The sequence below is a fragment of the Acinetobacter sp. YH12106 genome, from assembly GCF_013418995.1.
GTDB classification, from domain to species: domain Bacteria; phylum Pseudomonadota; class Gammaproteobacteria; order Pseudomonadales; family Moraxellaceae; genus Acinetobacter; species Acinetobacter pseudolwoffii.
In genome coordinates this window covers 230,686-288,356 of record NZ_VPAV01000002.1, presented here as the reverse complement: position 1 = coordinate 288,356, position 57,671 = coordinate 230,686, and the positions used below count along the sequence as shown (strand labels likewise).

53 protein-coding genes and 3 tRNA genes (2 of these 56 only partly in view) are annotated in these 57,671 nt (G+C 44.8%); 29 read left to right on the top strand and 27 right to left on the bottom strand.

The genetic code is table 11. The annotated features are described in order from the left end of the window. Positions 1-887 carry the 3' portion of a polyribonucleotide nucleotidyltransferase gene (gene pnp / locus FTU45_RS03745; RefSeq protein ID WP_171063368.1) on the top strand. It extends 1,201 nt beyond the left edge of the window, so only the last 887 of its 2,088 coding nucleotides appear in the window; its start codon lies off the left edge, out of view; the stop codon is at positions 885-887. A 211-nt stretch (positions 888-1,098) separates the two neighbouring features. Here the strand turns inward: pnp and FTU45_RS03740 are convergent, their stop codons facing one another. The 6 genes from FTU45_RS03740 to FTU45_RS03715 form a co-directional block, all read right to left on the bottom strand. After that, a complete protein-coding gene (locus tag FTU45_RS03740; RefSeq protein ID WP_005095339.1) occupies positions 1,099-1,362 on the bottom strand; it encodes a YdcH family protein in 264 nt (87 codons plus the stop codon). Positions 1,363-1,450: 88 nt separating this feature from the next. Beyond that, positions 1,451-1,783 (bottom strand): chaperone modulator CbpM, encoded by a 333-nt coding sequence (locus FTU45_RS03735; RefSeq protein WP_074383946.1) that lies wholly within the window; start codon positions 1,781-1,783, stop codon positions 1,451-1,453. A 459-nt stretch (positions 1,784-2,242) separates the two neighbouring features. Next, positions 2,243-2,704 carry a DUF2147 domain-containing protein gene (locus tag FTU45_RS03730; protein WP_005095344.1) on the bottom strand — a complete coding sequence of 154 codons (462 nt, stop codon included), beginning with the start codon at positions 2,702-2,704 and terminating at the stop codon, positions 2,243-2,245. A 323-nt stretch (positions 2,705-3,027) separates the two neighbouring features. Further along, positions 3,028-3,903 (bottom strand): Hsp33 family molecular chaperone HslO, encoded by an 876-nt coding sequence (locus FTU45_RS03725; RefSeq protein WP_005095347.1) that lies wholly within the window; start codon positions 3,901-3,903, stop codon positions 3,028-3,030. A gap of 50 nt (positions 3,904-3,953) precedes the next feature. After that, a complete protein-coding gene (locus FTU45_RS03720; RefSeq protein WP_180001395.1) occupies positions 3,954-5,807 on the bottom strand; it encodes a cation:proton antiporter in 1,854 nt (617 codons plus the stop codon). 75 nt (positions 5,808-5,882) lie between these two features. Continuing rightward, entirely contained in the window at positions 5,883-8,105 is a 2,223-nt protein-coding gene (locus tag FTU45_RS03715) for a primosomal protein N' (protein ID WP_180075948.1), read from the bottom strand. 150 nt (positions 8,106-8,255) lie between these two features. Between FTU45_RS03715 and gspF the strand changes: the two genes are divergently transcribed. From gspF to FTU45_RS03700, 3 genes are all read left to right on the top strand, one after another. Then, positions 8,256-9,461 carry a type II secretion system inner membrane protein GspF gene (gene gspF / locus FTU45_RS03710; RefSeq protein ID WP_074383949.1) on the top strand — a complete coding sequence of 402 codons (1,206 nt, stop codon included), beginning with the start codon at positions 8,256-8,258 and terminating at the stop codon, positions 9,459-9,461. A 79-nt stretch (positions 9,462-9,540) separates the two neighbouring features. After that, positions 9,541-9,975 (top strand): type II secretion system major pseudopilin GspG, encoded by a 435-nt coding sequence (gene gspG / locus FTU45_RS03705; RefSeq protein WP_005095357.1) that lies wholly within the window; start codon positions 9,541-9,543, stop codon positions 9,973-9,975. Between the two features lie 284 nt (positions 9,976-10,259). Then, positions 10,260-10,595, top strand: coding sequence for a hypothetical protein (locus FTU45_RS03700; RefSeq protein ID WP_005095358.1), 336 nt, complete (start codon positions 10,260-10,262; stop codon positions 10,593-10,595). Between the two features lie 153 nt (positions 10,596-10,748). Here the strand turns inward: FTU45_RS03700 and lnt are convergent, their stop codons facing one another. Together lnt and FTU45_RS03690 are read right to left on the bottom strand one after the other, a co-directional pair. Beyond that, entirely contained in the window at positions 10,749-12,308 is a 1,560-nt protein-coding gene (lnt, locus tag FTU45_RS03695) for an apolipoprotein N-acyltransferase (protein WP_074383950.1), read from the bottom strand. Further along, positions 12,305-13,144 (bottom strand): HlyC/CorC family transporter, encoded by an 840-nt coding sequence (locus FTU45_RS03690; protein ID WP_005095361.1) that lies wholly within the window; start codon positions 13,142-13,144, stop codon positions 12,305-12,307. The genes lnt and FTU45_RS03690 overlap by 4 nt, the downstream gene beginning before the upstream one ends. A gap of 202 nt (positions 13,145-13,346) precedes the next feature. Between FTU45_RS03690 and tusA the strand changes: the two genes are divergently transcribed. Continuing rightward, positions 13,347-13,607 carry a sulfurtransferase TusA gene (tusA, locus tag FTU45_RS03685; protein WP_005095362.1) on the top strand — a complete coding sequence of 87 codons (261 nt, stop codon included), beginning with the start codon at positions 13,347-13,349 and terminating at the stop codon, positions 13,605-13,607. Positions 13,608-13,855: 248 nt separating this feature from the next. Here the strand turns inward: tusA and FTU45_RS03680 are convergent, their stop codons facing one another. Then, positions 13,856-15,568, bottom strand: coding sequence for an electron transfer flavoprotein-ubiquinone oxidoreductase (locus tag FTU45_RS03680; RefSeq protein ID WP_005095364.1), 1,713 nt, complete (start codon positions 15,566-15,568; stop codon positions 13,856-13,858). A 186-nt stretch (positions 15,569-15,754) separates the two neighbouring features. On the opposite strand from FTU45_RS03680, the gene FTU45_RS03675 reads away from it, so the two are divergent. The 5 genes from FTU45_RS03675 to FTU45_RS03655 all read left to right on the top strand — a co-directional run bounded on the left by FTU45_RS03675 (position 15,755) and on the right by FTU45_RS03655 (position 20,180). Next, entirely contained in the window at positions 15,755-16,366 is a 612-nt protein-coding gene (locus tag FTU45_RS03675) for a DUF1285 domain-containing protein (RefSeq protein ID WP_005095365.1), read from the top strand. Positions 16,367-16,414: 48 nt separating this feature from the next. Then, on the top strand, positions 16,415-17,287 hold the full coding sequence (gene murI, locus FTU45_RS03670; protein ID WP_034608802.1) for a glutamate racemase: 873 nt from the start codon (positions 16,415-16,417) through the stop codon (positions 17,285-17,287). Between the two features lie 118 nt (positions 17,288-17,405). Beyond that, positions 17,406-18,434 carry a DUF4062 domain-containing protein gene (locus FTU45_RS03665; protein WP_005095369.1) on the top strand — a complete coding sequence of 343 codons (1,029 nt, stop codon included), beginning with the start codon at positions 17,406-17,408 and terminating at the stop codon, positions 18,432-18,434. 65 nt (positions 18,435-18,499) lie between these two features. Next, a complete protein-coding gene (hemH, locus tag FTU45_RS03660) occupies positions 18,500-19,513 on the top strand; it encodes a ferrochelatase (RefSeq protein WP_005172935.1) in 1,014 nt (337 codons plus the stop codon). 22 nt (positions 19,514-19,535) lie between these two features. After that, positions 19,536-20,180 (top strand): MBL fold metallo-hydrolase, encoded by a 645-nt coding sequence (locus FTU45_RS03655; RefSeq protein WP_180075947.1) that lies wholly within the window; start codon positions 19,536-19,538, stop codon positions 20,178-20,180. A gap of 38 nt (positions 20,181-20,218) precedes the next feature. Here FTU45_RS03655 and FTU45_RS03650 read toward each other — a convergent pair whose 3' ends face one another. Together FTU45_RS03650 and FTU45_RS03645 are read right to left on the bottom strand one after the other, a co-directional pair. Further along, complete coding sequence (locus FTU45_RS03650) at positions 20,219-20,401, bottom strand: hypothetical protein (protein ID WP_005095373.1); 183 nt, start codon at positions 20,399-20,401, stop codon at positions 20,219-20,221. A gap of 174 nt (positions 20,402-20,575) precedes the next feature. After that, positions 20,576-20,749, bottom strand: a complete 174-nt coding sequence (locus FTU45_RS03645; protein ID WP_180075946.1) for a DNA gyrase inhibitor YacG — start codon at positions 20,747-20,749, stop codon at positions 20,576-20,578. Positions 20,750-20,834: 85 nt separating this feature from the next. On the opposite strand from FTU45_RS03645, the gene FTU45_RS03640 reads away from it, so the two are divergent. After that, on the top strand, positions 20,835-21,479 hold the full coding sequence (locus FTU45_RS03640; protein WP_171255765.1) for an SAM-dependent methyltransferase: 645 nt from the start codon (positions 20,835-20,837) through the stop codon (positions 21,477-21,479). 4 nt (positions 21,480-21,483) lie between these two features. After that, a complete protein-coding gene (locus tag FTU45_RS03635; RefSeq protein ID WP_005095377.1) occupies positions 21,484-22,683 on the top strand; it encodes a TIGR03862 family flavoprotein in 1,200 nt (399 codons plus the stop codon). Positions 22,684-22,840: 157 nt separating this feature from the next. Here FTU45_RS03635 and FTU45_RS03630 read toward each other — a convergent pair whose 3' ends face one another. Continuing rightward, the gene (locus tag FTU45_RS03630; RefSeq protein ID WP_005095379.1) at positions 22,841-23,422 is read right to left on the bottom strand and encodes a hypothetical protein; all 582 of its coding nucleotides are present in this window, start codon (positions 23,420-23,422) and stop codon (positions 22,841-22,843) included. A gap of 15 nt (positions 23,423-23,437) precedes the next feature. Continuing rightward, on the bottom strand, positions 23,438-24,214 hold the full coding sequence (locus FTU45_RS03625) for a class I SAM-dependent methyltransferase (RefSeq protein ID WP_180075945.1): 777 nt from the start codon (positions 24,212-24,214) through the stop codon (positions 23,438-23,440). 113 nt (positions 24,215-24,327) lie between these two features. Between FTU45_RS03625 and FTU45_RS03620 the strand changes: the two genes are divergently transcribed. The 3 genes from FTU45_RS03620 to FTU45_RS03610 all read left to right on the top strand — a co-directional run bounded on the left by FTU45_RS03620 (position 24,328) and on the right by FTU45_RS03610 (position 26,966). After that, entirely contained in the window at positions 24,328-25,599 is a 1,272-nt protein-coding gene (locus tag FTU45_RS03620; protein ID WP_100534668.1) for a hypothetical protein, read from the top strand. Positions 25,600-25,725: 126 nt separating this feature from the next. Continuing rightward, positions 25,726-25,923, top strand: coding sequence for a hypothetical protein (locus FTU45_RS03615; RefSeq protein ID WP_005172920.1), 198 nt, complete (start codon positions 25,726-25,728; stop codon positions 25,921-25,923). Between the two features lie 89 nt (positions 25,924-26,012). Continuing rightward, positions 26,013-26,966 carry a 2-hydroxyacid dehydrogenase gene (locus FTU45_RS03610; RefSeq protein WP_100329301.1) on the top strand — a complete coding sequence of 318 codons (954 nt, stop codon included), beginning with the start codon at positions 26,013-26,015 and terminating at the stop codon, positions 26,964-26,966. 70 nt (positions 26,967-27,036) lie between these two features. Here the strand turns inward: FTU45_RS03610 and FTU45_RS03605 are convergent, their stop codons facing one another. The 5 genes from FTU45_RS03605 to glyQ form a co-directional block, all read right to left on the bottom strand. Next, entirely contained in the window at positions 27,037-27,531 is a 495-nt protein-coding gene (locus FTU45_RS03605) for a hypothetical protein (RefSeq protein WP_180075944.1), read from the bottom strand. 226 nt (positions 27,532-27,757) lie between these two features. Beyond that, positions 27,758-28,147, bottom strand: a complete 390-nt coding sequence (locus FTU45_RS03600) for a hypothetical protein (protein ID WP_100329299.1) — start codon at positions 28,145-28,147, stop codon at positions 27,758-27,760. Between the two features lie 89 nt (positions 28,148-28,236). Continuing rightward, positions 28,237-29,322, bottom strand: a complete 1,086-nt coding sequence (locus FTU45_RS03595; protein WP_180075943.1) for a YaaC family protein — start codon at positions 29,320-29,322, stop codon at positions 28,237-28,239. A 64-nt stretch (positions 29,323-29,386) separates the two neighbouring features. Continuing rightward, a complete protein-coding gene (gene glyS / locus FTU45_RS03590) occupies positions 29,387-31,456 on the bottom strand; it encodes a glycine--tRNA ligase subunit beta (protein ID WP_180075942.1) in 2,070 nt (689 codons plus the stop codon). After that, positions 31,456-32,439, bottom strand: a complete 984-nt coding sequence (gene glyQ, locus FTU45_RS03585) for a glycine--tRNA ligase subunit alpha (RefSeq protein ID WP_005095400.1) — start codon at positions 32,437-32,439, stop codon at positions 31,456-31,458. The genes glyS and glyQ overlap by 1 nt, the downstream gene beginning before the upstream one ends. Positions 32,440-32,752: 313 nt before the next feature. On the opposite strand from glyQ, the gene FTU45_RS03580 reads away from it, so the two are divergent. Together FTU45_RS03580 and FTU45_RS03575 are read left to right on the top strand one after the other, a co-directional pair. Next, a complete protein-coding gene (locus FTU45_RS03580) occupies positions 32,753-33,595 on the top strand; it encodes a transglutaminase family protein (protein WP_180075941.1) in 843 nt (280 codons plus the stop codon). A 231-nt stretch (positions 33,596-33,826) separates the two neighbouring features. Beyond that, positions 33,827-34,945, top strand: a complete 1,119-nt coding sequence (locus tag FTU45_RS03575; protein ID WP_180075940.1) for an HPP family protein — start codon at positions 33,827-33,829, stop codon at positions 34,943-34,945. A 122-nt stretch (positions 34,946-35,067) separates the two neighbouring features. Here FTU45_RS03575 and FTU45_RS03570 read toward each other — a convergent pair whose 3' ends face one another. The 3 genes from FTU45_RS03570 to FTU45_RS03560 all read right to left on the bottom strand — a co-directional run bounded on the left by FTU45_RS03570 (position 35,068) and on the right by FTU45_RS03560 (position 37,842). Further along, positions 35,068-36,480: a DASS family sodium-coupled anion symporter gene (locus FTU45_RS03570; RefSeq protein WP_005172903.1), complete on the bottom strand. Its 1,413-nt coding sequence runs from the start codon at positions 36,478-36,480 to the stop codon at positions 35,068-35,070. Positions 36,481-36,564: 84 nt separating this feature from the next. Further along, positions 36,565-37,350: a sulfite exporter TauE/SafE family protein gene (locus tag FTU45_RS03565; RefSeq protein WP_180075939.1), complete on the bottom strand. Its 786-nt coding sequence runs from the start codon at positions 37,348-37,350 to the stop codon at positions 36,565-36,567. Between the two features lie 216 nt (positions 37,351-37,566). Further along, the gene (locus FTU45_RS03560) at positions 37,567-37,842 is read right to left on the bottom strand and encodes a PspC domain-containing protein (protein WP_005095409.1); all 276 of its coding nucleotides are present in this window, start codon (positions 37,840-37,842) and stop codon (positions 37,567-37,569) included. Positions 37,843-38,085: 243 nt separating this feature from the next. Between FTU45_RS03560 and FTU45_RS03555 the strand changes: the two genes are divergently transcribed. After that, the gene (locus tag FTU45_RS03555; RefSeq protein ID WP_005172899.1) at positions 38,086-38,778 is read left to right on the top strand and encodes a hypothetical protein; all 693 of its coding nucleotides are present in this window, start codon (positions 38,086-38,088) and stop codon (positions 38,776-38,778) included. 191 nt (positions 38,779-38,969) lie between these two features. Here the strand turns inward: FTU45_RS03555 and FTU45_RS03550 are convergent. The 5 genes from FTU45_RS03550 to FTU45_RS03530 form a co-directional block, all read right to left on the bottom strand. Continuing rightward, positions 38,970-39,045 (bottom strand) — tRNA-Lys (locus FTU45_RS03550). Between the two features lie 58 nt (positions 39,046-39,103). Beyond that, a tRNA-Lys gene (locus tag FTU45_RS03545) sits at positions 39,104-39,179 on the bottom strand. A gap of 20 nt (positions 39,180-39,199) precedes the next feature. Beyond that, positions 39,200-39,275 (bottom strand) — tRNA-Lys (locus FTU45_RS03540). A 195-nt stretch (positions 39,276-39,470) separates the two neighbouring features. Then, positions 39,471-41,312: a long-chain-acyl-CoA synthetase gene (locus FTU45_RS03535; RefSeq protein ID WP_180075938.1), complete on the bottom strand. Its 1,842-nt coding sequence runs from the start codon at positions 41,310-41,312 to the stop codon at positions 39,471-39,473. A gap of 173 nt (positions 41,313-41,485) precedes the next feature. After that, on the bottom strand, positions 41,486-44,968 hold the full coding sequence (locus FTU45_RS03530) for an Rne/Rng family ribonuclease (RefSeq protein WP_074383965.1): 3,483 nt from the start codon (positions 44,966-44,968) through the stop codon (positions 41,486-41,488). Positions 44,969-45,734: 766 nt separating this feature from the next. On the opposite strand from FTU45_RS03530, the gene FTU45_RS03525 reads away from it, so the two are divergent. The 7 genes from FTU45_RS03525 (at position 45,735) to FTU45_RS03495 (ending at position 53,548) form a co-directional block, all read left to right on the top strand. Further along, the gene (locus FTU45_RS03525; protein ID WP_180075937.1) at positions 45,735-46,691 is read left to right on the top strand and encodes an RluA family pseudouridine synthase; all 957 of its coding nucleotides are present in this window, start codon (positions 45,735-45,737) and stop codon (positions 46,689-46,691) included. Positions 46,692-46,858: 167 nt separating this feature from the next. Beyond that, a complete protein-coding gene (locus FTU45_RS03520) occupies positions 46,859-47,527 on the top strand; it encodes an HAD-IA family hydrolase (RefSeq protein ID WP_074383967.1) in 669 nt (222 codons plus the stop codon). Positions 47,528-47,934: 407 nt separating this feature from the next. Continuing rightward, positions 47,935-48,732, top strand: a complete 798-nt coding sequence (locus tag FTU45_RS03515) for a 2-keto-4-pentenoate hydratase (RefSeq protein WP_074383968.1) — start codon at positions 47,935-47,937, stop codon at positions 48,730-48,732. 24 nt (positions 48,733-48,756) lie between these two features. Beyond that, on the top strand, positions 48,757-49,650 hold the full coding sequence (locus FTU45_RS03510; protein WP_074383969.1) for an acetaldehyde dehydrogenase (acetylating): 894 nt from the start codon (positions 48,757-48,759) through the stop codon (positions 49,648-49,650). 11 nt (positions 49,651-49,661) lie between these two features. Then, positions 49,662-50,681 (top strand): 4-hydroxy-2-oxovalerate aldolase, encoded by a 1,020-nt coding sequence (gene dmpG / locus FTU45_RS03505; RefSeq protein ID WP_005107995.1) that lies wholly within the window; start codon positions 49,662-49,664, stop codon positions 50,679-50,681. A gap of 429 nt (positions 50,682-51,110) precedes the next feature. Beyond that, a complete protein-coding gene (locus tag FTU45_RS03500) occupies positions 51,111-52,400 on the top strand; it encodes an OprD family outer membrane porin (RefSeq protein ID WP_180075961.1) in 1,290 nt (429 codons plus the stop codon). Between the two features lie 287 nt (positions 52,401-52,687). After that, positions 52,688-53,548 (top strand): alpha/beta fold hydrolase, encoded by an 861-nt coding sequence (locus FTU45_RS03495; RefSeq protein WP_180075936.1) that lies wholly within the window; start codon positions 52,688-52,690, stop codon positions 53,546-53,548. 379 nt (positions 53,549-53,927) lie between these two features. On the opposite strand, the gene hcaR is transcribed toward FTU45_RS03495, so the two are convergent. Beyond that, complete coding sequence (hcaR, locus tag FTU45_RS03490) at positions 53,928-54,836, bottom strand: DNA-binding transcriptional regulator HcaR (protein ID WP_180075935.1); 909 nt, start codon at positions 54,834-54,836, stop codon at positions 53,928-53,930. 280 nt (positions 54,837-55,116) lie between these two features. Between hcaR and hcaE the strand changes: the two genes are divergently transcribed. The 4 genes in view from hcaE to hcaB are tightly spaced (at most 2 nt apart) and all read left to right on the top strand, a layout consistent with a single transcriptional unit that may run on beyond the window. Then, positions 55,117-56,484: a 3-phenylpropionate/cinnamic acid dioxygenase subunit alpha gene (gene hcaE, locus FTU45_RS03485; RefSeq protein ID WP_005095430.1), complete on the top strand. Its 1,368-nt coding sequence runs from the start codon at positions 55,117-55,119 to the stop codon at positions 56,482-56,484. Next, positions 56,481-56,999, top strand: coding sequence for a 3-phenylpropionate/cinnamic acid dioxygenase subunit beta (gene hcaF, locus FTU45_RS03480; RefSeq protein ID WP_180071899.1), 519 nt, complete (start codon positions 56,481-56,483; stop codon positions 56,997-56,999). Before hcaE ends, hcaF begins: the two co-directional genes overlap by 4 nt. Further along, on the top strand, positions 56,999-57,325 hold the full coding sequence (gene hcaC / locus FTU45_RS03475) for a 3-phenylpropionate/cinnamic acid dioxygenase ferredoxin subunit (protein ID WP_005095433.1): 327 nt from the start codon (positions 56,999-57,001) through the stop codon (positions 57,323-57,325). The genes hcaF and hcaC overlap by 1 nt, the downstream gene beginning before the upstream one ends. A 2-nt stretch (positions 57,326-57,327) precedes the next feature. Then, positions 57,328-57,671: the beginning of a 3-phenylpropionate-dihydrodiol/cinnamic acid-dihydrodiol dehydrogenase gene (gene hcaB / locus FTU45_RS03470; RefSeq protein ID WP_005095434.1), read on the top strand. The gene runs 472 nt beyond the window's last position; the window shows 344 of its 816 coding nt (coding positions 1-344); it begins with the start codon at positions 57,328-57,330; the stop codon falls past the right edge of the window.

Genomic DNA, 57,671 nt, shown 5'->3' with positions numbered 1-57,671 from the left:
TCGGTCACGGTCGTCTAGCACGTCGTGGTGTTCAAGCAGTTCTTCCTGCAGCTGACCGCTTCCCGTACGTGATCCGTATCGTATCTGACATCACAGAATCGAACGGTTCATCTTCAATGGCTTCTGTATGTGGTGCTTCTCTATCACTTATGGATGCAGGTGTTCCACTTAAAGCACCAGTTGCGGGTATTGCAATGGGTCTAGTAAAAGAAGGCGAGCGTTTCGCAGTTCTTTCTGACATCCTGGGTGATGAAGATCATCTTGGCGACATGGACTTTAAAGTCGCAGGTTCTGCAAACGGTATTACTGCACTGCAAATGGACATCAAGATCGAAGGGATTACTGAAGAGATCATGGAGTCTGCATTGAACCAGGCTTATGCCGGTCGTATGCACATTCTTAATGAGATGAACCAAGTAATTTCACGCGCTCGTCCTGAAATTTCGATGCATGCACCAACATTCCAAGTGATCAACATCAACCCGGACAAAATCCGTGATGTAATCGGTAAAGGCGGCGCGACGATTCGTGCGATTACTGAAGAAACGAAAGCTGCAATCGATATCGAAGATAACGGTACAGTTCGCGTATTCGGTGAAACTAAAGCGGCAGCCGCTGCTGCAGTTGCGAAGATTCAAGCATTAACTGCTGAGATCGAACCAGGTACAATTTACGTGGGTAAAGTGATTCGTATCGTTGAATTCGGTGCGTTCGTGAATATTCTTCCGGGTACTGATGGTTTACTTCATATCTCTCAAATCTCGAACGAACGCATTGCGAACGTTGCAGATGTATTGAAAGAAGGTCAAGAAGTGAAGGTACAGGTTGCAGACGTTGACAACCGTGGCCGTATCAAATTGACCATGAAAGACATCGAACAAGTTTAATCTACTGAATATTCCCATGAGTTAGCTCATGGGAATGAAATATCAAAAGCCCTGAGCTTGATCAAAGTGCTTACTTTGGCTGTTCAGGGCTTTTTTTATGCTTCGGAAAATCTCCGCACATCTGGCCAAAATGTTTGAATCGGCCCACAGGCTGTCAACGATTGTCGCACGATGGTATTGAACGATCTGAGTCTGTATTAAGCAGTTGATCTTAGGTCAGGGGATCGGCTTCAGAACTTTTTAACAGACGATAAATTTCATCTTTCAATTTTAGCTTTTTACGCTTGATCGCTTCAATATCATTGTTGATATGATTGACCGGGTCGAGTTCAAGCTGACTAATTTTCCTGTCCAGCTCATTATGTTCCTCAAATAATTTGGCAAAGTATGGATTTTCCTCGCGAAGTTGCACAATCAAGTCGCGGTATTCGGGAAACATGTATTTCATTTTTTTATTACAATCTTTGGTTTTCATAGCGCTTTTTATACTCTAATCATCAAATTAAAAATAAATATGCCCTGATCTGCAGCGAAAGATACAGATAGAGAGAGCATCAAAGGACTTACTTAAAATGCAAATGTTTGACCTCGCGGCGTAACTCCTGCACTTCATCGATGAGGTCCAGCATCATCGCGACTGCGGTAAATGACGCATCAAAATCGCGTTGCAGGCGATAGGCGCGTTGTGCACGTGAAATATCCTCACCGAGGAAAGTGCTGGCTGGCGTGATAGGAGAACGATCGGGCAGAATTCCATGTTCAATCAATTGCATGACCCATTCCGGGCTTTGTCCGCATGCTTCTGCGAAGTGGATGAGGTCAAATGAGTGATCGTCCATAATTTCTGACGGGGTATAGTCCTGTGAAAAGCTTTCTTGGTACTGAATTGTAGTCATGGCTCTACTCCTTAAACAGCCAAGTGTGCAAAATTGAGAGAATGAAAAGGTGCTGAAGTAAAACGCTTTCTATTCTTCGGATATGCAGACTCAGAGTGATGACTCAAATGATCACGAGAAAAAAATCGATATGTTCCGGTATTCAATGCCTCAGGAACGCGCGAATAAGAGAAGGTGAAAGTGAACGCTGTTTTTATAGTTTTATGTTTTATTGACCGAGTGTGTTCAAACACTTTCCTGTGTTGAATATACGCTGCCCTATGAGGACGGCAAAGCAGACCTGATGACAGAATTGAACAAGGCTGAAGATTGATCATCATAAATGGATAAAAAATAACCGTCTTTGATCCATTATTATGACTTTAGCTGCGCCAAAACAGTTTTTATTTGTACCTTATTGTTTCAAATCATGACAAAGAAAAAGCCCCTGATACAGAGGCTTTGAAAATCTTTCTGAAATTAATGTTTTATCCAGGTTACACTGCGGCCAATTACTGAGACACCGACATAACCACGCAAGGTTAGACGTTTGCCATTGGCGCTTAGGCGTGCTTTGCCTTTGTAAATTTTGCCACTGATCGGATCAAGCACTTTGCCGTCATGGTATTCACGTGGCTTTTTCGGATCTGCTTTAAAATCCCAGATAAACGGCAGGCCTATAAACGGTTTGTCTTTGAGCTGACCTGGACATTTATGACAGATGCCCATTTTCTCTGCGCCAGGCAAGCTACGTGTTGCGACAATTATTCCTTCATAGCTACCATCCGCTTTCTTACGAACTTCTACATCCGCACGAGAATAGCCTGATTGATCATCAATGGTTTTCCATTTACCCACTAATGGATCTTCATAGGCAAAGGCCAAGCTAGAAACCGCAGCCAAACTTATCCCCATCACTAGAGTGTTCAATAATTTTTTCATAACATACCTGTTAAATTTGATACTGTATTCATTTTAGAATTATTACTCTAATTTATTTTAAAAGCATAATTAAATCAATACTATAAAATGTGATTGTATTCTCATAATTTTTTTAAAACGATGATTATTTGGTCTTTGTTAATGTGAATAGTCTTATAATTTAAATGGGATTTTGAGGTGGGGTTTATCTGAGGATCGGATTCAGTGAATAGGCAGGTTTTCTACTGGAGGTAAATATGCTCTGTTGAGCTTCGTCATGTAAATTTTAAAACATAAAAAAGCACTCCTGAGGAATGCTTTTTTAAACTCATGCTTAGCACCGTTTAGCTTAGATGTTCACCACATAGACCTAAGGCCTCTTCGGCTGTAAAGGTATATTGGCTATTACAGAACTGACAATCCATTTTGATCGGATTCTGGAATTCCAGTGTTTCACGTATTGATTCTACGCCAATCTGTTGTAAGGCCACTGCACAGCGCTCTTTAGAGCAGGTACAGCCAAATTTCAAGGCTTCAGTTTCTGGCAAGCGCACTTCTTCTTCATTATATAAACGGTAAAGAATGTCAGTGGCTTGCAGGCCGATTAGTTCTTCAGTTTTCAAGGTTTCAGTGAGCATGGTCAGACGCGGCCATAAATCTTCATCAACACGGCGCTGTTCTTCTTCACTATTCCGTGGCAATAGCTGAATCAGTAAACCACCGGCGCGCTGATGGTCGCTTGCCAGTACAATGCGCGTTGGAATCTGTGCAGACAGGTCATAATACTGCATGAGGCAGCCAGCCAGATTTTCTTTGTCCAGCGGCACAATACCTTGATAACGCTCACCAAATTCTGGTTCGATATTGATAAACAGCACTGGAGAAACCAGTGACTTTAAGATGGTGCTGCTATCTTCACCCACCAGAAAGTGCGGATCTTCTTCATAGTCCGCCAAAGCGCGAACTTCACCCAAGTGGTTGCATTCAGCCATTGCCCATTTAAATGTGCCTGATGCCTGAATTTGCAGGCTGATACGCCCTTTAATCTTCAAGGTGCTGGCAAGCAGTGCAGTCGCAGTGAGCATTTCACCCAACAGAATCTTGACCGCAGGTGCATAGTCACGTTGCGCTAAAATGGTTTGTAAAGCTTCTTCAAGATGCACCACTTCACCACGAACAGGGCTATCTTCAATAAAAAAGCGTTGGCGTAAATCAGACATAAAATTCTCCATAACCCTGCTTTAATGGTGTCATTATTGTAAAACACAAGTTATGACAGATCATCTCTTAACGCATCAATTCCTGCGCCGTTTGTATCCTGTTGCGGCTGTGTATCTGTTTTTTGAACTTTGTTGCGTTGATCCTGCGCAAACAGATGTTCGAGTTCTGCCAAGCTACTGCGGTGATGTTCATAACTTGCGTGTTGATCCGAATCTAGATGGTATTGACTGTTGAGTAATTTTTCATCATGTGCGCGGAAGTATTCAATCTGTTGCTGACTTTCTTCCGGAGCAGTATTCAACTGGCTTAACAAAGCCTCACTCATTTCCAGTGCTGAAAAGTAGTTTTCACGCCAGATTTTCTCTACACCTAAATCCTGTAACAGATGCACATGATGACGATCACGTGCGCGTACCCATAAACAAGTTTCAGGATAATTCAGCCGGATATACCGCACGATCAGCATCGAATCTTCAATATCATCAATGGCAATAATCACTTGCTGGGCCATCGCAATTCCTGCATGTGCCAAAGTTTCTGGCTCTGTCGCATCGGCCTGATAGAAAGGAATTTGATACTGCGCAAGCAGTTCAGTGGCTGGCACATTGCTGTCCATGACACTAAATGCATGCTGTTGTTGCAGTAAAATCCGGGCAATAATTTGTCCAAAGCGGCCAAATCCAATCAGCAAAATAGGGGGGCTGGCTTGAGGACTGGAATCGGTTTCAAAGGTCGCAGCCAGATGATTGTTTTGATCCAGACGCGGTAAAACCTGACTGTGTAATAACCAGTAAAATGCCGGGCTAAGTAACAATGAGAAACTCACCATCCAGAGCAAGGGAGACAGCAGATTGGCTGCGATGATCTGGTCGGATACCGCAATCACCAGCGCCAGCAAGGCAAACTCGCCACCTTGTGCCAGGCTGGCTGCCAGCAAGCTACTGTTGCGCCAGCTATTTTGATGATAACGCGCCAATACCAAACTGATTGCAAACTTGACCAAGATCAAAGTGAAAGTGCCACCGAGAATGATCCAGAGGAAATTCAACAGATCAGATAGCTGTAATGACATGCCCAGACTGATAAAGGCTAGGCCCATCAATAAGCCCTGAAAAGGCCGAATGGTGCTTTCTACCGCGGGCCGGAAATCTGAATCTGCCAGTAAAATCCCGGCAAATAAAGCGCCAAGAAACAGATTCAGTCCAAGCGTATTCATCAAGAGCAGCAGTGCCAAAGTTACCGCAATCGCCACAATGGCATGCAGTTCGTGACTGCCACTTTTTGCAATCCAGCGATATAGTGGCTGCATCAGATAGCGATTACACAGGAACAAGCCGGTAAAAGTGGTGATCATTGCGGCAAAATAAGCCACTCCGTGTTCGGTCGAGGGAATTCCGCTAAATAAAGGAATGGCGGCAATCACAGGAATGGCCAGCAGGGCATGCAGCAGCAGGATTGAATAGGTCTGTTGACCATAGCTGGTGGCAAACTGTTCCTGATTGTGGAGTTGTTGAATCACCAAGGTCATGGCTGACAGACTGCCAGCAAGTCCAATCACAATACTGGCAAGCAGGCTTTGTTGTAGAAAAATCCAGGCCAGCAGGCTAAAAATCAAGGTACTCATTAGTACCTGCAAAGCAGCCGTCATCCACAGAGATTGACTGATCTGGGCGATGCGTTGTGGTCTGAGTTGCAGCCCGATCCAGAACAGCAGTGCCAACAGGCTGACGTTCATGAAACTGTTCATCAGGTCTGGAGTCTGAATCAGATGCAAAACACCCGGACTTAAGATCATTCCTGTTAACAGATAGCCCAGTACGCTTGGTAGTCTGAGCCTTTTACTCAGTGGCACTATTAACAGTGCGATCACCAAAACTAGTGTTATTTGTAACAGTATCGACATTTTCCTGTCCTAAATTTTATGCTTGATCCAGACGTTGATGCGTATGTCCCGGACATGGACTCAGATGCAATTCTCTTAGCTGAGTTCTTGCGGGTCAATGTCCAGTGTCAGCTTCATGCTGGAAGGTTTGTCCTGCAGCATATTCTGCCACCAGCTGCGCACATAGTAATGCAAACGTGGACGATCTGCTGACAAGAGCACCATATGCGACTGATAGCGCCCAGCCTTACGTTCCATCGGCGCAGGAATTGGCCCCCAGATGTCCAGCGCCAGATCAGGATATTGCCTGAGGAATGCCGCATGTTTCTGTAAGAATTCGGTGTTTTGTGCCTGATCCTTGGATTCGCAGCGAATCAGGATGGCATAACGATAAGGCGGCATCTGGGCAATTTGCCGTTCCTTTAAGGTCTGCTGGGCAAACACACGATAATTTTCATTGACCAAGGTATTCAGCAGGGCATGATCCGGTCTGAGCGTCTGCAAATAGACATCGCCTTTGTGTTCACCACGTCCAGCCCGGCCTGCGACCTGAACGATCAGTTGTGCGGTACGTTCGGTGGCACGGAAATCCACACTGAGCAGACCGGAATCAATATCCAGAATCGCCACCAGCGTCACATAAGGAAAATGATGCCCTTTGGCCAGCATCTGGGTGCCGAGCAGAATCGCGGGTTCACTTTTTTGAATCTTGTCATAGATTTTTTGCCAGCTACCCACCCGGCTGGTGGAATCGCGATCGACCCGAATCACTTCATGATCTGGAAAAAGTTCATTCAGATGTTCTTCGACCTTGCCAGTGCCCATACCCAGTGTGACCAGTTCCTGATGCTGACACTGCGGACAGTGCTCCGGCATCCGGTGAATGGTGCCACAGTGATGGCAATGCAGATGCTGATAAGGCTGGCGATGCACAGTAAAATTGGCATCGCAGTGCGGACATTGTGCCTGCCAGCCACAACTGCCACAAAGCAGGACGGGAGCATAGCCACGGCGGTTTAAAAAGATCAGTACCTGTTCTTTTTTCTCCAGACGCTTTTTGATGTCCTGAATCAATTGCAGACTGATGCCATGCTTTTTCTGTGCCACCTTTAAATCCAGAATATGGATTTTCGGCATTAAGGCTGTGCCGGCACGTTGATTCAGCTCCAGCACCTGCATTTTGCCATATTCAACCAGCGCATAACTGTCAATGCTTGGCGTCGCTGATCCCAGCAGCACTGGACATTGCTGTAAATGGCCGCGGTACAGGGCGACATCGCGGGCATGATAGCGGAAACCTTCCTGCTGCTTAAAAGACAAATCATGTTCTTCATCCAGAATGATCAGACCCAAATTCGGTATGGGGGTATAGATGGCGGAACGTGTGCCGAGGATGATTGAAGCTTTGCCAGTTTCTGCTGCCTGCCAGGCTTGCAGACGTTTTGTATCATTTAGGCCTGAATGCAATAGAGCGATATGACACTGAAAACGCGACTGGAAACGGCTAATCGTTTGCGGGGTCAGACCAATTTCCGGCACCAGCACCAAAATCTGCTTGCCCTGTTTCAGCACCTGTTGCATGATTTGTAGATAGACTTCGGTTTTACCACTGCCGGTCAGACCATCCAGTAAAAAAGCCTGATATTGATTGCGATACTTTAATACCTGATCAATGGCATGTTTCTGTTCAGGATTAGCGGTCAGCGGCATTTGCGCCAATTGCATCGGCTGTGGACTGAAATCTTGTGGCTCCAGCACACAGGTACAAATCTCTTTTTTCTCCAGTGCTTTTAAGGTCGCAGTTTCAATTCCGGCCAAATTCAATACATTTTCAGTGGTGCCAACCGGATGCAGTTTTAAAATCCGGTAGGCTTCCTGCTGCTTTTCCGAACGGCGTATTTTAGCTTCAGCATCAGGGTTCAGAAGTTTCCAGGTGCGGGCCAGCAGGTTATAAGGCTTACCTTGGCGTAACAGCGTTGGCAGGGCACTGTGCACCACTTCACCCATCGGAAACTGATAATACTGTGCCGACCATGTCAACAAACTTAAAACTTTAGGGTCTATGATGGCACGTTCATCCAGCAATTCAGTGACGGGCTTGAGTTTAAAACGTGGGTCGACCGGAGTATCTGCGGAGAGCTTTTCGATAATCACCCCAACCAGATTCTGTCGTCCAAAAGACACCAATACGCGTGCGCCGACCTGGGCCTGCTCAAATTGTTCTGCATTCATACTGTAATCAAAACAATCGAATACATGCACAGGTACAGCAACGCGTACGCGACAAAGTGGACTAGAATCGGTATGAGAATTTTGCATGTCTGGTGCTGGATATCCTGAAGAAATTTCGTCGTGCTTAAAGTTCGATTATGGTAGAGTGAGCAGATAATTTATATCAAAGAATATGAATGATTTCGGTGGTCTGACGCAACAGCGTTAAGCAAAATTTTGGAAAATTAGAGCATTACAATGCCTGCATATCAGTTTATTGCGCTTGATGCTTCAGGAAAGCAGCAAAAAGGCGTGCTGGAGGGGGATTCTGCACGTCAGATCCGGCAACAGTTAAGGGATAAAGCACTTATTCCGGTCTCTGTTGATCCTGTCGAGAAAAAAGACAAACATGATCGGCGGAAATGGTTTGAAAAAAGCATTACCGCTTATGATCTGGCCTTAATGACCCGGCAATTATCTGTCCTGGTCGCCGCCGCGATTCCGCTGGAAGAAGCCATCCGCGCCGTCGGCAAGCAAAGCGAAAAAGTACATGTACAAAATCTGCTGATGTCGGTGCGTTCCAAGGTTCTGGAGGGGCATAGTCTGGCGCAGGGTCTGCAACAGTCCGGGCGGTTTCCAGAATTGTATATTGCCACCATTGCGGCCGGTGAACGTTCCGGGCATCTGGATCTGATTCTGGATCAATTGGCTGACTATACCGAAAACCGTTTTGCCATGCAGAAAAAAATTCAAGGCGCGATGGTCTATCCAATTATTTTGATGCTGATGTCTTTTGCCATCGTGATGGGGCTGATGACTTATGTGGTGCCAGATATCGTCAAGACTTTTGATCAAAGCAAAGATGCCTTACCGTGGATTACGGTCGCCTTGATGAAAGCCAGTGATTTTATTCGTATTGCGTGGCCATTTCTCTTGGTTGGCGGTTTCTTGGGCATCTCCCTGCTGATACGATTCTTAAGAACCACAGCCGGGCATTATGCCTTCGACCGTTTAACCCTGAAACTGCCTTTATTTGGAAAATTATCACGCGGGATTAATGCCGCACGTTTTGCCAGTACCTTATCCATTTTGACCCAGTCAGGCGTGCCTCTGGTCGATGCCCTACGGATTGGCGCTGCAGTCAGTAATAACTGGGTGATTCGTGATGCGGTCAATCTGGCAGCGGAAAAAGTCACCGAAGGCGGCAACCTGGCAACCCAGCTGGAGCGCAGTGGTTATTTTCCGCCGATGATGGTACAAATGATCAAAAGTGGCGAAGCCTCGGGCGAACTGGATCGCATGCTGGAGCGTGCATCACAGATGCAGGATCGGGAAGTCACCACGCTGATTTCGACTTTACTGGCCTTATTGGAACCTTTAATGCTGGTGCTAATGGCCAGTATTGTTTTGGTCATTGTGATTGCGGTGATGCTGCCAATCGTCAATATGAATAATATGATTTAAACAGAATCAAGTTAAAATTCCTGTGGTATTAAAATTAAATTGAATGTTGTGAATGATGCAAATGAATGAGAGAGATTGAATGAAAAGGAATCAATTAAATAAACAGACGGGCTTTACCTTAATCGAAGTGATGGTGGTGATTGTGATTCTCGGTGTGCTTGCTGCACTGATTGTACCGAACGTGATGGGACGCGGTGAAAAGGCCAAAGTGGATACCACTGTGATCAAGTTACAGAGTATTGCTGGTTCACTGGACCAATATAAGCTGGACAATGGCAAATATCCAAGCATGCAGGAAGGTGGTCTGGATGCACTGGTGAATCAGCCAGCGACTGCGAAAAACTGGTTGCCGGGCGGCTATGTCAAGGGCGGCTATCCTAAAGACAGTTGGGATAATGATCTGCAATATGTGATGCCGGGCACAAATGGTCGTACTTTTGATCTGTATTCATTCGGTGCAGATGGTCAGTCGGGTGGTGAAGGCACCGATGCTGATATTTATTATCAGCCTTGATTGAGAATCAATATAAACTCTCAATAGATGGAATATATCACTTCACTTAATAGATGTTTTCAATACTAAGTGAAGTGATAATAACTCTTAATTATAAATTATAATCTAAGTTTTTGATATTTATTGTAATTAATTAATAATTTGTATATGCGAGTTATAATAAGAATTATTCCCATATTTATCTATTACAATTATCGTAAAATATGAATAAATATAGACTTTCTATTTACCCAAAAAGGCTCATAATGATCTGAACGGCACTTGACGAGCCAACGGAGAAGAATATGAAAGCATTAATCTTAGGGGATGAAATAAACCAATTTCATTGGTCGATGCTGAAATCTGTTCTTTTGGTTTTAAGCATGTTACCGATTAGTCAGGGCATTCTGCATTTATGGCAGACTACCGAGGGTAGCAGCCAGATTATGGTAGGTTTTTTTGCCATCAGTTTGATGAGTTCATTATTTGCATTGTGCTTCTGGTCGGCATTGAAAGCCTCGGTATTGCAATTAAAACAACGGCAGATGTCAGTATTCGAAAATATGATGGTGCAAACTTACCGCTATCTTCCAATGTTATCCCTCGCCAGTATGATTTCTTATCTAGCAGTTCAGTTCTAAAATTTGAAATATAAAAAACCGAGGCATTGACCTCGGTTTTTTATTGCCTTGAGTGTCCGTCCCTTTCGTAAAGGGAGCTTAGGAGAGATTGATAAGATGTTATATCTAGGAATTCACCTAAATTTCCCTTTGTAAAAGAGGGACTTGAAGAAATTATCTTCTCGACTTAAAACTGACATCCACTTTACGGGGACGGAAGCGCCAGCCCACCAGCAAGAGCAGAATCGAGAAGATCATCACCGGCCAATCACTCAGTTTCATATAAGGTGTTTCGCCTTGCATGGCTGGAAGTTCACCCCGCAGTACCGCTTCCTGATCCATCGGGGCTTTTTTCACAATATGGCCATTGTGGTCAATAAAGGCGGTCACGCCGGTATTGGTGGCACGGATAAACCATCGGCCATTTTCCTTAGCGCGCATTTGCACCATTTGTAGATGCTGCAAAGGTCCTGCCGTGCCGGTAAACCAGGCATCGTTCGAGACCGTAACTAAAAAGTCACTTTGACTGGCATTGCGGCGTGTCAGGTTTGGATAAGCAACCTCATAACAAATTGCGGAACCTAAAGGATGGTTTTTCACATTCAAGGGCTTTTGATTGTCCGCCCCACGGGTAAAGCCGCTCATAGAGGGATCATTCTGTAGACCTGGCAATACCCAGCTTAACCAGCCTGACAGCGGAATATATTCACCAAAGGGCACCAGGCGCTGCTTTTTATACAAACCCTCCGACTCATCACCCGTGGCCATAATGCTGTTGTAATATTTCGGATAACCCGCAGCTTGTGATTCTGGTAAGTCCCAATACGGAATGCCGGTGACCCATGCAGTACCGGATTTTTCAGCCTGTACTTTCATCGCTTCGAGAAAAGCTTCAATATCGGTCTGGAACATCGGAATCGAGGACTCTGGCCAGACAATCAGGTCACGGCCCCATTCGGTCTTGCTCAGATTGGCATAAATCAATAAAGTTTTTACCTGATATTCAGTCAGCCATTTCAGATCTTGCGGAATATTGCCCTGAATCAGAGAAACCGTAAGCGGCTTTTCATTCTTTGGTTGCACAAAACTCAATTGAGCCGCGCCCCAGGCACTGAATAGTAAAATTGCAGCAGGAACCGCCCAGAACAGACGTCGGTTCAGAATTTCGACCAGTGTACAGGCCAGAATAATCACCACAAAAGATACCCCAAACACCCCAAACAGAGGTGCATAGGCATCTAGGTAGCGTTCGGTAAAGGCATAGCCGGCAAACAACCACGGGAAACCGGTAAAGACCCAGGTTTTAGACCATTCAAACAGAACCCAAAGCGGGGCAAAGGTCAAAGGGGTTTCCGGGAAAAAGCGGCGATAGACAAAGGTTTGAACGGCGCTAAACAGGCCCATCACCAGTGCCATGATCAAGATCATTACAACACTGAGAAATGCACTGGTATCGCCGTAGACATGAATTGAGGTATACAGCCAGAATGCGCCCACAAACCATAGGCCAATTCCATAGGCCCAGCCAATTCCAAAGGCCTGTTTGGCACTACGTCCACGCAGGCAGGCATAGAGCAGTGCCGGAGACAGGATGGCCAGCCACCAGTAATGATAGGGAGCCAATGCCAAACTGAAGATAGCACCTGCAAATAAGGCAATTAAAACAGGATAGATCAGCGGCAACGGTTTTTGCTGTTGATCAGAACTCAACAGCTTGTCGAAATACGCTCTCATTGGCGCACGGCTCGAATTAGGTGAATAGAGCGTGAATCTGCTTCAAGAATGGTAAATTGCCAGTTTTCCAGTTCAATGGTCTGGCCTTCAAGATCGTTCACCAGACCAATTTCCTGTAATAACAACCCGCCCATGGTTTCCACTTCATCGTCAGAAAAATTCGCATCCAGCATATTATTGAAATGCTCAATCGGGGTCAGAGCTTGTACTATCCAGGTATTGGCGGTGTTTGGATCGTTATCCGGAACAATGAACTGTGCCTCTTCATCGGCATTGTCATGTTCATCTTCAATTTCACCAACAATTTCTTCCAGAATATCTTCCAGCGTGACCAGACCCGAGGTGGTGCCGTATTCATCAATCACCACGGCAATATGGGTCTGGGTATTTTTCAGCATCCGCAGCACCTGATCGGAACGGGCGCTCTCTGGCACAAATAAGGGTTGACGCATCAGTGCGCGAATATCGACTTTGGAGGTTGGTTCGGTCAGAAAAGGCAATAAATCCTTGGCCAATAGAATGCCGACCACATTATCGGTTTGATCGGAGGAAAAGACCGGAAAACGCGAATGCGCAGATTCGACCAACACATGCAGGATATCCAGCAGTTGGTCATCTTCCTGTAAGCTGATCATCGACGTGCGAGGCGTCATGACTTCGCGAATTTTGGTTGCCGGAAGGTCAAGTACACCTTCAAGCATGGCAACAGTATCGGGTTCTAAAAATCGACGTGAATCTTGTACTAATTTTAGCAGTTCGTCGCGAGTTTCGGGTGCAGTTCCCAGCCATTTACGTAAGCCGCGCATACCCCACGACGGGCCTGATTCCTCGTGCATGATTTTTCCTGAAGACTCTTAATATCTAAAAAAACGTGGTTTTATCATACCGCAGAAAATACGCTTGTCTATTGTAAATATGATGTGCAGGCATGATCGTATCAGTCAGGGCTGCGTTTAGTCGTGTGTACTTTGGCAAAGCCGCAATGCCCGAGCGGGATTATGCTAAAATATTTTCAGTCTTCCACTCTTGAGTCTATCGATGTCCCCAACTGAAATTATCCCAAGCCTGCAATTAAATACCCGAGGTTTACGCTGTCCTGAGCCAGTCATGATGTTGCATCAGGCCATTCGTAAATCTAAAGCCGGTGATGTAGTTGAGGTGTTTGCTACCGATAACTCAACCTCTTGGGATATTCCAAAATTTTGCATGCACTTGGGACATGAATTGCTGTTGCAGGAAGAGTGTCTGGATGAAAATGGTAATAAAGAATTTCATTATCTGGTGAAAAAGGGCAGCTAAATTGGCCGAAATTTTTTTGAAATTTATGATCTGATAAGAGTTCTTATTCGATCTTAAAAATAATATTATCGTCATTCTCCAGAAAATAAACCCGCTCGAAAGCGGGTTTATTTTGTTCTCATGAGAGCTTAAATATTCGGATATGAGAACTTGCGGAATATATTCCTCATTCGCAAGATTACCCTAACATTACATGTTAGGGTATGAACTCGCGCAAGGACTAGCCGAATTACATATTCGGATACTAATTACATGTTAGGGTAATTAGGACCACCGCCACCTTCTGGTGTTACCCAGGTGATGTTCTGAGACGGATCTTTAATGTCACAGGTCTTGCAGTGCACACAGTTGGCTGCATTGATCTGGAAACGTTTTGAACCATCATTATTTTCCATGATTTCATAGACACCCGCCGGGCAGTAACGCTGCGCCGGTTCATCCCATTTAGGCAGGTTTACTTCAACCGGAATAGAGGCATCAGTCAGCTTTAAATGCGCAGGCTGGTTTTCTTCATGCACGGTATTCGATACAAATACAGAAGATAAACGGTCAAAAGTCAGCTTGCCATCCGGTTTTGGATAGTTTGGCTTGAAGCTTTCAGCGGCTTGGGTTTTCAGTGCAGCATGGTCTTGCACCAGATCATGCAGGGTAAATGGTACTTTGAACACGTTCTGGTCGATAAAGTTAAATGCACCACCCATCCATTGACCGAACTTGTGCATCGCCGGGCCAAAGTTACGTGAATTGTATAACTCTTCTTTGAGCCAGCTGTTGTTGAACTTGTCGGTATACGCGGTGAGTTCCTTAACAAAGAAATCGTCACCCTCAACCACACGTGCAATCGCCAGATCACCGCCTTTTTCCACACCAGCCGCAATCGCTTCAAATACCGCTTCACCGCAGAGCATGCCGGATTTCATTGCGGTATGTGAGCCTTTGATTTTGGCAAAGTTCAGGAAGCCGGCATCATCACCAATGAGTGAGCCACCCGGGAAAGTGAACTTCGGTAACGAGTTAAAGCCACCTTTGGTCACGGCACGGGCGCCATAAGAAATACGCTTGCCGCCTTCTAAATACTGCTTGATTAAAGGATGGGTTTTCCAGCGCTGCATTTCCATGAATGGATACATATGCGGGTTGGTGTAGGACAGATCCACGATCATGCCCAAAGTCACTTGATTGTTTTCAGCATGATACAGCCACCAGCCGCCTGAAGAACCGGTTTCATTCAATGGCCAGCCGGCGCCGTGCATCACCAGACCCGGTTTGTGCTTGGCAGGATCAATCTCCCAGAGTTCTTTAATGCCGATCCCGTAATGCTGTGGATCTGCATCTTTGGCCAGATTGAACTGTTCAATCAGACGTTTACCGAGGTGACCACGACAGCCTTCAGCAAAAATCGTATATTTGGCATGCAGTTCATAACCCGGAGTAAAGTTATGCGTCGGTTCGCCATCTTTACCAATGCCCATGTCACCGGTCTGGATGCCTTTTACCGTACCATCTGCATGATACAGAATGTCTGAGGCGGCAAAGCCCGGGAAGATTGAAACTTCCAGTTCTTCTGCTTTTTGGCCTAACCAGCGCACCACATTGCCGAGCGAGATGACGTAGTTGCCATCATTGTGCATGGTTTTTGGCACCATCCAGTGTGGTGCTTCTTGTGATTTTTCATCTGAAAGCAGGAAGAAGGTTTTATCTTCAGTCACCGGCACATTGAGCGGCGCACCTTGTTCTTTCCAGTCCGGGAACAATTCATTGATGGCACGCGGTTCTAGCACAGCACCAGACAGAATATGTGCGCCAACTTCGGAGCCTTTTTCTACGACACAAACGGACAAATCATTTAAGTTGTTTTCAATTGCAAGTTGACGGATTTTGATCGCAGCAGATAGACCCGCAGGGCCTGCGCCGACGATGACGACGTCAAACTCCATCGATTCACGTTCGATGTGTTCCATGTAGGACTCCTCATATTACTATTCGGTGGCAACCATAATCGGATGATTGGGTGCTGCCATAAGTGTTCTTGGTTCCTAGACACAAAAATACTGGTGTCTTTGATAATCTGGGCTAGTATAGTTTTAAACCGAGTTTTAGCCAATTGGCTGAAACATATTATTTTTCCGTCATTAAGGTCTTCTTTTATGGATAAGCCAGTACCCAGCAAACATCTGACGAAAAAAGTAACTTCTCCTGATGATAAAAATTTAATGGATATCGCGCAATACTTAAAAGATGCACAGGGCGGTCACAAAAGGTCAATTCCCCCTTTGGAGCAATGGCAGCCAAAGCATTGTGGCACAATGGATCTGAAGGTTTTGGCCAATGGAGAATGGTGGCACGAAGGTCAATTGATCAAACGCCAAGCCATGATTGACCTGTTTGCAACCGTCCTTTGGAAAGAGCAGGGAAAATTCTACCTAAAAACACCGGTAGAAATGATTGAAATTGAAGTGGAAGATGAACCTTTATTGGTCAATCAGGTCGATCAGGTCGAGATTAATGGACTGAGCTATTTGCAACTGGGCACCACAACCCAAGACCTGATTATTGTGGATGCTGAACATCCGATCTTTATGCGTGAATATAAAGATGAGTTGCGACCTTATGTGCATGTACGTTTTGGAATCAATGCCCTGATCCAGCGTGCCGCATTTTTGCATCTGGTCGAGATGGGAGAGCTTGATGAAAATCCGGCAGGTGAAGCCGTTTTAAGTTTGAAAAGTGGCGATTTAGACTTGCATTTGAGCACCTGAGGTTTAAGCTTGGTCGCTAGAGTTTTTGACACCGCAATTCAGACCGTTATGAGCGCCATTCAACCCATTTCCCCGCTATTAGACCCGATGCCCAACGCAACAGCAGATGCGCCGATTGGTATTTTTGACTCGGGCGTAGGCGGCTTATCGGTGGCTCTGGAAATTGCCCGCCATCTGCCGAATGAACGCTTTGTCTATTATGCCGATACTGCACATGTGCCTTATGGCCCGAGAGATGATCAGGAAATCCGTAGCCTGACTGCTCAGGCGATTGAATGGCTGTATCGTCAGGGCTGTAAAGTGGCAGTCGTGGCTTGTAATACGGCTTCTGCCTTTAGTCTGGATTATTTGCGTGACTATTATGGCGAGAACTTTCCAATTATCGGTTTGGTGCCAGCACTTAAACCTGCAGTCTTGAATACCCGGTCGAAAACAGTTGCGGTCTTGGCAACACCGGCCACTTTTCGCGGGCAGCTGATTAAAGATGTGATCTCCCGTTTTGCCGAACCGGCTCAGGTTAAAGTCCTGCCTGTGACCAGTCTGGAACTGGTACCTTTTGTTGAGGCTGGAGAGCAGATGAGTGAAGCCTGTTTACAGACATTAATAGAGATTTTACAACCGGTTGTGGATCAAGGCGCTGATTATTTAGTGCTGGGATGTACGCATTACCCCTTCCTAAAAGCGTCAATTCAGTATATTTTTGGTCAAAAGCTGACATTAATTGACTCAGGATTCGCAGTTGCGAGACAAACGGCCCGAATTTTAATTAAAAATGAGTTATTATTTGAGCATGAGTGTAAAGAAAGCATGAAAATTGAATTGGTGGTGAGTGGGCAGAATGCTGAACAGCTCCGGCCGGTTTTGCAGCACCTGATTCCTGCCGGTTTAAAATGGCAGATCAGTAATATGAGTGCAGTTTAAAACTCATTTTTATAATTTTAAAAGAACGATATTTTTTCATTTTGGGGTGGTCATATTGTGTCAAAATGCATGAATTCATGCATTTTTTATGCAAATGTACAGGAGAAGAGGATAGCCCATGCTGGATAAACGATACCAAGTGTTCATCTCAACCTCTGGGGCAGAAATGCAGCCGGAACGTATCATTTTGTCTCAAACATTAGTGGGTATGGGGTTCTTCTCTTGGGGACTGGAACAGCGTACGCCGCTGAATACTGCTTTTTCACGCCGCCAGATTGATGATTGTGACTATGTAGTGATTTTGCTAGGCAGTCAGTATGGGGAACAGTCTGTCTCGGGTGTCGGTTATATGCACCTCGAATACATCTATGCAGTGACCAAGCAAAAACCGATTATTGTGTTTATGCATGATGATCCGGCATCACGTGAAAGCTCATTACATGATACCAAGCCGGAATTACGGGAAAAGTTTAAGGAATTTCGTCAATTACTGCAGCAGGAAGTAGACCAGGTCTTTACTTATCGCAGCTTGCGCGATCTGGAAATGGCAGTACGTTTTAATATGCCGCAAATGCTGGAGCGTTATCCGGTGACCGGATGGGTGCGTCCGCAAAATACCCAGGCGCTGCATGACGAGATTGATCAGCTTAAGGCTAAAGTGAGCCAACTGGAGCGTGATGGTGGAACGGCGGAAATAGATCCGTTCCTGAGCCTGCCTAAAGTATCCATGCATGAAGTTTTTTCTTTTGAATACCGGATGCAGGCTTATCAGGATGGAAACTTTAAGGAAATTAAAGTTCAGAAGAAGCTGACTTGGGCGCAATTATTGGCCCTGCTGGGCTCTACCTTTGTCAATCCGACACCGGAAGAGTTTTTCTCCAAGCGGATGAATGAATATTTAAATGAAAACGGTCTGGAAGATGCACGGGCAGAAATGCCACGTGCACATGCCGTGGCTCGTGCCCAGATGAATATTCGTGCCTTGCATAGCTTGAAAATTCAGATGCGCCAGAATGACTGGATTGTGCCATCAGGTCGGGATGACCGCCAGCGCATGCTCTGGCAGATTACGCCGAAAGCTCAAAAATTACTGGACAGCAGTTTGCTGGATTTAGATCGTACTTTTCAATCTAAGTCAGTGTATTAATCCATATAGAGAATCAATCAAAAACTGTTAAAGTACAGGGGTTGATACCATGACGGATAAACTGAATGTCTTCTCCTGCTAAAGCTAAAGTGACGATTATATTGGCCAACTTGGGTACGCCAGATGCGCCCACGATTCCAGCAGTACGCCGTTTCCTGAAGCAGTTTTTGTCTGATCAGCGGGTGATTGAAATTCCGAAACCCATTTGGCAAATAATCCTGCGTTTATTCATTTTGCCATTTCGGCCTAAGCGGGTTTCACAGGCCTATGCACAGGTCTGGGGAGAGGATTCACCGATGCGTGAAATCCTGTTGCAGCAGGTCAATACAGTCAAAACCCATTTGACCCAGCTCTATCCGCAGTTTGAGTTGAATGTGGTGCCAGCAATGACTTATGGCAATCCGAATATTCAGCAGGTTTTGGCCCGAGTGTCTGAACAGCCGCAGGACCATGTGATTTTATTTCCACTATTTCCCCAATATTCTGCTACTTCGACTGCACCTCTCTATGATGCCCTAGCAAAATGGGTAGTGAAGCAACGCAATTTGCCTGGTTTGAGCATCATTCGTGATTATTATCAACATCCTTTATTTATTCAGGCTCTGGCGCAAAGCGTGCGTGACTATCAGGCAGTGCATGGTCAGCCGGAAAAACTGTTAATGTCTTTTCATGGTATTCCGCAGCCTTATGCCGACAAAGGCGATCCTTATGCCGATCGTTGTCGTATTACCGGACAACTGGTTGCACAGGCGTTAGGGCTGAGTGCAGAGCAATATGCGATTAGCTTTCAGTCACGCTTTGGCAAACAGGAATGGATTAAGCCCTATACCGATGTTTTGCTGGAAGACTGGGCCAAACAGGGGGTGAAATCCGTGCAGGTGATGAGCCCGGCATTCTCGGCTGACTGTCTGGAAACGCTTGAAGAGCTGGCCATAGAAAATGCCGAAACTTTTAAATCTCTGGGGGGAGGCAGTTATCGTTATATTCCTGCTTTAAATAGCCGTGAAGATCATTTGCGATTGCTGAACAGTTTGCTACAGGCTAATCTGGATGCATTGACACAAACGCTTGCTCATTAATTTTTCCGAGGTTTTTTGCCCTATGTTACAAGTCAAAATTGTTCCGGTTACTGCCTTTCAGCAAAACTGTTCGATCATTTGGGATACGGACACGAAAGAAGCCATTTTGATTGATGCAGGGGGCGAAGCTGAAAAACTCAAAACTGAGGTCGAAGCTCTGGGCTTAACCGTAAAAGCTTTGTGGCTGACCCATGGACATCTGGATCATGCAGGTGCAGTAGGCGCCTTGAAAAAAGCCTGGAATGTACCAGTAATTGGGCCACATAAGGAAGATGCTTTCTGGCTGGACATGATTCAGGAGGTTTCAGCGCGTTATGGTTTTCCTATTCCAGAAAAAGTTGAAGTGACACAATGGTTGGAAGGGGGGGAAATACTGAAGCTCGGTAATGAAGAATTTGAAGTGCGTTTCGCGCCAGGGCATACCCCGGGCCATGTGATGTTTTATAATAGCAATCATGCCCTGTTATGGACGGGCGATGTGCTGTTTAAAGGCTCGATTGGCCGTACGGATTTCCCGCGTGGCGATCATCAGCAGCTCTTGGATTCAATTCAGCGTGAATGTTTTAGCCTGCCGGATGAAACCCAGTTTATTTCAGGACATGGACCGATCAGCACCATTGGTTTTGAAAAGCAGCATAATCCCTTTATTGCAGGCAAAGCGGGTTAAATATCGACGTGAATCAAAGACCAAGTATCCTTGGTCTTTTATTTTGAAAATGGATCACTGCTAAATTGACGAGTTTGCATGTGAATTAGCCATGCCATAAAAGCAAAAAGCACACCCAGTACAATAAACAAGCTATCTTGTTGGAAAATACCGACTCCCAGAGAGAGAAGTGCCAGTAGACCCACCCCAACTAATATGACTTTTAAAATAATATAGCTCATATTATTGCTCTAAAAATAATGTGAAGATTTAAAGTAGAACAATAATGCTAAGGCACGATGAATGGTGTTAATTCGTGTTGGCTTTTCAGGGTGATTTTATAAACTTTATGTGATTTTTGGCTAATTTTCTACATAGTCTTCAGTTCAGAAATGTTTTTTTACTGTACAGAACTTCTAATCCTCAAAAGTGTCCGCCTGCGGTGCATCTTGAGTGGGCAAGCTATATTCTTCATTGGCCCATGCGCCCAGGTCAATCATCTTGCAGCGTTCTGAACAGAAAGGACGGAAATCATTCTCTTCCCAGGTCGTCAGTTTGCCACAGCGCGGACAGTTTAAAGTAGTGGGCATGAGATCAACTCCAAAGAAAAATAAAGCTTCGATTAGGCAAATATAGCCGCACTTGGTAGACTTATGCGGTTTTTATTAGTTTGATCTGATTATGCCGATTCGTCAATTTCAAGCACAGCGTATGCATGCACCCCGTGATTTTCAAAGCATCAGTCCTGAAGCGGTCTGCATCGAAGTCGGGGCGGGTAAAGGCAAACATGCTTTGTTATTTACCAAGACCCACCCCGATACTCAACTGATTGCGATTGAACGTACCCGCGAAAAATTCCTGGCCATGCAAAAACAGCACGGGATTGAAGGTCAGGCCAATTTACAGACCGTTCATGCCGATGCTTTGCCGTGGATCGTGCATGCATTGTATCCAGAGCAGGTAGAACAATTCTTTATTTTGTATCCAAATCCGGAACCGCATAATCCGGCGCAGCGCTGGGTCAATATGCCATTTTTTGAGTTTTTACTTTCCCGTTTAAAGACGGGTGGAACCATTACACTGGCCAGTAATATTCCTGCCTATATCGAAGAAGCAGAACAGCAGGCAGAACAACTGTGGAAATTACCTTTTATTAAAGAAGTCATTGCCCAGGATTCAGCACGCACCCATTTTGAAATTAAATATCTGGAACGTGGGGAATTGTGTCAGCAACTTATTATTACTAAACCTGAAGCTTATGTGACACGGTTTGATGATTTCCAGCCTTTGCAAGGGCAGAATGCTAGCGTCGCGGAATAATCAGATGAGCAAACGTATTGCCATTGTTGGCGCTGGCCCTGCCGGGTTAATGGCCGCAGAAGTCCTTAGTCAGTTTGATTATGAGCTGCACGTCTATGAGCAAAAACCGTCTGCTGCACGTAAATTTTTGATGGCAGGCAAAACCGGCCTGAATATCTCTCATGCGGAACCGGTTGAGCAATTTGTGCAGCGTTATGATCAGGTGGACTGGTTGTCGCCATGGGTCAAACAGTGGGATGCTGTCTGGATTCAAAACTGGATGCAGGAACTAGGCATTGAGCCTTATATTGGTTCATCCGGTCGGGTATTTCCCACAGAGATGAAAGCTGCTCCCTTGCTGCGTGCCTGGCTCAAGCGCTTGGCCAGTCATGGCATCCAGTTTCATTACCGGCATAAAGTCAGCCGCCTGCATCAACAACAGCTTGAGCTGCACGATCTAAAAAATAATGAACTTCGCACTGAAAAATTTGATGCGATTATTTTGGCCTGTGGCGCAATATCCTGGTCAGAACTGGGCAGTGACGGCGCATGGCAAGCCTGGTTAAAACCCGATGAAATTGAAGTTTTTCAGGCCAGTAATGCCGGGGTGGAATATCCGTGGTCCACATTTATGCAACCTATCTTTGGTCAGCCTTTAAAGCGTGTAGAAGCCTGGGTCGGGCAAGGTGAAAAAACCACGGGTGACATTGTGATCAGTCATTATGGGCTTGAAAGTGGTTTGATTTATAAGCAGGGAAGAGGTTTACGCGAACAGCTAAAACAAGGTCAGCAAGTGCAACTGAGTCTGGATTTATTTCCTGACAAAAGTGTGGGGCAATTGGCGAAAAAATTACAGCCGACTAAGAAGCAGTCTTTAAGCAATGTTTGGCGTAAAGCCGGATTGGATGGTGCCAAAGCGGCTTTAGTGCGTGAACTGGTGGCCAAGACTTGGTGGCAAGATGCTGCTGAATTAGCCAAGCAGATAAAACATTTGACCATTCCACTTACAGGCTTTCGTCCGATTGAAGAAGCGATTAGCTGTGCAGGTGGCGTCAAGCGTGAAGTGCTGTCGGAACAGCTGCAACTTAAATCCAATCCGTATGTATTTCTTTGTGGGGAAATGCTGGACTGGGATGCACCGACTGGAGGTTATCTGCTGACAGCCTGTTTTGCTACAGGCCGGGCGGCAGGTCAAGGGGTGCATCAGTTCCTAAAGGCCAGCTAAGTCATTTTATGCTGAGGGAGAAAAAGCCCTTATTCTGAAATGCAGACCAAGCCTGGACAGTATCATGCTTATTCAAGGTGCCTGTATGCACCCATTGAGCTTAGATATTCGCTGTGTATTTTAGTCAAGCTGGGTGCAAGCAATGAGCTCCATGGAATTAACTGGCTGGGCGGGCAGGTGCTGTGTTGGCATTCAGATCCGGATATTGCGAACGCCAGCGTTCTAGTTGCTCTTGCGCATGCAGATATTTCCCTAAACCTTTGACACTTTCACTGGCCTCATTCACTGTTTTGGTTTGAGTCTCAGGACTATTTACCAATTTGTCCTGATGTTGCCAATATTGATACATCATGCCCTGAATATAACGGCCCTGTTCGGTTTTCAGTTCTAAATCCTTCAGCATATTCAGGGCTGACTGTACATGATCGCGCTGGCGTTGCTGAATAAACTCCGGACTCAAGCTATCTTCATCACGCATGCTGTTTAATTCTTTTTCCAGCTCCGCACTCATTTCCTGAAAACGTTGCTCATAATCGGTCAGTACTGCAATATCATGTGGATCCTCAGTGGTTTTGGGAAAGTCTTTCAGCGGCTCGGTTTTCAGTTCCTGCATCACCTGATCTGAAGCCGTGCTGTCTGCAGCCGGTTCGGTACTTTCCGATGTTTTCTGGTCACATGCCATGAGCAGCATGACTGCTGCAAACAGGGCAGTGCGTGTCATTCCTGATATTTTATGCATGATTGACTCCTGTTTTTAATTAGTTTTTTTAAATACGTATATATGAGTAATATAAGGAAAATCAATCATTTCCTCTATACCTTTGGCTGTATAGTCCCAGATAATCTGTTCAAACTGTTGTTTGAGCTGTGCTTGCCGGGATGCTGGCATGGCTGCAATAAAGCTGGTCGAGAGTAGCCGTTTTGATACCACCTGCTCCACACTGCCCTGTTGTTGCCGAGTCATGCTGATTTCTGCATACGGCTGAAACAGGGTTTGTTGTTCAAATACCTTGCGCCACGCTCCGCTATGATAACGCGGGGTATCACCTTCTAATGGGGCGATACACTCTGCCAGTGCCTGAACCCAGGCTACCCGGGTATCCCGCTGATTCCAGACCAGAACCAGATAAGCATCGGGTTTTAGGACTCGGTTGAGTTCCTGTAAGGTCTCTGCATTCGCAAACCAGTGAAATGACTGTGCACAAAATACCGCATTCAGGCTATGATCAGGCAAGGGGAGTTGATGGCTCAGGCCTTCAACAGCCTCAATGTCCGGATGGGCCAGTTTTAATTGTGCCAGCATTTCCGCAACCGGATCGACAGCGATGATGTTTTTACTGAGCGGGCGTAAATAAGGCATAAACTTGCCGGTCCCACTGCCCAAATCCAAAAGACGCGCATCGACAGGCAAAGTCAAAGTATCGGCCAGCCACTGACTGATCTCTGCCGGATAATCGGGACGCACTTGCTGATACAGCTCGGCAGATGCACTAAAACCCCGTTTTGCTGCCGGATGTAATGATTGTGTCATATTTTGCGCTTTTTAATCTTTTTGATCGATATAAAATAGCATATTCACTTTTTTGACAGCATTCATTGATTGAATTGTTGTGGAAGGATTCGATTTACCAGCACGGGAAAGTTATGGACAAGCAGATTGTTTTTGAAGATGAGCATATACGCGCGATTTTTATGCCGGGGTCATCTTCAGAATTGATTTTTTCATTTGGCGATTTGATTACCCGTGCCAAGGGCCTCAACATCAATGCAGAAAAGTCGCTACAGAAATTTGAATTCAATGTTCTGGGTATTATGCCCAAGCACAAATCCTGGTTCCCGCAAGGTTCCATGTGGAACATGTTAGAGGCAGTGGCTGAACTGATTGCGCCGTTTCAGCAGCGGGTTGCCTATGGCGGCTCGATGGGTGGCTATGCCGCGATCAAGTATTCCCGCGCCTTAGGCGTGCAGCGCGTGGTGGCGATGGTGCCGCAATATTCGATCAATCCGGATGATGTACACGATGCCCGCTACAATATGTTCTATCAACCAGAGCTGAATGCAGGAATGCGGGTTGAAGCCGAAGATATCGATAGCACGTGCGAATATATTATTGTTTATGATCCGTATTGTGCCGAAGACCGTGCGCATTATCTGAAATTACAGGCCCTGATTCCGCAGCATCATGTGCTGCATTTGCCATTTACCGGACATGATGCCATTGCCGTTCTGGCCAGTTCCGAATTGCTGTATGACTTTTTGGTACATGATTACGAACCGAGTTATTTTTACCAGAAAATGCGTCGGGTCAAGAAAAACAGCAAGTTCTATTATCGCAAAGTCATTGAAAATGTTTTGCCACGCCATCGTATGGCCTTGGGGCGTATCCTGAAAAATAATGATCTGCAACTGGATAATCAGTTTTTTGATGCCAGCCAGAAACAGGTGATCTTAAGAGAATTATTGCAAAATAAACAGGTCGATCAGCATGACCTGCTCAAGCTCGGCATTCATGTCAATTTGCCGCAGGAAAATCGTCAGTTGCTTCTGGATCAATATGGACATGGTCTGGTATTTAATGTCATCAGTCATAAAATCGAAAGTTATGCAGAAGGCGCGATTGCCCTGAACCATAAATTCCTGATTCCGATTTATGCCAAAGGCAATGGCCTATTGAGCATCAGCTTGAATGATGAGCGTTATCTGGTGGTGATGAATGACCGGCATGTCATGAAACTGATCAAGGAGCAGGATGAACTCAGTCTGGGCATGCACCCGATTCTCATGAAACGTTATAGCGATTATTATATGTTCAGCTATAAGCACTTGAATTTAAGTACCAATGAGTATGGCGCTGCGGCCTTTATCGATGAAAGTGACAAAAATACGCAGTTTGTGACGCACAATGAGATAAACTAGCTTTATTTTTTAATAAAAAACAATTACTTGACATGTGATTGGCTAGGCATAATATAGAGATAGGCGGTACAAATAATATCCACCCGTACTGCTCCCGATAGTTGAAACGAACCAGGGGGTCTCTATATGATGCAATCTGCCCAGATGATACAAGTCTGTTTCATGGTCGGTTTAGCGCTGCCCAATCTGGCACATGCAGAAAGTGTACATCCAGCCGTGATTATGATGAGTGCATCGATTATTTTCATGATCATTCTGGCGGTGTATGTGATCTATAAAATCCGGCGTTCATTGCGCAATCATCTCGATAAACCGCTAGATTAAGATTGGCAGAGCGGAAACTGCTTGAAAAGCCTCAATGACTTGTTTTAAATGATAAAGATCAATGGTTCAACAGGATTGAGGGAACAGCCATGAAAGCCGTTTATTTAGACTATGCTTCTCTAGACCAACAGGATTTGGACTTTCAGGCACTGCATGCAGCCTTTGATCCGCTTGTGTTGTATCCAACGACTTCGGCGGCCGAGATTGCTTCCCGTGTGGCCGAGGTTGAGGTCATTATTAGCAATAAAGTACTGATTGATGCTGCGACCATTCAGCAATGTCCTGAACTGAAACTGATCCTGATTTCTGCGACCGGCAGCAATAATGTCGATCTGGCAGCAGCCAAAGCACGTGGCATTGTGGTCTGTAACTGTCAGGCCTATGGAACGTCTGCGGTTGCACAACATACTTTAATGTTAATGCTCAATCTGGCCACTTCATTTCTGTCTTATCAACATGCGCTACAACAAGGCCAGTGGCAAAAATCTTCACAATTCTGTTTGCTGGATGCGCCAATTGTCGAGCTGGCCGGAAAAACACTGGGCATTGTCGGTTATGGTGAACTGGGCCATGCGGTGGCGAAACTGGCTGAAGCTTTTGGCATGAAAGTTCTGATTGCGGCGCTGCCAAACCGTCCAGCAGATGCATCCCGTGTAGCATTTGCCGAGTTGCTTGCTCAAGTTGATTTTCTCAGTTTGCATTGTCCACTCACTGAAGACACCCGACATTTGATCAGTCATGCTGAACTCGAAGCCATGAAGCCAAGCGCATTTTTAATTAACTGTGCGCGTGGCGGAATTGTCGATGAAGCAGCCTTGGCGCAGGCGCTGCGTGAGGGTCAGATTGCCGGTGCAGCGACCGATGTTTTAACGGTTGAGCCACCGAAAGAAGGCAATGTCCTGCTTGATGCTACAATTCCAAACCTGATTGTGACGCCGCATAATGCCTGGGGCAGTGTTGATGCACGGCAGCGCATTGTGAATCAGATGGTCGAAAATATTGAAGCTTTTAAAAATGGCCAGCCGATACGGCAGGTGAATTGATTTTTAACCCTTCTCTTGAAGTGAGTATTTTTTGCTGAAAGATAAATAAAAAGCCCATGACGGGCTTTTCTTATAAATCAGTCACTGCATAGCTGGTGGCAGTGCCGGAACCGGATTGAGGTTGCATCTGTGGTGTTGTGGTTTGCTGAGGCGCAGAGGATTCACTCAAAGGCTGTTGCACAATCGGTGCTGCTTGTTGAGGGTTAGCGCGCCACACTTCTTTGGTTTGCTGGATTTTCTGATTGGTTTGTTGGGCTGCTTGCGTAGCTCCCTGATCGACTTTCTGCGCGGTTTCTGAAGCCGCTGCTTTGGTATTTCCCCAAGCACGATCTACACCTGGTTTTACTTTAGCAATGCCTTTTTCAGTCACTTCACCGACTTTTTCTGCGGTATTGATGACGCCTTCCTGAGCTTTATAGGCAAAGACATGCAAAAGATTTGGATTGGTGCCATATGGAGCAATTGGCTTACTGGTTTGTGTTTCTGATTCGGTTGCAGCTTGTGCCAGTGTTGGAATGCAGATTAAAAATGCAGTGCCGAGAATAATAGCTTTTTTCATCATCATAATGTGATCGACCTCGAAGTAGTCAAATAGCGATCTTTTGTTTGATTTTGAGTGTAGCGGATAATTTCACGAAAACAATGAAGAACTGATGGATTCGCGAGCGCTTCCAAGAAGTACAATTTAGCTTTTTTGTAATGAAAGACGGCGCGGTGAGATATGAAACCGGTTTTTATTTATTTTAGATAAAGAATTGCCCCATTTTCTAAATAAAAACAGGGCAGGATGCTTAGTCACATTGAGTTAATGCATCTTTGGCAAAGTGATGGCGGAGTGAAATAAAGTTTTTTTGTACATTTTCGGCATGTAGATCAAACTTTTGTGCAGTGCTGGTGCCGTCGCGCTGGAAAGTTGCTGAACCTGCATCCATCAGGGTAAGGCCTTTAAATGACCATTGTTCAACGACACGGTTATTGCCAAGATCGCCGGTAAATTCAATCACGCATTTGTCGAGGAACTTGGTCAGTTTTGCCTTGTTGTTGGTGGTTTCTGGAGATACTTCGAGGTTTTGTACTTCCTGTAAGACGCCAACTTCAAGCTGCGGGATTTTTGGTGCAGATGTACAAGCTGTAACTGCGATACTCGCAAGACCCGTCAAAATAAGAGCTTTAAATTTCATATGATTCTTTCTTGTTGAGTGTTGTTAGGTTGAGTATAGGGAATCTATAGAGAAAAGCATATAGTTTCCCATCATTACAACAAGGTAAGCTAAATTGTATTCATAGGTGTAATAGAAGAAAAAGGCATAACACATTCTTTTTCTAATAATATTGAGCATAGTTGATACAAAAATTGATTAGGAGAGAGATTTACAAACTCACTTACAATTGGCCTTAATGTACCCTGCAATAGTTCATTAGCTTCACTAGGTCTATATCGAGCAACAGTACCAAGATAGAACATACATAATAAAGTATAGGATAAGTGTGGTAATTCGGCCGTTTTTAAATCAACGTAATAACGATATCCAGTATTTGTAAGAATAGGTGCAATATCAAATTTACAATATTCTTTTAGGATATTCTGATAAATCGTATTCATATTTTCTCTAGTATAAGGCTTTCGAGACTTGGATCTGTATACTATTTTCCCTTCACGAGGGAGGCCTTCTTTGAAGTAATTTAATCTTTCATTTTTAAGAAATCTGTTTATATCAACTTTGGTTTTTTGTTCATTATCAATAAGAATTTCGGTAAATAATTTATTATGTTCAGGGTTAGTTAAGATTTCTATCTGAATAGGTAGTAATTTTCTTTTAGGTAGAAGTCCTAAGCCATGACATAGACTATGAATTTCGGGAATATTAGTTACGGCTTGGCGAAAATTAATATTAAAAGGATGAGTGATTTTCTTACCTAGAATTTCAGAAAAAGTAGCAAATATATTTACTCCTTCGTTAGATTTTGGCTTTACCTGAATAGTACTGTCTGTGCCAAGCGGTAAATTTAAACCATGATGCTCATGTACGGTTTCTAATTCAATTTTATTATAGGACAAAAAGCATTTTACAAGGTTCAGCATCCCATAATAAAGTAATGTTGCTCGAGTTGGTAAAAGAATACTGTTAGCGGCTTTATAAAAAGATTCAGCTAAAGATGAGAAATATAAAGAACGCTCTAAGAAAATTTTATTATCACCTCTACTTCTTGAAATTTTTTGTTGAAGGTGTGAATTAATTAGAGACCAAGGATCACTTGTTAATATCTGTTGATCTCCAGCTTTTAAATTAGCGAAGGAGAATCTTAATTTATTATATTTAAATAATGCTATTTCACCCTGTTCTAATTTACTCATTTTAAACTCAATAAAAAACCCCACTATTTCTAGCAGGGTTTTACTTTTATTTCAAATGTCTGACTTAGTGCTGTAATACCGAAATATCAGCCACTTTCGTAAACAAATCACGCAGCTGAGCAAGCATACGTAAACGGTTTGCTTTCAAGTCAGCATCATCAGCCATCACCATTACACCGTCAAAGAACGCATCGACTGGCGCACGAAGTGCAGCTAAAGCTGAAAGTGCAGCAGTGTAGTCTTTGGCAGCAAATAACGGCTCAACCACAGGTGTGATTTTCGCAAGTTCAGCGAACAATGCTTTTTCAGCATCTTCAACCAGGTTTGCTTCAACAATTTCACCTTCAGGTGCAGCTTCTTTTGCAAGAATATTGGCAACACGCTTGTTGGCAGCAGCAAGGGCAGCAGCTTCAGGCAAGGCACGGAAGTGATTGACCGCATTGACACGCTTGTCAAAATCAAGCGGTGATTTAGGCGACAAGGCTTGAACAGCTTGAATCACATCAACTGCAACGCCTTGATCTTCGTATTTGGCACGGTAACGACCTTCTAAGAATGCAACAGCATCATTTAAAGTCTTGTCGTGATCTTTCAATACATCGCCATAAGCAGCTAAAGCAAGTTTGATCAAATCTTCAATTGATACATCAAGTTCATTTTCAGTGACTAGACGTAAAATACCAATCGCAGAACGACGCAGTGCAAACGGGTCTTTAGAGCCTGTAGGCGCTTGACCAATACCAAAAATACCCGTCAAAGTATCTAAACGATCCGCAAGGGCAATGGTTGTACCTGTTTTGGTTTTCGGTAAAACGTCACCCGCGAATTTAGGTAAATACTGCTCGCCTAAAGACTCAGCAACTTCATCATTTTCGCCTTCAAGACGTGCGTAGTAAGTCCCCGCGATCCCTTGAAGTTCAGGGAACTCACCCACAAGTTCAGAGGTTAAATCACATTTTGCAAGAAGCGCTGCTTTTTCAGCATCGGCAGCATTTGCACCTGTAATTGGCGCTAAAGCAACAGCCAATTTTGCAATACGTTCCGACTTGTTCCAAAGCGTACCCAATTCTGCTTGGAAGACCATATTCGCCAATTTCTCTTTACGCGATGCAAGCGGTTGCTTTTGATCTTGCAAGAAGAAGAATTCAGCATCTGACAAACGTGGACGAACGACTTTCTCGTTACCTTCAATAATTTGTGTCGGGTCTTTCGACTCAATGTTCGACACCGTAATGAAGTACGGTTGCAGTTTATTGTCAGCATTCACTAAACAGAAGTACTTTTGGTTGTCCTGCATGGTGGTGATCAATGCTTCTTGCGGAACAGCAAGGAAGCGTTCTTCGAAGCTGGCACGAAGCGCAACAGGCCATTCAACCAATGCTGTTACTTCGTCACGAAGGTCACTTGGTACAATTGCAATGGCATTGACTTCATCAGCCAACGCTTTCACTTGTTGGTCGATAATGGCTTGACGTTCTTCAAAAGAAGCTACAACGTGCGCTGCTTTTAATTTTGCTAAGTATTCGTCAGCATGCGTTAAAGTAATCGCTTCAGGTGCGTGGAAACGATGACCATAAGTCACGTTAGCTGCTTTGTGATCCTGAATGGTTGCATCAACAATATCGTTGTCTTTCAGCAATACCACCCATTTTACCGGACGTACAAATTCAGTACGGCTCGCCGCAGAACGCATGCGTTTTGCAATTGGCAGGTTGTCCAAGGCATTTTGTAAAATTTGCGGGAGTAAAGCGTCTAGGCTTTGACCTTTCACGTCTTTCAAGTAGCACACTTTTTCAACTTTACCGGCTTGGAAAGTCGATACTTGATCAACCGTGATGCCTTGACCACGCATAAAGCCTTCAAGCGCTTTAGTCGGGTTGCCTTCCGCATCAAAGGCTGCTTGCTTTGCAGGGCCGTCGAAACGTTTTTGCGTGTCAGCTTGCGCGCCGTCAACATTTTTAATTTTTAATGCCAAACGACGTGGTGCTGCATAGGCTTCGATAGAATCAAAAACAAGACCAGCATCTTTTAAGCCTTTTACGGTTTCTGCTCGCAATGCATCACGTAATTTTTTTAAGCTTTTCGGTGGAAGTTCTTCACAGCCTAATTCGAACAAAACGGTATGTTTAGACATTATTTGCTCTCCTTAGATTCAACTTTTGCTTCCGCTTCAACTTGTGCTTTTAACTGCGCTAACACTTCATCACGAAGCTCAGGTTCAGCCATCGGGAAGCCCAATTTCGCACGCGCTGCCACATAGCTGTTTGCAATGGCACGTGCCAAAGTACGCACACGTAAAATATAACGTTGACGTTCAGTCACCGAAATCGCACCACGTGCATCTAATAAGTTAAAGCAGTGTGAGGCTTTAATCACTTGCTCATAAGCAGGCAATGGCAGTTCAGCTTCGATTAAACGTGTTGCTTCAGCTTCGTAGAAATCGAACAACTCAAACATTTTTTCAACGTTTGCATATTCAAAGTTATAAGTTGACTGCTCAACTTCATTTTGATGGAACACATCGCCATAGGTCACAGTACCGAACTGACCTTTGGTCCAAACTAAATCGTAAACCGAGTCTACACCTTGCAAGTACATGGCAAGACGCTCAAGACCGTAGGTGATTTCGCCTGTCACTGGGTAGCATTCAACACCGCCCACTTGCTGGAAATAAGTAAACTGAGTCACTTCCATACCGTTGAGCCAGACTTCCCAGCCTAGACCCCAAGCGCCGAGGGTTGGCGATTCCCAGTTGTCTTCGACAAAACGAATGTCGTGTACCAGTGGATCAATTCCAATCGCTTTAAGCGAGTCAAGGTAGAGCTGTTGGATGTTGTCCGGGTTTGGCTTCAGTACCACCTGGAATTGGTAATAATGTTGCAGACGGTTCGGGTTTTCGCCATAACGGCCATCTTTCGGACGACGTGACGGCTGAACGTAGGCTGCGTTCCAGGTTTCAGGCCCTAAAGCACGAAGGAAAGTCGCTGTATGGAATGTTCCTGCGCCCATTTCCATGTCGTAAGGCTGCAAAATTACACAGCCTTGCTCCGCCCAGTAAGTTTGTAAGGCAAGAATTAAGCCTTGGAAGGTATCAATATGCGATATGGCGCGACTCATGGTCATCCACTTAAAATTAGAGAAAAATTGTGCTCAATTATAAGGACTTTGCAGGGGAGTGGCAAAGGGTTAATGTGTGGAACCTTTTTTGAAAAAATCCAGAATACCTTTAAACAAGAAGAGTCATCTATGCATCTGTCGTGATTTCAGCTTTACTGGCCGATTGAGGCTAACTTAAAAATCAAGAATAAATCAGATATATGGCATCCGATTAACCGGAGCATTATAAAGCTCAACTGATCTTATACGATTAGCATCCTAAAATTAGTTTAATATTCACACAATATAATAATGCTTAAAAATAAGGAAATTCATGACCACTTATCAAATTCAATGTCATTTAAAATATAAGGTTGTCCAGACCACAGAATTTGTTTTTCTGATTCAGGCGGCACATCATTCCGATCAAACTATTCTTGAACAACAACTGACATTTAATATGCCTGTCGTATGGCGTGAATTCCAGGATTTAAATCATCAAAATCGTTATATACGTCTGCATGTCCAACCTTGTGATGTCTTTGAAGTGCACTATGACGCGACAGTTGAACGTCATCCGGTGATTAATGCAGATGCGCAGCATAATCTGAATGAAGTGCTGATTCCGGATTTGCCTGATGCGGTGCTGCCTTATTTGCTAGCCAGCCGTTATTGTAATTCGGATTTATTTGCAGAAATGGCCAATCGGTCCTTTGGCTGGATGACGCCGGGTTATGCGCGGGTCAAAGCGATTGAACAATGGATTTATAACAATATATTTTATGTTTCTGGCAGCACGGATCAGTTTAGTACTGCAACAGATGTGCTCATCCATCGGGCGGGCGTCTGTCGTGACTTTGCTCATTTAGGTATTGCGCTGTGTCGTGCTTTAGGCATTCCAGCACGCATGGTGGTCGGTTATGTCGAAATCGAAAAGTTTTTACCCGATTTTCACGCCATTTTTGAAGCTTATTTAGAGGGTGGGTGGGTACTGTTTGATCCGACCCGTTTGGCGCCTGTAGAAAATTTAATTCGGATTGGCACTGGCGTCGATGCCGGAGATGTGGCATTTTCGACCTTCTATGGTGAGGTCGAGCTGATTAAAATCGAGCCGATTATTCGCTCTGAATCAGATGAAAATCCGCTATCAAAGCCTACTGAAATTACTGCAAAATAACATGATTTTAAACAGTTTTATCAGCTTCATTGTAAGTCATGATGTTGTTGGAATATGCAGAAGCATAAAGCCTTAGCTATTCAAAACCATTTTGATGATGAGCAATCATGCCGACATTTTTTTCTAAAAAGTAGGCATACCTGCAACATTAAAAGATATAAAACAAATATACCTTTAACGCTGCTTGGTTCTATAATGCGGAAAATCGATAAAAAGTAAATCAGGTAGACTGTGTTTCACTCAAATCTAGACTGGCTCAATACCTTAAAACCAAACTTCAAAGTCCTTCCGCTCAAAGACCGTCTGTTATGCGGCATCGGTGCCCTGATCGGCTTGGCCGTATCTTCATTGCTGAGTTTATTGATTCTGGGTGATTTTAAGGCCTGGTATATTGCACCGATGGGGGCGTCTTCGGTGTTGCTGTTTGCAGTGCCGGCCAGTCCTCTGGCACAGCCCTGGAATATTATGGTGGGGAATACCATTGCGGCTGTGGTCGGCGTAACCTGCGCATTATTCATGGCCAATCCGACTGAAGCTTTTAGTGTCGCCGTCGCTCTGTCGATTATGCTGATGATGACCACAGATTCCTTGCATCCCCCGAGTGGTGCGGTCGCGATTACTGCGGTCTTGGGCGGAAATGCGGTACATGATCTGGGCTATGCCTTTGTGTTTTATCCGGTGCTCTTAAATTCACTGCTGCTGATGATCATCGCCATTGTATTTAACCGCATGATTGGCAAGAGCTATCCGCAGCAGGCGCAACTGAATACCCGTTCTAAAGATCCAACCCCGACCCAGAAAGTTACCATTCAGCCGCAGGATATTCAGGACGTGCTAGACCAGCAAACAGAATTGCTGGATATCAGTGAATATGACCTGCAAAAGATTATTCTGGAAGCACAGGATATTGCCAATGCGCGGGCGGTGCATGAATTTACTTGTCAGGATATTATGACCAAAGATGTGGTCACGCTGCATGAAAATGACAATATTCATCATGCGCTGGACAAGTTTAAACAGATGAACCTGATGAGCCTGCCCGTGGTCAATGCAGAAGAAAAACTGGTCGGCACTTTGGCCATGTATGACGTGGTGGAATGGTTTAAGCGTGCTTCGGATATTCGCAGCAGTTGGGAAGATCAGGTCAGGCATATTATGAGCTTAAAAGTCGTCACGGTGCAGCCGACCCAGCCGATTCAGGATCTGGTGCCTTATTTTGTTGAACGTTCTTTTAATTATATTCCGGTGGTCAGTCAACAACAGCTGGTGGGAATTATCAGTCGTGCCGATATCATTGCTGCACTGAATCAGGAACTCAATCAACTTAAGATCAAAAGCAGAACTGAATAAGATGATTTTAGAGAAATTATCTGAGTTTAATGCATCTGCTTTGAGCAAGGATTTTGCTTAAAAAGCAGCGATACTTGCCAATAAAAAAGCACGCCAAAACGTGCTTTTTTATTGGACTTGGTTTAGAGGAAGAACCAGTAAATAAACAGTGAAATAATAAAGATACACATAATATTCAGTACAAAACCGACTTTCATCATTTCGCTTTGCTGGATATGACCGGTTCCAAAAACAATCGCATTGGGCGGGGTAGCTACCGGCAGCATAAAGGCACATGAGGCACCAATACCAATGACAATCACCAGAATTTCTTTGGGCATGCCCATCTGATCCGCAATTGCGGCAAATACTGGTACCAGCAGGGCAGCCGAAGCGGTATTACTGGTAAATTCAGTCAGGAAGATAATAAAAGTGGCGACTACAAAAATAATCATCAGCGGGGAGGCATCACCAAAGGCATTGGCCAGAGTTTGCCCCAGTACCAGCGAACTGCCTGAATCCTTCAGAATGGCACTCAAGGTCAGACCACCACCAAATAGGTACAAGACCCCCCAGTCGGTATTTTCTGCAATCTGTTTCCAGCTTGCGGTACCTAGAATTACCACCATACAGGCAGCCGAAATTGCAATCCAGGTATCCGGCTGAGAAATACCAAAAATTTCGGTGAATTTTTTACTGAAAATCCAGGCAATTGCAGTACAGAGAAAGAGGATCATGGTGGCTATACGGGTGCCGGTCCAGGGAATATCTTCGGTCACAAATTGTACTTTGTGATTTAGTTTTGGACGTAGTACCAGATATAAACTGACTAGCATGGCGGGGAGAATAATGAACATCATCGGCAAGCCGATTTTCATCCAGTCGGCAAAATCATAGCCGAGTGCCTTGGCGGCAATGGCATTCGGAGGGGAACCGACCATGGTGCCCAGCCCGCCAATACTGGCCGAATAGGCAATGCCGAGCAGGATAAAGACAAAAGTTTTACGATCCTTGCTGACATCCAGATGTGAAAGCAAGCCTAAGGCCAAAGGCAGCATCATGGCAGCAGTGGCCGTATTGGAAATCCACATGGACAGCAGCGCCGTCACCACAAAAATCGCCAGTACAGAAATACCCAAATGCCCACCAGACATGGAGATAATCCACATGGCAATTTTCCGGTCCAGCTTCTGGATATGCAATGCCGTTGCCAGCGCAAAACCACCAAAAAACAGGAAAATGACAGGATCGGCAAAAGTGGCCAAAGCGGCTTGTGTGGTGATGGGAACCAGTCCCCCGTCAGAGGCCATTGGCATGGCGAGTAACACCGCCATCACTGGAACTAAAAGTGCGGTAATGGTGATATGAATCGCTTCAGTCAGCCAGAGAATACCGATAAAAGCCAGCAGAGCCAGACCCTTATTGGCATTCTGGTCATAGGGCAGATAAAGATAGAGGCTATAGGCCACAATAGCTGCAACAACAATAAGGATCCAGCCTTTGAGCAGCCCTTTAGGCATCGCATTGGTTGGGGTGGCTAGATTGGTCTGAGTCATGTGCACTCCTTGCAAGTTTTTATTTAAGTCATATTTTTAGATGGATTTTAAATATTTGATTGTTTGGTGTGTTTGAAAAACATCCTACTTGAAAATGCTGTAGTTCGACTGTTGTATTAATGCAGCACTTTGCCAAAGTGCATAGAGGCCAAGAAGTAAAAGCAGGCCAAGTACCATACGTTTAAAATGCTGCTGAGATAAACGGTGGCGTATTTTTCCTCCAATCCAGACGCCAGCAAGTGCAAATAAGCTTATCCCGATCAGAATATGCTGTTGGGGGACTTCAAATGCAATCAGAAGGGGAAAGAGCCAAACCAGCTGAATCAGTTTACTGGCAATAAAATTGAGATTGCTGATAATGACGATGTCGGTTTTAGACAGCTGGCAGCTCATCAGATACATCATCAGAAAAGGTGCCATGGCATTGGTGGCGCCTCCAATGATGCCGGCCAGCAAACCAAAATACAGCATACTGGAAACATGAGAACTGACTTGCAGCGGCCGTGTTCTTAGCTGGTCGAGTACATAGAACACCATCACCAGACCCAGCAATAATTTTAGAATCCCTTCATTCAACCAGAATAATAACTGAACTCCGAGCATGCTTCCCAGCAGGCTACTCAGGATTAAGGGCCAATAACGTTTGAGATAATAGCCCATACTGCTGAACAGGCCATGCTGTGGATCGGCATTGAGCATAATCAGGTTAAGCAGCAGGCAGGGCAGAATCACAAGCGTCACTGCCATACTCAGCGGATATTCACTGGACAGAACGGCTGTACTCATCATGGGAAAGCCGAATCCGCTTAAACCATGCAGCAGTGCAGCTAAGGCACAGAGCCAGAGCATCATCCATTCTGCCTGAGTCATCTGACATCCATTTCAAACATTGGAATATTGAATTTATCGCTAATTGAGCTAAAAGATAAAGTAAAAAGCTGTCATACAGCATAGAAATAACAAAAATATAGGCAAAAAAAAGCCACGATAATCTAGGGGAATTATCGTGGCATCAAAATCTCACCCCATTAGACTGGGTGAAGGAGGAAGCACTTCAATACATCTTGCTATAAATTAGGATGCAGATTAATAGCGTTTATCCTGATTGACGGTGCGCACAGGATTTTGATAGCCCTGAACTTGCTGAACCTTGTCCTGTTCAATGCTGTACTGCTTTTTTGGCATGATTAACCACAGAACCAGATAGACCAGAATACCCGGAAATGCAGCACTCATGACCGAAATCACCACAAAGATAAGGCGTAATAAATTTGCGTTCCAACCAAAACGTTCAGCAATACCACCCATCACACCTGCAATCATGTTTGAGCGGTTAGAGCGATATAAACCAACATTGGCCATTAAAATCTCCTGATTAAAAATAGGGTTGAATCCTAAAACAGATCCATACTTCAAAAATGGAGTTGGATCAAAATTTTTAAAGTGCTGATTGCAAATAAATTCGTTAAGTAATGTTAATAAAGATTAAATCCAGCTCTAAGAGCCACTAACATAGTGAAAATTCTATTGAACTCTTGTGTAAAGTTCATTGGCTTGCAATGTGCTCTGTACGTGCTGTGTTTCCTAATTTAGGTATGCTTTAAAATGAAATTGGATGTATCAAGTTGTACATTAAGCAGTTTTTTTAAATTCGGCCTAATGTTGGGGGGGATGGGCATACTACAGGCTTGTGATCGCCATCAAGTCAAGCCTGAGCAGGAGCTTCAGGCAGAATCAGGACAGGAGGGGGTGAAAATTTCCGCTGCGAATGCACAGCCTGATGTCGTGCCGGTGAGTGCAAAATCTTTAACTCAGGTAGCAGGGCAAGCTACCCTTCGGGCAGAAACCGAGTCAAATCTGGCCGTCGTACCAGATTATGCCAAAGATTTTATCGGCCGCTATTATACCGAGATCGACTGTGATGGTAACTTTGCGCCCTGCAATGAGGGTAAGGCAGAATTTATTTTGACCTTAATGCCGGATGGTACGGTGCATCGCAGCATTTTGCAGTATGGCAAAGTGTTTATTGATAATGCCAAAAGTAGCACTGCCAGCAATATCACCTATCGCAAAGACCGTTGGTTTATCAATCCGGAGCGTACCGAGGTGGTGGTGAGTCGCAAAGAAGGGGCGAGCTTTTATTATACGATTAAGGATTCGAACCATCTGGTGATGAATCTGGACAAAATCTATAGTGAAAAGGAAAGAATCAATCGTGAATTATTTGATCGCGGCTATCCTGCACCCTCTAAAGCTTATGAACTGGTAAAAGACACCACATTTGATATTAGAAAATAATGCGATAAGAAACGGCGCTGCTCTTTTTTTTAGAATTAGATTAAAGAAAACTATTTATAACTGTTTAAAAATCAAAACAAGTTTTGAAGACAAATCAGCCTAAAATCCAAGCGTGAAAATATAATAGCAGCTGATAGAAAGCAAATCAAAATAGTGTAAGGGATGTTTCAGAAGACATTCTAAGCAAAGAATGGTGGGCCGTCCGCGACTCGAACGCGGGACCAATGGATTAAAAGTCCACTGCTCTACCAACTGAGCTAACGGCCCATTCTGGGTAATCAAAATGAATTTGATTGAGATTTCTAAAACTGATGTTTTAGAATGATGGTGGGCCGTCCGCGACTCGAACGCGGGACCAATGGATTAAAAGTCCACTGCTCTACCAACTGAGCTAACGGCCCATCAAGGGATATCAAAGAAATGGTGGGCCGTCCGCGACTCGAACGCGGGACCAATGGATTAAAAGTCCACTGCTCTACCAACTGAGCTAACGGCCCTGAACCGGCATTCAAACTAGGTTTGAATGTATAGTGCAAGTCAAGCTAAATAGCTTAAAGCACCACTTTGTTTGATGGAGCGTATTGTAGCAAGATCTCATTTCAGCGCAAGCAAAAAATAACAAAGTTGCCCATGTTTGATTATAAATAGAACAATTGTGCTTTATCTAAACAAAAAATAGGCAACTTCAGTACTTAGAAGCGATATTGGTAGGCCTGAATGTTGGCAAAAATCTCTGCTGTGAGCTCAGAATAGGCCGTTGCACCTGGTAAGAGAACCAACAGGCGTTCATCGGTTTTATTCGGATCAAATGCTTGCTCTTTCAACCTGTTTTTCTGGTATTTAAAGGTGCCTGTCGTTTCGACTTGCTGCTGGATACGTAAAAACACCGGAACGGCATAAGCAGGCAAGCACTGTTTAAAGGTGCTGACCATCTGTTGCAGGTCTTCTTGATCCAGTTGCATATCTGGTTTTAAGGTCAGCGCTGCCATCCCGGCACGACCATTGGTATTTGGAATTTCAACGCCATAGACCACGGCTTCAACAATTTTGTCATACTCGGTCAGCATATTTTCGACTTCGGTGGTCGAGACATTTTCACCTTTCCAGCGGAAAGTATCACCTAAGCGGTCGACAAACTGGGCATGACGAAAGCCGATATTACGTACCAGATCGCCCGTATTGAAATAAGCATCACCTTTGCCAAATACATCCTGCATGATCACGGACTTGTTTTTTTCCGGGTCGGTATAACCATCAAAGGGTGAGCGACGGGTAATTTTACCAATCAGTAAACCAGTTTCACCTTTTTTCACCCGTTTGCAGTGACCCTTGTTATCCCGAACCGGTTCATTTTTATCTTTATCAAAGGCAATAATGGCATAGGGTGTCGGGGAGAAACCGACGGTATTATCAAAATTGAAAATATTGCTAAAACCGACATTGCCTTCACTGGACGCATACAATTCCAGTACTTCCTGAATCCCAAAACGGGATTTGAACTTGTCCCAGATATTCGGGCGCATGCCATTTCCGATCATTCGGGTGACCCGATGGTCTTTTTCCAGTTCAGAGGGAGGGGCATCCATCAGATAGCGGCACAATTCACCGACATAGCCAATTGCAGAGGCATCAAATTTCTTTACATCTTTCCAGAAGGAGGAGGTCGAGAATTTACGTCGAATCGCAAGCGTTCCTGCACCTGCAATCACGCCACACCAGCACACCACCATGCCTGTGGCATGATAAAGCGGCAGGGTGCAGTACATCACATCATCTTTCTTCAGGTTTAGCACATGGCCATAGGTGCCATAAGCCAGCGTCCAGCGCCCGTTGGTAAAGATGACTGCCTTAGGTAGGCCCGTGGTACCCGAGGTGTAAATATAGAACAGCCCGTCTTTGCCCTGCACTGAATGGGTGGTCGATGGATTGAACTTAGGGGAGAGATCGGTTTTTTCAGCCAGGTTGATAAAGCCTTCAGGTGCCTGACCCGGATCGGCTTGAGTATTTTGATCTGCAAACCAGTGCAAGCGGTCACTGCTAATATTCAGGTCATTACGAATTTCGTTGACTGCATGACGACATTCTTCACCGACAATCAGGGCAATCGGTTTGACCAGATTGATACTGTGCGTCAGCACTTTGCCGACTTGAGAGGTATTGACCAGAGCGGTGGTCACACCCAGTTTAGCCAGACCAATCACGCTGGCAATCAGTTCAGGGCGGTTCTCGACCATGACAGCAACAACATCACCTTTCTTGGCGCCCAAGGATAGATAGAAATGGGCAATCTGGTTGGCCCAGGCATTAAGAGCGGTATAACTATAGCTTTGATCTTCAAAACGCAAAGCGATACCTTCAGGATTGCGCTGTGAAGCTTTTTCAAAAGCCAGACCCAGACCGGCCGGTGTATTCGGAGTACGTAAATAAGCCTGTCTTAGCCCAGTCAGCAAATTAGGCACTTTGATTAAGAAGGCCGGGATTTTGGCAGCGACATCTGCAATACCAATAAGATCGTGCGGTTTCATTTGGGTCATGAGAATCCTATTTGTTTTTCGTATCCGATAGGTTTAATTTATATACAGTAGACAAGCTATCCATCTTTTAACGTTAAAAAGCTAGTGCAATCTACCTATTTTGACCAAATCTAGCAAAAAAAACCTAGTCATCGAAATGACTAGGTTTTTTTATGTGACTGCAATTGGGCAAATTATGACTCAGTTGCAGTATTGGCTTTTTTCGGTGGACGGCCACGTGGACGACGCGGGCGAGCAGCTTGCTTCTCGGCTTTTTCCGCTTCGCTGGCTTCAGCTTCCTCTACGGTCGCTTCTGCCACATCTTTGCTTTTTGCCACAGGCGCTTCTGTTTCAGCACTTGCTTCAGCTGGAGCAGCTTCTTCGACCTGAACTTCAGCTGGTGCAACTTCAGTGGTCACTTCTACTGGTGCTGCGGTTTCAGTTGCTGGTTCCGTCGGTTGAGTATTTTCCGTCGTTTCAACCACTGCTTCCGATGCTACAGGTGCTTCAGTTACAGCTGCTTCAACAGGTTCAGCTGGTGCTTCTACTGCTACAGGTTCTGGCGCAGCTTCAACTGACGGCGCGGCTTCCACCTTTGCCTGCTGTTTGGCTTGTTGCAAAGCCTGCTCCGCAGCCTGTTTGGCCAAACGGCGACGCTCACGTGGATCGTTGGCAACACGCTTGTCTGAGACCGGTTTTGGTGGGTTCAGGTCCAGGACTGGAGCAGGCTCTGCTTCAACCTTGGCTACCGTTACTTCAACATCACGGGTGACCGGTTTTTTCTCTGCAGCAGCAGGCGCTGCGGCAGCCACCAGACTCGCGTTGTACTCTTTCGTGAACTTTTCTAAAGCACGGTTGAAGGTTGGTAATAAACCAAACTGTTCGATCAGCACTGAGCAGTCTTCACCATAGACATGACGAATCAGGCTACCAATGGTGAACTGGCCCAAAGTTGGCACTTGTGACGGTGTTAACTGCTGAGCTGCAGGTTGTTGCGACTGTGCTGCACGCTGCTGGCGACGACGCTGACGCGGATCGTTGCTAGCCCGTGTTTTTTCAGACGTTGCTTCAGTCGCTACAATTTCTTCCACAGGAGCTGTCAAGGTGGCTTCAACCACATTTTCAGCTGCAGCCGCTTCAACTGGCGCATCTGCCGGTGCAGTGACTTCAACTGCTGGCGTTGCAACTGTAGCATTGTCATTCAATGCCACGATTTCGCTTTTTGCCTGGTCAATATTTACGACCATTGCTGTTGGCATCACATCCGGACGGGGTGCATCGACCAATTCAACACGAAGCTGCTTGTCATTGACGGCCGGCGCTTCAACAACTGCAGGAGCTGCCTGAGGCGCTTGTTCGTTCAGAACACTTGGATCGCGGTGGCGATTTGGGCGTTCCGGACGTTGCTGGTTGCGGCGGTCACGGCGCGGCATTGCCTGTTGTGGCTGTTGTTCATTGTTCTGAACATCATTTTGCTGCGCTGGCTCGTTGTGATGCTGACGGCGAGAATGACGCTTGTTTTCACGTGCTTCATGGCGTTGTTCTTGACGAGACACCTGAACCACTTCTTCATGCACTTGATGTTGCTGAGGTGCAGGAGCTTCAGACTGAACCTGCTCGCGCGGTTCTTTGTGCTTCGGGTTCGGATTGCGCGGTTTCTTGTTGTGACGTGGTGCCCTTTCTTCACGCTCTGCCGGTTTTTCTGCCGCATCACGTTCCTGTTTTTGTGCAACAGTCGATGGTGCCAGGTAAGCATTATTGTTGCTTGATACAGCAGCAGGTTGTGCTACGTGCTGTGGTGCTGGCTGTGCAACCGGTGCAGCCACCTGACCGAACTGGCCACGACTTACCGCACCGCCATTGATCATTTGTTCAATCGCTGCTGCAGCATTATTGGCAGTACGTGATGGATCAACAGTCGCTGCCTGTTTTTGTACAAACAGGTTTTCTAACCATGCACATGGGCTGCTTGAAGCTACTGGAGCTACTGCCTGTACAGGTGTTTGCTGTGCCACTTGCGGTTGAGCCGGCTGGTTTTGTGGATTGCGGCGTTTATTGTTATTACGGCCGTTGTTTTGTTGCGGCTGTGAAGGCGCTGGTGCTGCGTGTTGCGCATGCTGCTCTTCTTCTAGATGCCATTCAGAAGACTCATAGCCCAATTCTTTTTCACTTGAACGGGTCGCTTCGGTACGTTCATAGCTGGTTGGGGCAAAGCCTTCGGCATTATAGGTAATTTCATAATGCGGTGTTTCTAGATGCGGATGCGGCAATACTGTCACACGTACATTCGAGGTCTGTTCCAGATATACCAAGGTATGACGCTTTTCATTCAACATGAATGCAGCAATTTCGACCGGAACTTCGACCTGAACTTCACCTTGACGTTCACGCAGCGCAATCTCTTCCACTTTACGCATGATTGAAAGTGAAAGTGAACGCAAGTCACGTACCATGCCAGTACCATGACAGCGTGGGCAGACATAGCCAGTCGCTTCTTCAAGAGAAGGACGTAGACGCTGACGGCTCATTTCCATCAGGCCAAAACGTGACAATTGACCGAATTGAATACGGGCACGGTCACTCTGGGTCGCTTCACGAAGTTTCGCTTCCACCATACGCTGGTTGCGATCTTTGGTCATGTCGATAAAGTCGATCACCACCAGGCCGCCGATATCGCGTAAACGCAATTGACGCGCAATTTCTTCTGCAGCTTCAATATTGGTGTTCAGCGCAGTATCTTCAACATCACTACCGCGGGTCGATTTTGCTGAGTTGATATCGATCGACACCAAAGCTTCAGTTTGATCGATGACGATCGAACCGCCAGAAGGCAGTTTTACTTCACGTTCATAGGCAGTCTGAATCTGGCTTTCAATCGCGAAATGAGCAAATAAAGGCTCATTTAAGGTATAGGTTTTTAGTTTGTCGAGTTGACGTGGCATCACTGCTTTTACGAAGTTATAAGCTTCGTTATAGGCTTGCTCAGAGTCAATCAGAATTTCCGCAACATCATCACGCAGGTAGTCACGAATGGCACGTGTCACCACACCCGCTTCCTGATGCACCAACATTGGAGATGGGCCAGAACTTGCTGTTTTCTGGATTTGTGCCCAAAGGTCAAGCAGATGTTGCAGATCAAGTTGCAGCTCTTCTTGTGAACGGCCGATGCCGGCAGTACGCACAATCACGCTCATGCCACGTGGTACGTTAAGCGTCGCCAGCATTTCTTTCAGTTCTTCACGCACAGCACCAGAAATTTGACGGCTGATACCACCACCTTTCGGGTTGTTTGGCATTAAAACCAGGTAACGGCCAGCAAGTGAAATAAACGTAGACAGGGCAGCGCCTTTATTGCCACGCTCTTCTTTTTCCACCTGAACCAAAAGCTCGGTACCTTCCGTAATCAGTTCACGGATATTTGAGGTCTGGCGAGGGTCGGCTTTGTAATATGAGTTTGCAATTTCACGCATCGACAGGAAGCCTTGACGACCTGCACCATATTCGACGAATACAGCTTCTAAAGAAGGCTCAACGCGAGTCACGTGACCTTTATAGATATTGGATTTTTTTTGTTCACGGGTACGATTCTCTAAATCAAAATCGTAAAGACGCTGACCAGTGACAAGTGCAACGCGAATTTCTTCGGCATGTGTTGCATTAATCAACATACGTTTCATGGGTGTAACACCTTATAGTGATACACAGCAAAAAATCGCTATACACGTAGCGAACATCACACATCACGGATCAATGGCTCAAATCTGCAATGAATTTCATTGTGGTCTGAGTCTTTTCTTACCGGCTTCTACTTGTATAGATAGGCTTCGGTTTTGATTCACGTATTGATGATGGCAATACGGCTTCAATCTTTAAACGGATTAAAGTCACCTGAACGCTTCACTGGCGGACGAGCGGTGCATTGGATGTATGTAACTTTCACTGTCACATTGCTCGAAGATCATCCCTTCTTTATAGAAAGTGTCTTGATACGGAATTGTCGTCGTATCTTTACAAACTGTGCAGATCCAATGCATCGACGCTGTAGCCTGAAGTCGTCTTCAGGGTGCGACTAATCTGATGTGTATCAGTTTACGTTTAAAAACCAACGAAAGTTGGCGACATATTTTTTAAGACAAACTGATTTATGTACCTGAGGTACAATTAAACGCAACAGTTTGCTTTGTTTGCCGATATAATAAGCCTTCGGCGTCGGCATAATTCTTTGGGGACCTTCCCGTATCATGTGAGTCTTTAATTGAACAATCAAGTTCAGAAAAATCTGAAATGATTCAACTTTTACCCACAAACGATGGTTTCCGTGCGCTGACTATATCAAACCTTGCATCATCTGCCTATGGGCTAAGCTTATGTTTCTTGTGTAAAGCATAACCTAAGCGATCAGTTTTTAATCAATTTTAGTATTTTTTGGGTCATAGTAACTGTATGAATTCTACGCAACAATGGCAAAACGTCACTTGGTTTGAAGTGGATGAACATCAAGATGGACAACGCATCGATAATTTCCTGTTTAGTCGTTTGAAAGGTGTGCCAAAAAGCCGTATCTATCGCCTGATTCGTGAAGGCCAGGTGCGCGTCAATAAAAAACGCATCAAGGCGGAAACCAAACTGGCGATTGCTGATCAGATTCGTGTTGCACCGATCCGTTATGAGCAAAAAGATGAATCTGCTGCGCCCATTTCTGACAAGGTTGCCAATGGTTTGTTGGCCCGCGTGATCTATGAAGATGAAGGTCTGATGGTGGTGAATAAACCTTCGGGCATCGCGGTACATGGCGGTAGTGGTGTCGCATATGGTCTGATCGAAGGCTTACGTGCAGCGACTGGGAAAAAATATCTGGAACTGATTCATCGTATTGACCGTGACACGTCTGGTCTGGTGATGATCTCGAAAAAACGTAGCGTACTGAAAAGCTTACAGGACATGCTGCGTGAACATAAAATTAAAAAAACCTATGCTGCTGTGGTCAAAGGTAACGTAGCACTTGACCGTCAGTTGATTGATGCGCCTTTACATCGCTATGAGCTGGCCAATGGCGAGCGTCGTGTCTGTGTATCGCCGAAAGAAGGTAAAGAGTCGAAGACGCAGTGGAATGTGCAGGAACGCTTTATGCATGCCACACTGGTCTATGCCTCTCCACTTTCGGGTCGTACCCATCAGATTCGTGTACATGGTCTCAGTATTGGTCATCCGCTGGTGGGCGATGAAAAATATGGTCATGAAACTGGCTATAACGGGCCGAAACCACGCCGTCTTTGCCTGCATGCCATGCGTCTGGAAATTCCGGGTTATGTCATGATTGAAGCACCTTTGCCGGAAGATATGCAGAGTCTGGTGGCACAGTTAAGAGCACAGAAAGCGGATAAGCCGACGGCTCAGTAAAGACTTATTTTTTTCTTTTAATAAATTCAATCCACCCTAACCCTCTTTCTTAAAGAGGGGCTAGGGGAGATTTTAGGCATTAAACCTCTCTCTACCCTCTTCTACAAGGAGAGGGCTAGAGAGAGGTGGTAAAGCTACCTAACCTTGAATCAAATTTAGGAAACCTTATGAACACACCTGTAAAACTGGTCATTTTTGATTGGGATGGCACGTTATTTGATTCGGTCAGTCAAATCGTGGCGAGTTTGCAGTTTGCAGCACAACAGTTTCAGCAGCCTTTAAGCGATGAAGACGCGAAAAGCATTATTGGCTTAGGTTTGCCTGAAGTGGCACAGCGTTTATTCCCGAGTGTGCCTGAGTTGCATGCGGAAATTTTACAAAGCTACTCAGAGCATTATGTGGCGAATTCATCAGGGGATTCCTGGTTTGAAGGCGTAGCGCACATGCTCGCAGATTTACAGCAGCAAGGCGTGAAGCTGGCAGTAGCCACAGGGAAAAGCCGTAAAGGTCTGGATCGTGTATTAAAACAGACGAACAGTGAGGAGCTGTTTGTGACTACGCGCGCAGCCAGCGAAACCCGTTCTAAACCTCATCCATTAATGTTGGAAGAAATTCTGGCGGAAACCGGTGTGCAGGCTGAACATGCGATTATGGTCGGTGATACTTCTTATGATCTGGAAATGGCGCAAAATATTGCCATGCCAAGTGTTGGCGTAAGTTATGGCGTGCATGCGCCTGAACTTTTGGCTCAATTTAATCCAGTCTGTATCGTGGATGATGTGGCTGCTTTACATACTGCATTGTTGGCTAAAGTCCAATGGAAACAAGCAGTTTAATCCATTATCTTTGTTGCAGTGAAAAACAAGTATTTCCCCGGTTTGAATTGGCTGGGGAATGCCGCAGATTTAAGCGCTGGTTCTTATCTTTTAGTCTAAAGTCGTAATTGTACTGATTTTATTCGGTCATATTATGGCAGTTATTTTGCTAAATAACGATGTGTTTTAAATAATAAGATTTTGTTTTATTTAGTTTTTCATAAATTATTCTTATAGATAATAGCTATAGCAAAAAATAAAATAACTATTGGCACAAACGCCGTATTTTTCCCATCCTAAAACTGTTTATTCCTATGCTCGCTCTGAGAAAGGCAGTCCATGCGAATGATCAGCCTGATCATGTCCATATTTTCTGTCCCTCTTAGATCCCGGCATAAGCCTAATTTTTGCAGTTTAAGGAAACATTGATGTCGAATTCTGCTGTTGTTGAATCAGTTGCACAAGCACTTCGTAGCGCTGAATTATCACAAACTGCGATTGCACCGATTCGCCCGGAACTGGGTGGTGAAAGTGCTGACGTAGATATCGCCTATGCCGTTCAGGAAGTGAATACCGAGCGCGCTTTGTCTGAAGGTCGCCGTCTGGTCGGCCGTAAAATTGGTTTAACCTCTAAAGTCGTTCAAGCGCAACTGGGTGTAGATCAGCCGGACTTCGGTATGTTATTTGCCGACATGGCCTATGGCGATGGTGAAGCAATTCCTGCAGGTCTGCTGATTCAACCTAAGGTTGAAGCGGAAATCGCATTGGTGATTAACCAGGATTTGACCAAAGAAAAACATACCTATGCTGACATCATCAGTGCCACTGACTATGCCCTGCCTGCAGTTGAAGTGGTCGATAGCCGGATCGAAAACTGGAAAATCAGTTTAATTGATACAGTTGCAGATAACGCATCTTCCGCAGCATTCGTTTTAGGTTCTCAACCTGTAAAACTTGAAAACCTTGATCTGGTGAACTGCAAAATGGTCATGACGCGTGGTGACGAAGTTGTGTCTCAAGGTGTGGGTAAGGCATGTCTTGCAAACCCACTCAATGCTGCAGTTTGGCTGGCAGATGAAATGGTACGCCGTGGTCGTCCATTACTTGCAGGCGACATTATCTTAACAGGTGCCTTAGGGCCTATGGTTGTGGCTCAACCAGGCGATGAATTCAAAGTTGAAATTGAAGGCTTCGGTTCTGTTACAGCTGCATTTGCTGCTGAATAATCGAGATTCCAAGAGAGTACATTCATGAAAAAGATTAAATGTGCAATGATCGGTCCAGGTAATATCGGTACTGATTTGCTTTACAAGTTACAACGCAGCGAATGGTTAGAGCCAGTGTGGATGGTGGGGATTGACCCAACTTCTGAAGGTCTTGCTCGTGCTGCAAAAATGGGTTTAAAAACCACCGCTGAAGGTGTGGATGGTCTTCTGCCTCACGTGATTGCAGACGATATTAAAATTGCATTCGATGCAACGTCTGCTTATGTACATGCTGAAAATAGCCGCAAGCTCAATGAACTTGGCGTACTGATGATTGACTTAACGCCTGCTGCGATCGGTCCATTCTGCGTACCACCGGTCAACCTGGAAGCATTGCTTGTGGGTGGCGAAGTGCCAAACGTAAACATGGTCACCTGTGGCGGTCAGGCAACGATTCCGATGGTGGCTGCGGTTTCTCGCGTTCAGCCTGTTGAATATGGTGAGATCATTGCAACGGTATCGACTAAATCAGTAGGTCCAGGTACACGTAAAAACATTGATGAATTTACCCGTACCACTGCCGGTGCCATTGAGAAAGTGGGCGGTGCGAAACAGGGTAAAGCGATTATCATCATCAACCCGGCTGAGCCACCACTGATGATGCGTGACACGGTTCACTGTCTGGTAGAAGGTGAACCGGATCAAGCAGCGATCACTGAATCTGTACACGCAATGATTAAAGAAGTTCAAAAATATGTACCGGGTTACAAGCTTGTCAATGGTCCAGTTTTTGATGGCAACCGCGTGTCAATTTACTTAGAAGTTGAAGGGCTTGGTGATTTCCTGCCGAAATATGCCGGTAACCTTGACATCATGACTGCTGCTGCAGCACGTACTGCAGAGATGTTTGCAGAACACGTATTCAATAAAGACGCTTAAGGAGCAACCACATGTCTAAGATTATTGTTCATGATATGACTTTGCGTGATGGTATGCATCCACAGCGCCATCAAACCACTGTTGAGCAAATGATTGCGATTTCAACAGCGCTTGATGATGCAGGCGTACCTTTAATCGAAGTAACCCACGGTGACGGCCTTGGCGGTTCATCCGTCAACTACGGTTTCGCTGCGGCAACGGATGAAGAATACTTGTCAGCTGTTGTACCACGTATGAAGAATGCAAAAATTTCTGCACTTCTTCTGCCTGGGATCGGTACGGTTGACCATTTAAAAATGGCGCATGAAATTGGTGTTTCTACTATTCGTGTTGCAACGCACTGTACAGAAGCGGATTGCTCAGAACAGCACATCACTGCTGCGCGTAAGTTAGACATGGACACAGTGGGCTTCCTAATGCTTGCTCACATGGCGACTCCTGAAAAATTGCTTGAAGAAGCAAACAAGATGGTGTCTTACGGTGCAAACTGTATCTATGTCACTGACTCAGCAGGCTATATGCTTCCTCAAGATGTCATCGATCGTGTTGGTCATTTACGTCAACACTTGGACCCAAGCATTGAGCTCGGTTTCCACGGTCACCATAACTTGGGTATGGGTGTATCGAATACGGTTGCTGCGGTACAAGCCGGTGCAGTACGTGTTGACTTGGCATCTGCAGGTTTGGGTGCGGGTGCGGGTAATACACCACTTGAGTTGTTCATTGCGGTTGCAAACCGTATGGGCATGGACACTGGCGTTGACTTGTTCAAAGTACAAGACGTTGCTGAAGATCTGGTCATTCCAATGATGCACAACCCGATCCGCGCGGATCGTGATGCAGCAACTTTGGGTTATGCGGGTGTGTATTCTTCATTCCTGCTGTTTGCTAAACGCGCTGAAGCAAAATATGGCGTTTCTGCACGTGAAATCCTGATGGAGCTTGGTCGTCGTGGTACGGTCGGTGGTCAGGAAGACATGATTGAAGATTTAGCATTAACTATGTCTAAAGCACGTGAGTTACAAGCTTAACTTTTAATCGCTCAGTATTAAAATAAGTTTGATAAAAAAGCATCCAAATTGGGTGCTTTTTTATTTTAAATGAGACTGATTAATATATTAAAACTCTGGGGTGAGATGTTTTAGTGATAATATTGTAGGGCGATTATTTTGGCTTTATATTTTCCTTAAACATAAAAACGATAAATAAAAAATGGCTGCTGAAAGATTTTAAAAAATTTACTCTTATTAATAGAAGAAACAAAAGTTTGAATTAAATATCTGGTCAATTTTTTATTTTAATTAATCGTTTTAAAATCTAAGCGATTGGTTGCTTGAGGAGAGGTCTGAAATATCGGCCGATGAAAGCAGAAAATCTTAATACTGTGGTCGGATTTTTTATTTAAATCGACTTGCGCATGATGGCGACATAGATTTTATCTGTTAAATGGGGAACTCATGATGCGTCGTCAAAACTTATGGATAGCAATGTTTGCTGCGATAGCAACTTTAGGAACAACTGCAGCGAATGCAGATTTTATTGACGATAGTAATGTGCAATTAAAATTTAAAAATTTCTATTTAGATCGCCAGTATCAAGATGATGCTTCATCACGTAACTGGGGTTCTTGGTCACAAGGCGTGACTCTGGATGCCAAGTCGGGTTATCACGATATCGGTGGTGGTGTGCAGGTTGGTGCTGATGTGCTGGTGCAACATGCAGTCAAACTCAATGGCCGTGATAAAAATCCGGACTGGGTTTTACCGCACGATGGCAAAGAATCAAAAGACCATTTCGGTAAAGTCGGCGCGACCTTAAAAGCCAAAGTGTCACAAACTGAACTGAAAGTCGGCGAGTTATTGCCGGTATCTCCAGTCTTGGTGTTCGATCCATCCCGTCAGTTATTGACGACTTATAGTGGTGCCTGGTTAGAGTCTAAAGACCTTAAAGATACTAAACTCACTCTGGCTTATATTGATGGTATTAACAACCGTTATGATAACCAGTTCCGTGACTTAACTTTATTTGCTCCAGGTAAAACTTTGCCGGATGGTGTTTCAAAAGGACATTATGATTTAGGTCCTGAATCTGATGGGATGTGGATTGCAGGTGTAGACCACCAACTCACGAAAGAAGTAGGTGCTAGTTACTGGTATGCCGATGTTCAAGACATTTATCAACAGCATTATCTGGGTGTCAATTACAAAACTGCGCTCGGTGAAAAAACCAAATTAGATAGCCACATCCGTTACTTCGATAACTCGGAGTCAGGTGACAAGTTGTATGGTGAGATTGATAACCAGGCTGTATCTGTCGCTGCAAAAGTGAATCATGGTGCACATAGCGTAGGTGTGGGTTACCAGCAAATGTTTGGTGATAGCGCATTCCCGACATTGGGTGGCTGGGTGCCACAGCCTTATCTGGCGAACTGGGGGGTAGCGACCTTTACCGCGCCAGAAGAAAAGTCATGGAGTGTTTCTTATGGCTATGACTTCTCTGAAATGGGTGCAAAAGGCTTAAACGCAACTGCCGTGTATTTCAAAGGTTATGATCAGAAAGGTACGGGGGAATATCAAGGTCAGAACTTCAATACGGATGAAGTGAATGCCATCGTGAACTACACTGTGCCAGAAGGTAAATTAAAAGGTTTGGGTGTACAGGCGATGTATATTGATGTGAATTTTGCCAATCCAGAAAAACCAGACCTGCAAGAATACCGAGTCGCCACCACTTATACGCATAAATTCTAATACCCGTATATTTTAAAAGCAGTCAGTCTTCTGGCTGCTTTTTGGTTTAAGCGTTCCATTGTTTCATTAAAGGCTTAGATTGAGTAGGGTTTTATTTTTAAATTAATATATAAAACAAACACTTAAATTATATCTATTTTGTAGGGTGCAATCGTAATTTTGTATCAGTTTGCTGCGGCTGAGCGGTTAATATAAGGGTGTACACAAGTCATTTTAATGAGTCAACTTGACGTCGAATTCTTGAAAATAGAGGGACACGCAAGCGAAAGACTGTAAGAGGAAGCAATATGAGCACTGTTCAAATCCCTGACTATCAAACAGATCCATTCTTTGGCTTAGAAGACAAATGGATTGAAACCGCTGAAGGCGAGTTGACCCATTACCACGAAATTGGTGAAGGTACGCCTATTCTATTTTTACATGGTTCAGGTACAGGTGTATCGGCCGCGGCAAACTGGTGGTTAAACCTGCCACAAATTGGTGAGCAGGCACGTTGTATCGCGATTGATACCATTGGTTATGGCCAAACTGTGGTTGCGCCGGGTACTGAATATGGTATCCGTGCTTGGGTGGATCATGCGATCCGTACGCTAGATGCTTTGGGTATCGAAAAAACCTGGTTAGTGGGTAACTCTTTAGGTGGCTGGTTGGCATTCCAGTTGGCACTGGATTATCCAGAGCGTGTTTTGGGTATCGTGTCTATGGGGACAGGCGGTGCGAAACAAACTGCTGCACTCAAAGCGCATGCAAACCCGGTGTTGACTGAAGAAGGCATCAAGAAAACCTTGTCAATGTTTGTGGTAAATAAAGACTTGATCACGGATGAACTGGTTAAAGTTCGCTTTGCTTCTGCTGCAAATGACTATGCATCAAATCGTTTGATGGATGTAGTTGGCGCACGTGACCGTGACCGTTTCGAATTCCCGCTTGATTTCGAAAAAATGAAAGATATTACTGTGCCAGTGTTATTGATTCATGGTACGCAAGACGTGGTCATTCCAGTATCACGTACTTGGGACATCCTGAATGTGGTTCCAAATGCTGATGCGCACATCTTCAGCCAATGTGGTCACTGGTCTCAAGTTGAGAAAGCAGACGAATTCAATACTGTGATCAAAAACTATCTTGCTGTTCACGGCGTAAAATAATTTTACCGTGTTTTAAAAAGGGATGGCTTCGGTCATCCTTTTTTTGTGGGCAAAATATTGAACAGAATGTATTTAAGTGCATATGATTCTCATTTGTATAGGTTGATGTAAAAATCTAATTATTTTTAGCAAGTTATTAAATTTAAGCCGAGAAAAAACTGACTTAACTTTTATTAGACTTAAGTTGTAAATGAAGGGAGTTTAGGGTGAAAAACAGGCAGTATTAGCCTAGATCAGGCGACCAATTAAGGAGCTACAGATTGATCCTTTATCAAAAAATAGAATTTAAAATAAATTTTTTAGCAAAAAATGATAAAACAAAAAAGCACATGCCACTCAAAAGTTGAATGGCATATGCTTGATCGGGGATGGAGCGGCATTAGTCCTGTTCGTCGCGGTTAATGTCCAGATAAAACACCCGGGTTAATAGCTCAAGGAATTTGGTTACCGCATAGGATTTGTTGTTTTTGTGGTAACTGACATACAGATCCAGATATGGCAGTTCCACGTCCAGAGGGCGAATTACGGTATTATCCATGGTTAGTGGTGCAATATAGCCAGGCAAAATGGTACAGCCTAGGCCCATTCCGATCGAGTTGATATTAAATAAAATATTATCGGCCTTTTGCACGATATTGAGTTCAATGCCGTTGGCTTTGGCAAAGTCCAGAATAGCCTGGTTCAGGGTCAAGGACTGCTCTGCTGATGGAATAATAAAATCAATACCATTCAATGCTTTAACAGGAATTCTTTCGTATTTTGCCAGAGGGTGATCTTTAGGTAATATAAAAATCAAAGGCTCACGAATTACAAACTGGCTTTCAATTTCATCACTATTGAAGTTATGACGGGTAAAAGTCAGATCCAGATCACCTTTTTTCAACAGACGCATTTGTTCATTATTGTTCAGGCTGAGCAATTCAATTTTTAAATCCGGATTTTGCACACGCAGATTTGGCAAGATATACGGGAAGATTTTCATCTCGGCCACCGGAACAAAACCAATCCGTAGCATTTGCTGCTTGGCTTGTGACACCTGACGTGCCATGGCAACGGCCTTGTCTGCTTGTGCCAGGGTCAGGCGCGCCTGTTCCAGAAATACGGCACCTTCTTCGGTCAGCTCCACTTTACGTTTGGTTCGGTTGAGTAGCTTGACGCCGACATCTTCTTCCAGGTCTTTGATTTGCTGGCTAAGTGAGGGTTGAGCCGTATAAAGTTTAAGTGCTGCCTTACTAAAGTTCAGTTCTTCAGCAACGGTGATAAAGTAGCGAAGGTGTCGTAATTCCATGTCATCAGCCCGAAGAGTAATCCAAAAAATGTCTTACTATAATTTCATAGAAGTATAATCTATAAACAACTATGTCGTGAAGGTTATTTTGATATTTAGAAAGTAAATACTCTTGAGATATTTATTAATGTTTTAATATCAGAACAAGCACGTGGAATAATTGCTTAAAGCTATTAATTGAAACAAAAAAAATATTTCCCCAAAATCAATCCAAAATCCATTATCCATTCGAATTGAGTCTATTTACTTTGTGCCTTGATGGGTCACAGGAGAGCTTTTCATGAGTGGAAAAATTGATGTGCGTGAAATCGACGCTTTAGTCGATGCACAAAATGGGCGTATCACTCCATCTATCTATACAGATCCAGATATTTACGAATTAGAACTTGAACGCGTTTTTGGCCGTACTTGGTTGTTCCTTTGTCATGAAAGCCAGATTCCAAAGGCGGGTGACTTCTTCAATACCTATATGGGTGAAGATCCGATCATCGTGGCACGTCAAAAAGATGGCTCAATCAAAGCATTCTTAAACCAGTGCCGTCACCGTTCTATGCGTGTGAGTTTCGCAGACTGTGGTAATACCCGTGCATTCACTTGCCCATACCACGGCTGGTCTTATGGCATTGACGGTTCTTTAAAAGACATTCCGCTTGAAGAACGTGCTTACCCACAAGGTGCATGTAAAGAGCAATGGGGCTTGGTCGAAGTGAATCGTGTCAAGTCTTACAAAGGCCTGGTATTTGCTTGTTGGGATGAAACCACACCTGATCTTGAAGAATACATGGGCGATATCGCCTGGTATCTAGATGGTGTACTTGACCGTCGTCCAGGTGGTACAGAAATTATCGGTGGTGTACACAAATGGGAAATCGAGTGTAACTGGAAATTTGCAGCGGAACAGTTTGCATCTGACCAGTATCATGCCTTGTTCTCTCATGCATCTGCGATCCAAGTCCTTGGCGCAAAACCAGATGATGAAGCATCGAAAAAACTTGGTGCTGCACAAACGGCTCGTCCAGTTTGGGAAACGGCTAAAGATGCACTTCAGTACGGTTCACGTGGTCACGGTTCAGGTTTCTTCTTTACAGAGAAACCAGATGCAAACGTATGGGTCGACGGTGAAGTAGCCAACTACTTCCGCGAAACTTATGAAGAAGTGAAAGAGCGTTTAGGTGAAGTCCGTGCCCTGCGTCTTGCAGGTCATAACACCATGTTCCCGACCTTGTCTTGGTTGAACGGTACGGCAACGCTTCGTGTATGGCACCCACGTGGTCCAAACAAAACTGAAGTATGGGCATTCTGTATTGCGGATGCTGAAGCATCACAAGAAGTGAAAGAAGCATTTGAACGTTCTGCAACGCGTGCTTTCGGTCCAGCTGGTTTCCTAGAGCAAGATGACTCTGAAAACTGGATCGAAATCCAGAAAGTTTTACGTGGTTATAAAGCCCGTCAAAACAAACTCATTATGGAAATGGGTAAAGGCAACGAGAAAATCCGTGAAGACGGTATTCCGGGGATCACCAACTATATTTTCTCTGAAACTGCAGCACGTGGCATGTACCGCCGCTGGGCAGATTTATTGATCCATGAAAAATGGGAAGACGTTGAAGCAGCAGCTGACGCATACGAGAAGGAGCTTATGAAATGAGTCAAGTGAGTTTAGAACTTCATCATCAAATCAGTCAGTTCCTGTATCGCGAAGCAAAATTGCTGGACGACTGGAAATTCCGCGATTGGTTGGATACCTTGGCTGAAGATATTTCTTATACGCTACGTACCACACCAAACGCGCAAACCCGTGACCGTCGCCGTTCAGTTGAGCCACCGACGACTTGGGTATTCAACGATACCAAAGACCTTTTAGAGCGTCGTGTCGCACGTCTTGAAACCGGTATGGCTTGGGCTGAAGAGCCTCCATCACGTACCACTCACATGGTGAGCAACGTGATCGTAGAGCCAGCTGAAGTTGAAGGCGAATACGACGTATATGTAACCTATTTGCTATATCGTACGCAAAAAGAGAAAGACATTGTCATTTACTGCGGTAAACGCCATGACAAGATCCGTAAAGTTGAAGGCGGCCTCGGCTTCCAGATCTTCAACCGTAGGATCATGCTGGATCAAGCGACCTATAGCTCACATAACCTGAGTGTATTCTTCTAATGAATAAGATTTTTGTTTGCCAAGTTGACGAATTAGACGAAGGCGAAGCGCTAAAAGTAGATTGCGGCGTGAATGGTATTGATGCATTGGCAGTATTCAATAACGGTGGTGAGTTCTTCGCAATGAACGACCGCTGTTCACACGGCAATGCGTCTATGTCTGAAGGTTATCTGGAAGACGACGGTACAGTGGAATGTCCACTTCATGCTGCACGTTTCTGTTTGAAAACAGGTGAGGCACTTTGCTTGCCAGCAACTGATCCAATTCAAACATTCCCAGTAGTGGTTGAAGACGGCGCATTATATGTAGAGATGGCAGGAGAGTAATCATGGGTTGGCTACAAGGCGAAGTTGCACTTATTACCGGTGGTGGTTCAGGCTTAGGCTGGGCGCTAGTGGAACGTTTCCTGGAAGAGGGTGCACAAGTTGCCGTTCTTCAACGTTCAAAAGCAAAAGTGGAGGCATTAAACGAACACTTTGGCGGTAAAGTTCTTGCGATTGAAGGCGATGTAGCCAGCTATGCAGACAACGTTCGTGCAGTGAATGCCACTGTAGAGCGTTTCGGCAAACTCGACTGTTTCGTCGGCAATGCCGGGATCTGGGATCATTATGCCGATATCGTCAATACCTCTGGTGAGCAGCTGGAAAAAGCCTTTGACGAGATTATGGGGAT

Excerpts from the sequence above, each read along its gene's own strand:
- FTU45_RS03740 (WP_005095339.1), bottom strand. The coding sequence starts at position 1,362 with ATGAAAACCAAAGATTGTAATAAAAAAATGAAATACATGTTTCCCGAA.
- FTU45_RS03735 (WP_074383946.1), bottom strand. The coding sequence starts at position 1,783 with ATGACTACAATTCAGTACCAAGAAAGCTTTTCACAGGACTATACCCCG.
- FTU45_RS03730 (WP_005095344.1), bottom strand. The coding sequence starts at position 2,704 with ATGAAAAAATTATTGAACACTCTAGTGATGGGGATAAGTTTGGCTGCG.
- FTU45_RS03725 (WP_005095347.1), bottom strand. The coding sequence starts at position 3,903 with ATGTCTGATTTACGCCAACGCTTTTTTATTGAAGATAGCCCTGTTCGT.
- FTU45_RS03720 (WP_180001395.1), bottom strand. The coding sequence starts at position 5,807 with ATGTCGATACTGTTACAAATAACACTAGTTTTGGTGATCGCACTGTTA.
- FTU45_RS03715 (WP_180075948.1), bottom strand. The coding sequence starts at position 8,105 with ATGCAAAATTCTCATACCGATTCTAGTCCACTTTGTCGCGTACGCGTT.
- gspF (WP_074383949.1), top strand. The coding sequence starts at position 8,256 with ATGCCTGCATATCAGTTTATTGCGCTTGATGCTTCAGGAAAGCAGCAA.
- gspG (WP_005095357.1), top strand. The coding sequence starts at position 9,541 with ATGAAAAGGAATCAATTAAATAAACAGACGGGCTTTACCTTAATCGAA.
- FTU45_RS03700 (WP_005095358.1), top strand. The coding sequence starts at position 10,260 with ATGAAAGCATTAATCTTAGGGGATGAAATAAACCAATTTCATTGGTCG.
- lnt (WP_074383950.1), bottom strand. The coding sequence starts at position 12,308 with ATGAGAGCGTATTTCGACAAGCTGTTGAGTTCTGATCAACAGCAAAAA.
- FTU45_RS03690 (WP_005095361.1), bottom strand. The coding sequence starts at position 13,144 with ATGCACGAGGAATCAGGCCCGTCGTGGGGTATGCGCGGCTTACGTAAA.
- tusA (WP_005095362.1), top strand. The coding sequence starts at position 13,347 with ATGTCCCCAACTGAAATTATCCCAAGCCTGCAATTAAATACCCGAGGT.
- FTU45_RS03680 (WP_005095364.1), bottom strand. The coding sequence starts at position 15,568 with ATGGAACACATCGAACGTGAATCGATGGAGTTTGACGTCGTCATCGTC.
- FTU45_RS03675 (WP_005095365.1), top strand. The coding sequence starts at position 15,755 with ATGGATAAGCCAGTACCCAGCAAACATCTGACGAAAAAAGTAACTTCT.
- murI (WP_034608802.1), top strand. The coding sequence starts at position 16,415 with ATGAGCGCCATTCAACCCATTTCCCCGCTATTAGACCCGATGCCCAAC.
- FTU45_RS03665 (WP_005095369.1), top strand. The coding sequence starts at position 17,406 with ATGCTGGATAAACGATACCAAGTGTTCATCTCAACCTCTGGGGCAGAA.
- hemH (WP_005172935.1), top strand. The coding sequence starts at position 18,500 with ATGTCTTCTCCTGCTAAAGCTAAAGTGACGATTATATTGGCCAACTTG.
- FTU45_RS03655 (WP_180075947.1), top strand. The coding sequence starts at position 19,536 with ATGTTACAAGTCAAAATTGTTCCGGTTACTGCCTTTCAGCAAAACTGT.
- FTU45_RS03650 (WP_005095373.1), bottom strand. The coding sequence starts at position 20,401 with ATGAGCTATATTATTTTAAAAGTCATATTAGTTGGGGTGGGTCTACTG.
- FTU45_RS03645 (WP_180075946.1), bottom strand. The coding sequence starts at position 20,749 with ATGCCCACTACTTTAAACTGTCCGCGCTGTGGCAAACTGACGACCTGG.
- FTU45_RS03635 (WP_005095377.1), top strand. The coding sequence starts at position 21,484 with ATGAGCAAACGTATTGCCATTGTTGGCGCTGGCCCTGCCGGGTTAATG.
- FTU45_RS03630 (WP_005095379.1), bottom strand. The coding sequence starts at position 23,422 with ATGCATAAAATATCAGGAATGACACGCACTGCCCTGTTTGCAGCAGTC.
- FTU45_RS03625 (WP_180075945.1), bottom strand. The coding sequence starts at position 24,214 with ATGACACAATCATTACATCCGGCAGCAAAACGGGGTTTTAGTGCATCT.
- FTU45_RS03620 (WP_100534668.1), top strand. The coding sequence starts at position 24,328 with ATGGACAAGCAGATTGTTTTTGAAGATGAGCATATACGCGCGATTTTT.
- FTU45_RS03615 (WP_005172920.1), top strand. The coding sequence starts at position 25,726 with ATGATGCAATCTGCCCAGATGATACAAGTCTGTTTCATGGTCGGTTTA.
- FTU45_RS03610 (WP_100329301.1), top strand. The coding sequence starts at position 26,013 with ATGAAAGCCGTTTATTTAGACTATGCTTCTCTAGACCAACAGGATTTG.
- FTU45_RS03605 (WP_180075944.1), bottom strand. The coding sequence starts at position 27,531 with ATGATGATGAAAAAAGCTATTATTCTCGGCACTGCATTTTTAATCTGC.
- FTU45_RS03600 (WP_100329299.1), bottom strand. The coding sequence starts at position 28,147 with ATGAAATTTAAAGCTCTTATTTTGACGGGTCTTGCGAGTATCGCAGTT.
- FTU45_RS03595 (WP_180075943.1), bottom strand. The coding sequence starts at position 29,322 with ATGAGTAAATTAGAACAGGGTGAAATAGCATTATTTAAATATAATAAA.
- glyS (WP_180075942.1), bottom strand. The coding sequence starts at position 31,456 with ATGTCTAAACATACCGTTTTGTTCGAATTAGGCTGTGAAGAACTTCCA.
- glyQ (WP_005095400.1), bottom strand. The coding sequence starts at position 32,439 with ATGAGTCGCGCCATATCGCATATTGATACCTTCCAAGGCTTAATTCTT.
- FTU45_RS03580 (WP_180075941.1), top strand. The coding sequence starts at position 32,753 with ATGACCACTTATCAAATTCAATGTCATTTAAAATATAAGGTTGTCCAG.
- FTU45_RS03570 (WP_005172903.1), bottom strand. The coding sequence starts at position 36,480 with ATGACTCAGACCAATCTAGCCACCCCAACCAATGCGATGCCTAAAGGG.
- FTU45_RS03565 (WP_180075939.1), bottom strand. The coding sequence starts at position 37,350 with ATGACTCAGGCAGAATGGATGATGCTCTGGCTCTGTGCCTTAGCTGCA.
- FTU45_RS03560 (WP_005095409.1), bottom strand. The coding sequence starts at position 37,842 with ATGGCCAATGTTGGTTTATATCGCTCTAACCGCTCAAACATGATTGCA.
- FTU45_RS03555 (WP_005172899.1), top strand. The coding sequence starts at position 38,086 with ATGAAATTGGATGTATCAAGTTGTACATTAAGCAGTTTTTTTAAATTC.
- FTU45_RS03535 (WP_180075938.1), bottom strand. The coding sequence starts at position 41,312 with ATGACCCAAATGAAACCGCACGATCTTATTGGTATTGCAGATGTCGCT.
- FTU45_RS03530 (WP_074383965.1), bottom strand. The coding sequence starts at position 44,968 with ATGAAACGTATGTTGATTAATGCAACACATGCCGAAGAAATTCGCGTT.
- FTU45_RS03525 (WP_180075937.1), top strand. The coding sequence starts at position 45,735 with ATGAATTCTACGCAACAATGGCAAAACGTCACTTGGTTTGAAGTGGAT.
- FTU45_RS03520 (WP_074383967.1), top strand. The coding sequence starts at position 46,859 with ATGAACACACCTGTAAAACTGGTCATTTTTGATTGGGATGGCACGTTA.
- FTU45_RS03515 (WP_074383968.1), top strand. The coding sequence starts at position 47,935 with ATGTCGAATTCTGCTGTTGTTGAATCAGTTGCACAAGCACTTCGTAGC.
- FTU45_RS03510 (WP_074383969.1), top strand. The coding sequence starts at position 48,757 with ATGAAAAAGATTAAATGTGCAATGATCGGTCCAGGTAATATCGGTACT.
- dmpG (WP_005107995.1), top strand. The coding sequence starts at position 49,662 with ATGTCTAAGATTATTGTTCATGATATGACTTTGCGTGATGGTATGCAT.
- FTU45_RS03500 (WP_180075961.1), top strand. The coding sequence starts at position 51,111 with ATGCGTCGTCAAAACTTATGGATAGCAATGTTTGCTGCGATAGCAACT.
- FTU45_RS03495 (WP_180075936.1), top strand. The coding sequence starts at position 52,688 with ATGAGCACTGTTCAAATCCCTGACTATCAAACAGATCCATTCTTTGGC.
- hcaR (WP_180075935.1), bottom strand. The coding sequence starts at position 54,836 with ATGGAATTACGACACCTTCGCTACTTTATCACCGTTGCTGAAGAACTG.
- hcaE (WP_005095430.1), top strand. The coding sequence starts at position 55,117 with ATGAGTGGAAAAATTGATGTGCGTGAAATCGACGCTTTAGTCGATGCA.
- hcaF (WP_180071899.1), top strand. The coding sequence starts at position 56,481 with ATGAGTCAAGTGAGTTTAGAACTTCATCATCAAATCAGTCAGTTCCTG.
- hcaC (WP_005095433.1), top strand. The coding sequence starts at position 56,999 with ATGAATAAGATTTTTGTTTGCCAAGTTGACGAATTAGACGAAGGCGAA.